The 55,067-nt window shown below is 68.7% G+C and carries 58 protein-coding genes and 1 pseudogene (2 of these 59 cut by a window edge); 38 read left to right on the top strand and 21 right to left on the bottom strand.

Annotated elements, in window-relative coordinates; translation table 11 throughout:
- The 4 genes from F5X71_RS06450 to F5X71_RS06465 all read right to left on the bottom strand — a co-directional run.
- Nucleotides 1-36: the start of a DUF3817 domain-containing protein gene (locus F5X71_RS06450; RefSeq protein WP_226887509.1), read on the bottom strand. It extends 264 nt beyond the left edge of the window; only the first 36 of its 300 coding nucleotides appear in the window; the start codon lies at nt 34-36; its stop codon lies off the left edge, out of view.
- 251 nt (nt 37-287) lie between these two features.
- Entirely contained in the window at nt 288-737 is a 450-nt protein-coding gene (locus tag F5X71_RS06455) for a transcriptional regulator (RefSeq protein WP_167461101.1), read from the bottom strand.
- Nucleotides 738-836: 99 nt separating this feature from the next.
- Nucleotides 837-1,712 carry an oxidoreductase gene (locus F5X71_RS06460; RefSeq protein ID WP_167461102.1) on the bottom strand — a complete coding sequence of 292 codons (876 nt, stop codon included), beginning with the start codon at nt 1,710-1,712 and terminating at the stop codon, nt 837-839.
- A gap of 146 nt (nt 1,713-1,858) precedes the next feature.
- Nucleotides 1,859-3,241 carry a lipase family protein gene (locus tag F5X71_RS06465; protein WP_167466270.1) on the bottom strand — a complete coding sequence of 461 codons (1,383 nt, stop codon included), beginning with the start codon at nt 3,239-3,241 and terminating at the stop codon, nt 1,859-1,861.
- 188 nt (nt 3,242-3,429) lie between these two features.
- Between F5X71_RS06465 and F5X71_RS06470 the strand changes: the two genes are divergently transcribed.
- Nucleotides 3,430-4,074: a TetR/AcrR family transcriptional regulator gene (locus tag F5X71_RS06470; protein ID WP_167461103.1), complete on the top strand. Its 645-nt coding sequence runs from the start codon at nt 3,430-3,432 to the stop codon at nt 4,072-4,074.
- On the opposite strand, the gene F5X71_RS06475 is transcribed toward F5X71_RS06470, so the two are convergent.
- Nucleotides 4,059-4,694 carry a TetR/AcrR family transcriptional regulator gene (locus F5X71_RS06475; RefSeq protein ID WP_167461104.1) on the bottom strand — a complete coding sequence of 212 codons (636 nt, stop codon included), beginning with the start codon at nt 4,692-4,694 and terminating at the stop codon, nt 4,059-4,061. The two genes, F5X71_RS06470 and F5X71_RS06475, sit on opposite strands and share 16 nt — an antisense overlap.
- A 100-nt stretch (nt 4,695-4,794) precedes the next feature.
- Between F5X71_RS06475 and F5X71_RS06480 the strand changes: the two genes are divergently transcribed.
- From F5X71_RS06480 to F5X71_RS06515, 8 genes are all read left to right on the top strand, one after another.
- Nucleotides 4,795-5,079, top strand: coding sequence for a hypothetical protein (locus tag F5X71_RS06480; protein WP_167461105.1), 285 nt, complete (start codon nt 4,795-4,797; stop codon nt 5,077-5,079).
- Nucleotides 5,080-5,215: 136 nt separating this feature from the next.
- Nucleotides 5,216-6,166 carry a sigma-70 family RNA polymerase sigma factor gene (locus F5X71_RS06485; RefSeq protein ID WP_167461106.1) on the top strand — a complete coding sequence of 317 codons (951 nt, stop codon included), beginning with the start codon at nt 5,216-5,218 and terminating at the stop codon, nt 6,164-6,166.
- A gap of 75 nt (nt 6,167-6,241) precedes the next feature.
- Nucleotides 6,242-8,272, top strand: coding sequence for an MDR family MFS transporter (locus F5X71_RS06490; RefSeq protein WP_167461107.1), 2,031 nt, complete (start codon nt 6,242-6,244; stop codon nt 8,270-8,272).
- Between the two features lie 90 nt (nt 8,273-8,362).
- A complete protein-coding gene (locus tag F5X71_RS06495; protein ID WP_167461108.1) occupies nt 8,363-9,016 on the top strand; it encodes a PadR family transcriptional regulator in 654 nt (217 codons plus the stop codon).
- Nucleotides 9,017-9,199: 183 nt separating this feature from the next.
- Entirely contained in the window at nt 9,200-10,405 is a 1,206-nt protein-coding gene (locus tag F5X71_RS06500; protein WP_167461109.1) for an FAD-dependent monooxygenase, read from the top strand.
- A gap of 66 nt (nt 10,406-10,471) precedes the next feature.
- On the top strand, nt 10,472-11,239 hold the full coding sequence (locus F5X71_RS06505; protein ID WP_167461110.1) for an ABC transporter ATP-binding protein: 768 nt from the start codon (nt 10,472-10,474) through the stop codon (nt 11,237-11,239).
- On the top strand, nt 11,224-12,789 hold the full coding sequence (locus F5X71_RS06510; protein ID WP_167461111.1) for a hypothetical protein: 1,566 nt from the start codon (nt 11,224-11,226) through the stop codon (nt 12,787-12,789). The genes F5X71_RS06505 and F5X71_RS06510 overlap by 16 nt, the downstream gene beginning before the upstream one ends.
- An 85-nt stretch (nt 12,790-12,874) precedes the next feature.
- Nucleotides 12,875-13,798: a LysR family transcriptional regulator gene (locus F5X71_RS06515; RefSeq protein ID WP_238815747.1), complete on the top strand. Its 924-nt coding sequence runs from the start codon at nt 12,875-12,877 to the stop codon at nt 13,796-13,798.
- 9 nt (nt 13,799-13,807) lie between these two features.
- On the opposite strand, the gene F5X71_RS06520 is transcribed toward F5X71_RS06515, so the two are convergent.
- Nucleotides 13,808-14,611, bottom strand: a complete 804-nt coding sequence (locus F5X71_RS06520; protein WP_167461113.1) for a helix-turn-helix domain-containing protein — start codon at nt 14,609-14,611, stop codon at nt 13,808-13,810.
- A 130-nt stretch (nt 14,612-14,741) separates the two neighbouring features.
- On the opposite strand from F5X71_RS06520, the gene F5X71_RS06525 reads away from it, so the two are divergent.
- Nucleotides 14,742-15,188, top strand: a complete 447-nt coding sequence (locus F5X71_RS06525; RefSeq protein WP_167461114.1) for a hypothetical protein — start codon at nt 14,742-14,744, stop codon at nt 15,186-15,188.
- Nucleotides 15,185-15,328, top strand: coding sequence for a hypothetical protein (locus F5X71_RS06530; RefSeq protein WP_167461115.1), 144 nt, complete (start codon nt 15,185-15,187; stop codon nt 15,326-15,328). The genes F5X71_RS06525 and F5X71_RS06530 overlap by 4 nt, the downstream gene beginning before the upstream one ends.
- A gap of 14 nt (nt 15,329-15,342) precedes the next feature.
- Here F5X71_RS06530 and F5X71_RS06535 read toward each other — a convergent pair whose 3' ends face one another.
- The gene (locus tag F5X71_RS06535) at nt 15,343-16,074 is read right to left on the bottom strand and encodes an HNH endonuclease family protein (RefSeq protein ID WP_167461116.1); all 732 of its coding nucleotides are present in this window, start codon (nt 16,072-16,074) and stop codon (nt 15,343-15,345) included.
- Nucleotides 16,075-16,628: 554 nt separating this feature from the next.
- Here F5X71_RS06535 and F5X71_RS06540 point away from each other — a divergent pair.
- Complete coding sequence (locus tag F5X71_RS06540) at nt 16,629-17,504, top strand: haloalkane dehalogenase (RefSeq protein ID WP_167461117.1); 876 nt, start codon at nt 16,629-16,631, stop codon at nt 17,502-17,504.
- Between the two features lie 85 nt (nt 17,505-17,589).
- On the top strand, nt 17,590-18,453 hold the full coding sequence (locus tag F5X71_RS06545) for an RNA polymerase sigma factor (protein ID WP_167461118.1): 864 nt from the start codon (nt 17,590-17,592) through the stop codon (nt 18,451-18,453).
- On the opposite strand, the gene F5X71_RS06550 is transcribed toward F5X71_RS06545, so the two are convergent.
- Nucleotides 18,410-19,600, bottom strand: coding sequence for a TDT family transporter (locus F5X71_RS06550; protein WP_167461119.1), 1,191 nt, complete (start codon nt 19,598-19,600; stop codon nt 18,410-18,412). The two genes, F5X71_RS06545 and F5X71_RS06550, sit on opposite strands and share 44 nt — an antisense overlap.
- Nucleotides 19,601-19,670: 70 nt before the next feature.
- Between F5X71_RS06550 and F5X71_RS06555 the strand changes: the two genes are divergently transcribed.
- Together F5X71_RS06555 and F5X71_RS06565 are read left to right on the top strand one after the other, a co-directional pair.
- Entirely contained in the window at nt 19,671-20,579 is a 909-nt protein-coding gene (locus F5X71_RS06555; protein WP_167461120.1) for a LysR family transcriptional regulator, read from the top strand.
- A 221-nt stretch (nt 20,580-20,800) separates the two neighbouring features.
- The gene (locus tag F5X71_RS06565; RefSeq protein WP_167461121.1) at nt 20,801-21,604 is read left to right on the top strand and encodes a transglutaminase-like domain-containing protein; all 804 of its coding nucleotides are present in this window, start codon (nt 20,801-20,803) and stop codon (nt 21,602-21,604) included.
- Nucleotides 21,605-21,610: 6 nt separating this feature from the next.
- On the opposite strand, the gene F5X71_RS06570 is transcribed toward F5X71_RS06565, so the two are convergent.
- Nucleotides 21,611-22,756 carry an FG-GAP repeat domain-containing protein gene (locus F5X71_RS06570; protein WP_167461122.1) on the bottom strand — a complete coding sequence of 382 codons (1,146 nt, stop codon included), beginning with the start codon at nt 22,754-22,756 and terminating at the stop codon, nt 21,611-21,613.
- 225 nt (nt 22,757-22,981) lie between these two features.
- Nucleotides 22,982-23,920 (bottom strand): DUF4189 domain-containing protein, encoded by a 939-nt coding sequence (locus F5X71_RS06575; protein WP_167461123.1) that lies wholly within the window; start codon nt 23,918-23,920, stop codon nt 22,982-22,984.
- 352 nt (nt 23,921-24,272) lie between these two features.
- On the opposite strand from F5X71_RS06575, the gene F5X71_RS06580 reads away from it, so the two are divergent.
- The 13 genes from F5X71_RS06580 (at nt 24,273) to F5X71_RS06640 (ending at nt 36,376) form a co-directional block, all read left to right on the top strand.
- A complete protein-coding gene (locus F5X71_RS06580; protein ID WP_167461124.1) occupies nt 24,273-24,680 on the top strand; it encodes a PPOX class F420-dependent oxidoreductase in 408 nt (135 codons plus the stop codon).
- A 122-nt stretch (nt 24,681-24,802) separates the two neighbouring features.
- Nucleotides 24,803-25,894 (top strand): calcium:proton antiporter, encoded by a 1,092-nt coding sequence (locus F5X71_RS06585; protein ID WP_167461125.1) that lies wholly within the window; start codon nt 24,803-24,805, stop codon nt 25,892-25,894.
- A 298-nt stretch (nt 25,895-26,192) separates the two neighbouring features.
- Nucleotides 26,193-27,038 carry an ABC transporter permease gene (locus tag F5X71_RS06590; RefSeq protein ID WP_167461126.1) on the top strand — a complete coding sequence of 282 codons (846 nt, stop codon included), beginning with the start codon at nt 26,193-26,195 and terminating at the stop codon, nt 27,036-27,038.
- Nucleotides 27,039-27,040: 2 nt separating this feature from the next.
- On the top strand, nt 27,041-27,907 hold the full coding sequence (locus tag F5X71_RS06595; RefSeq protein ID WP_167461127.1) for an ABC transporter permease: 867 nt from the start codon (nt 27,041-27,043) through the stop codon (nt 27,905-27,907).
- Between the two features lie 36 nt (nt 27,908-27,943).
- A complete protein-coding gene (locus F5X71_RS06600; RefSeq protein ID WP_238815748.1) occupies nt 27,944-28,939 on the top strand; it encodes an MlaD family protein in 996 nt (331 codons plus the stop codon).
- Nucleotides 28,936-29,937 (top strand): MlaD family protein, encoded by a 1,002-nt coding sequence (locus F5X71_RS06605; RefSeq protein WP_167461129.1) that lies wholly within the window; start codon nt 28,936-28,938, stop codon nt 29,935-29,937. The genes F5X71_RS06600 and F5X71_RS06605 overlap by 4 nt, the downstream gene beginning before the upstream one ends.
- Nucleotides 29,925-30,947, top strand: a complete 1,023-nt coding sequence (locus F5X71_RS06610; protein ID WP_167461130.1) for an MlaD family protein — start codon at nt 29,925-29,927, stop codon at nt 30,945-30,947. Before F5X71_RS06605 ends, F5X71_RS06610 begins: the two co-directional genes overlap by 13 nt.
- Nucleotides 30,947-32,032: an MlaD family protein gene (locus F5X71_RS06615; protein ID WP_167461131.1), complete on the top strand. Its 1,086-nt coding sequence runs from the start codon at nt 30,947-30,949 to the stop codon at nt 32,030-32,032. Before F5X71_RS06610 ends, F5X71_RS06615 begins: the two co-directional genes overlap by 1 nt.
- Before the next feature lie 98 nt (nt 32,033-32,130).
- Nucleotides 32,131-33,159, top strand: coding sequence for an MlaD family protein (locus F5X71_RS06620; protein WP_238815749.1), 1,029 nt, complete (start codon nt 32,131-32,133; stop codon nt 33,157-33,159).
- The gene (locus F5X71_RS06625) at nt 33,156-34,112 is read left to right on the top strand and encodes an MlaD family protein (RefSeq protein WP_167461133.1); all 957 of its coding nucleotides are present in this window, start codon (nt 33,156-33,158) and stop codon (nt 34,110-34,112) included. The genes F5X71_RS06620 and F5X71_RS06625 overlap by 4 nt, the downstream gene beginning before the upstream one ends.
- A 14-nt stretch (nt 34,113-34,126) precedes the next feature.
- Nucleotides 34,127-34,726, top strand: coding sequence for a hypothetical protein (locus F5X71_RS06630; RefSeq protein WP_167461134.1), 600 nt, complete (start codon nt 34,127-34,129; stop codon nt 34,724-34,726).
- Between the two features lie 95 nt (nt 34,727-34,821).
- Nucleotides 34,822-35,451: a hypothetical protein gene (locus F5X71_RS06635; RefSeq protein ID WP_167460065.1), complete on the top strand. Its 630-nt coding sequence runs from the start codon at nt 34,822-34,824 to the stop codon at nt 35,449-35,451.
- Nucleotides 35,452-35,491: 40 nt separating this feature from the next.
- Nucleotides 35,492-36,376 (top strand): aminoglycoside phosphotransferase family protein, encoded by an 885-nt coding sequence (locus F5X71_RS06640; protein ID WP_167461135.1) that lies wholly within the window; start codon nt 35,492-35,494, stop codon nt 36,374-36,376.
- Nucleotides 36,377-36,540: 164 nt separating this feature from the next.
- Here F5X71_RS06640 and F5X71_RS06645 read toward each other — a convergent pair whose 3' ends face one another.
- Entirely contained in the window at nt 36,541-36,921 is a 381-nt protein-coding gene (locus F5X71_RS06645; RefSeq protein ID WP_167461136.1) for a DUF5313 family protein, read from the bottom strand.
- 19 nt (nt 36,922-36,940) lie between these two features.
- Nucleotides 36,941-37,387 (bottom strand): MarR family winged helix-turn-helix transcriptional regulator, encoded by a 447-nt coding sequence (locus F5X71_RS06650; protein WP_167461137.1) that lies wholly within the window; start codon nt 37,385-37,387, stop codon nt 36,941-36,943.
- 121 nt (nt 37,388-37,508) lie between these two features.
- Between F5X71_RS06650 and F5X71_RS06655 the strand changes: the two genes are divergently transcribed.
- Both F5X71_RS06655 and F5X71_RS06660 read left to right on the top strand, forming a co-directional pair.
- Nucleotides 37,509-38,507, top strand: a complete 999-nt coding sequence (locus F5X71_RS06655; RefSeq protein WP_167461138.1) for a DUF418 domain-containing protein — start codon at nt 37,509-37,511, stop codon at nt 38,505-38,507.
- Nucleotides 38,508-38,644: 137 nt separating this feature from the next.
- Nucleotides 38,645-40,222 carry a Na+/H+ antiporter gene (locus F5X71_RS06660; protein ID WP_167461139.1) on the top strand — a complete coding sequence of 526 codons (1,578 nt, stop codon included), beginning with the start codon at nt 38,645-38,647 and terminating at the stop codon, nt 40,220-40,222.
- 16 nt (nt 40,223-40,238) lie between these two features.
- Here the strand turns inward: F5X71_RS06660 and F5X71_RS06665 are convergent, their stop codons facing one another.
- A complete protein-coding gene (locus tag F5X71_RS06665) occupies nt 40,239-40,430 on the bottom strand; it encodes a heavy-metal-associated domain-containing protein (RefSeq protein WP_167461140.1) in 192 nt (63 codons plus the stop codon).
- Nucleotides 40,431-40,556: 126 nt separating this feature from the next.
- Between F5X71_RS06665 and F5X71_RS06670 the strand changes: the two genes are divergently transcribed.
- From F5X71_RS06670 to F5X71_RS06680, 3 genes are read left to right on the top strand one after another with little or no spacing between them, the layout of a single operon-like run.
- Complete coding sequence (locus F5X71_RS06670) at nt 40,557-41,033, top strand: hypothetical protein (protein ID WP_167461141.1); 477 nt, start codon at nt 40,557-40,559, stop codon at nt 41,031-41,033.
- Between the two features lie 24 nt (nt 41,034-41,057).
- Complete coding sequence (locus tag F5X71_RS06675) at nt 41,058-41,213, top strand: DUF6131 family protein (RefSeq protein WP_167461142.1); 156 nt, start codon at nt 41,058-41,060, stop codon at nt 41,211-41,213.
- Nucleotides 41,214-41,222: 9 nt separating this feature from the next.
- Nucleotides 41,223-41,396 (top strand): CsbD family protein, encoded by a 174-nt coding sequence (locus F5X71_RS06680; protein ID WP_167461143.1) that lies wholly within the window; start codon nt 41,223-41,225, stop codon nt 41,394-41,396.
- A 59-nt stretch (nt 41,397-41,455) separates the two neighbouring features.
- Here the strand turns inward: F5X71_RS06680 and F5X71_RS06685 are convergent, their stop codons facing one another.
- Nucleotides 41,456-42,073 carry a TetR/AcrR family transcriptional regulator gene (locus F5X71_RS06685; RefSeq protein ID WP_167461144.1) on the bottom strand — a complete coding sequence of 206 codons (618 nt, stop codon included), beginning with the start codon at nt 42,071-42,073 and terminating at the stop codon, nt 41,456-41,458.
- A gap of 109 nt (nt 42,074-42,182) precedes the next feature.
- Here F5X71_RS06685 and F5X71_RS06690 point away from each other — a divergent pair, with 109 nt between their 5' ends.
- Nucleotides 42,183-43,424 carry an alpha/beta hydrolase family protein gene (locus tag F5X71_RS06690; RefSeq protein WP_167461145.1) on the top strand — a complete coding sequence of 414 codons (1,242 nt, stop codon included), beginning with the start codon at nt 42,183-42,185 and terminating at the stop codon, nt 43,422-43,424.
- Here the strand turns inward: F5X71_RS06690 and F5X71_RS06695 are convergent.
- The 3 genes from F5X71_RS06695 to F5X71_RS06705 form a co-directional block, all read right to left on the bottom strand.
- Nucleotides 43,397-44,116, bottom strand: coding sequence for a VIT1/CCC1 transporter family protein (locus F5X71_RS06695; protein WP_167461146.1), 720 nt, complete (start codon nt 44,114-44,116; stop codon nt 43,397-43,399). The genes F5X71_RS06690 and F5X71_RS06695 overlap by 28 nt on opposite strands.
- 38 nt (nt 44,117-44,154) lie before the next feature.
- A complete protein-coding gene (locus F5X71_RS06700; protein ID WP_428981480.1) occupies nt 44,155-44,691 on the bottom strand; it encodes a YdcF family protein in 537 nt (178 codons plus the stop codon).
- Nucleotides 44,692-44,796: 105 nt separating this feature from the next.
- Nucleotides 44,797-45,399: a TetR/AcrR family transcriptional regulator gene (locus tag F5X71_RS06705; RefSeq protein WP_167461148.1), complete on the bottom strand. Its 603-nt coding sequence runs from the start codon at nt 45,397-45,399 to the stop codon at nt 44,797-44,799.
- Between the two features lie 69 nt (nt 45,400-45,468).
- Between F5X71_RS06705 and F5X71_RS06710 the strand changes: the two genes are divergently transcribed.
- Entirely contained in the window at nt 45,469-46,911 is a 1,443-nt protein-coding gene (locus F5X71_RS06710) for an alpha/beta hydrolase (protein WP_167461149.1), read from the top strand.
- 388 nt (nt 46,912-47,299) lie between these two features.
- Here the strand turns inward: F5X71_RS06710 and F5X71_RS06715 are convergent, their stop codons facing one another.
- Both F5X71_RS06715 and F5X71_RS06720 read right to left on the bottom strand, forming a co-directional pair.
- Entirely contained in the window at nt 47,300-50,251 is a 2,952-nt protein-coding gene (locus tag F5X71_RS06715) for an AfsR/SARP family transcriptional regulator (protein ID WP_167461150.1), read from the bottom strand.
- 217 nt (nt 50,252-50,468) lie between these two features.
- Nucleotides 50,469-51,491: an AraC family transcriptional regulator gene (locus tag F5X71_RS06720; protein WP_167461151.1), complete on the bottom strand. Its 1,023-nt coding sequence runs from the start codon at nt 51,489-51,491 to the stop codon at nt 50,469-50,471.
- Nucleotides 51,492-51,560: 69 nt separating this feature from the next.
- Here F5X71_RS06720 and F5X71_RS06725 point away from each other — a divergent pair, with 69 nt between their 5' ends.
- A complete protein-coding gene (locus tag F5X71_RS06725) occupies nt 51,561-53,081 on the top strand; it encodes a flavin-containing monooxygenase (protein WP_238815751.1) in 1,521 nt (506 codons plus the stop codon).
- Between the two features lie 80 nt (nt 53,082-53,161).
- Here F5X71_RS06725 and F5X71_RS37395 read toward each other — a convergent pair whose 3' ends face one another.
- Together F5X71_RS37395 and F5X71_RS37400 are read right to left on the bottom strand one after the other, a co-directional pair.
- Nucleotides 53,162-53,359, bottom strand: coding sequence for a hypothetical protein (locus F5X71_RS37395; protein ID WP_275106817.1), 198 nt, complete (start codon nt 53,357-53,359; stop codon nt 53,162-53,164).
- 88 nt (nt 53,360-53,447) lie between these two features.
- A pseudogene (locus F5X71_RS37400) lies at nt 53,448-53,846 on the bottom strand (alpha/beta hydrolase-fold protein); the annotation flags it as partial.
- Between F5X71_RS37400 and F5X71_RS06735 the strand changes: the two are divergent.
- Both F5X71_RS06735 and F5X71_RS06740 read left to right on the top strand, forming a co-directional pair.
- The gene (locus F5X71_RS06735; RefSeq protein WP_167461152.1) at nt 53,845-54,441 is read left to right on the top strand and encodes an NAD(P)H-dependent oxidoreductase; all 597 of its coding nucleotides are present in this window, start codon (nt 53,845-53,847) and stop codon (nt 54,439-54,441) included. The pseudogene F5X71_RS37400 and the gene F5X71_RS06735 overlap by 2 nt on opposite strands.
- A gap of 175 nt (nt 54,442-54,616) precedes the next feature.
- Nucleotides 54,617-55,067 carry the 5' end (the start) of a sugar ABC transporter substrate-binding protein gene (locus F5X71_RS06740; protein ID WP_167461153.1) on the top strand. It continues 626 nt past the right edge of the window, so 451 of the gene's 1,077 nt are visible here — the first part of the coding sequence; the start codon lies at nt 54,617-54,619; the stop codon falls past the right edge of the window.

Raw genomic sequence — 55,067 nt, forward strand, 5'->3', positions numbered from 1 at the left:
GGCCAGCGTGCGATAGCGCAGCAGCGCGGCTCTGATCTTCTCGGTCCTCTCCGAACCCGTGGCGGGCGCGGCGTCACGGTGTTCCGCGGTCTTGCCGCCGCGCAGCGCGGCGGCAAGCGTGCCGTCGGTCGTCGCGGCGACCGCGCGGTCGGCCGAGGTCACGGTGCGGTCGGCGGCCGCGTTGGTGACCGACTCCGCCGCGGTCGCGTCGACGCTGTTCTGCGTCTGCGACTGGTGGGCTTCCTCGATCGAGCCCGACCCGCCCTCGGTGAAGTTCTCGCTGGTGGTCAACCGGCTTTCCTCTCGGTATCGCGGGCGCCGAGGCCCGCCTCGCGGACCTGATCATCGATGTCTCGAGCGTGCAATTCGGCCAGGTACCGGTTGTATTCGGCGAGTACCGGGTCCTCGTCGCGCATCGGCTGCGGCCGTTCCGGCAGGATTCCGGCCGGAATCTCGCGCGGCGCAACGGGTTTCGGGGTGGGCCTGGGGGTGTCGCCGGACTCGTCGTGCTGCTCGGCTTCCTGTTCCAACCGAACGAAGCGGAAGTAGGCGAAGACCGCGAACGCCGCGAACAGCGGCCACTGCAGGGCGTAGCCGAGATTCTGGCCGGTGCCGCTGCTCGATTCGAACCGCTGCCACTGCCACCAGGCCAGCGCGAGGCAGCCCAGTGCGGCGACGATCACCAGCACGATGAGGGCTGGGCGATTGTGTGCCGAGCGGCGGGGTGAAGCGGACACGGCTACTACGGTACCCCGTCTACTACAGGGTACGTAGGCAGGCTCGGCCCGGTGCCGCCCCGTCGGCTCGCCCACCGGCGGCGGGCGAGCCGGTCGAGGTCAGAACTTGTAGGTGACCCCGGTCAGTCGCTCGGACTCGGTCCAGAGCCGCTGCCACAGTTCCTGGTTCTTGGACAGCCGGGTGGACGGCGAGGATTCCACCGGGCCCTGCGTCTGGAAGAACCGGCGCGGACCCCAGTAGACCTCGGGATCGGCGTCGGGCATGGTGGCCGCGAACAGCGTCGAGTGCGCGGCCTTCTTCGGCGGGTGGCCGATCAGCGCGACGAACGGCTTGATGATCCGGTCGATCGGCGTCTCGGTCCTGGCGAACAGCTCGGTGGCGGAAACTCCGGGGTGCACCGCGTACGAGCGCTTGCTCGAACCGGATTCGGCGAGGCGGCGTTGCAACTCCCGCGCGAACATCAGGTTCGACAGCTTGGCCTGCGCGTAGGCGAGGTTGCGCTGGTAGCGACGGTTCTCGTAGTTGAGGTCGTCGACCCACAGCTTCGGGGTCTGCTTGTGCGCGATGCTCGCCAGCGTGACCACCCGATCGCCGATCCGGTCCAGCAGCAGACCGGTCAGCGCGAAGTGCCCGAGATGGTTGACGCCCCACTGGGTTTCGAAGCCGTCCTTGGTGCGCGAGAACGGGACGTTCATCAGGCCGGCATTGTTGATCAGCACGTCGAACTCGCCCTGCTGCTCGGCGAACGCGCGCACCGAGGAAAGGTCGGACAGGTCGAGTTCGGCGACGCGCACGTCGCCGGTGATGCCGTCGGCGACTTCCTTGGCCTTGGTCGCGTTGCGGCAGGCCATGATGACGGTGGCACCCTTAGCCGCGAGGACTTCGGTGGTCACGGCGCCCAACCCGCCGTTCGCCCCGGTGATCACGAAGGTGCGCCCGGTCTGATCCGGGATTTCAGTAGGTTTCCACGCCATGAGCTAACCTTACTCTCGAGTAAGTTCCGAGGGAAGAGGATCGCCCGGATCGTACATCGAGTGTCTCAGACAGAAAGTGACGCCGGTCACTTTCCCGTCCGGTTTCAGTCGCCGCTAACAGGCGTTTCAACTACGGCTAACGGTCCTCAGCGCCCGCTGCCGATCGGTTGCTGGAAGACGGCCGCCAGGGTCGTGCCGACCGTTTCGCCCCACACCTGCCAGGTGGCCGGGTCGAGCGCCATCGAGCCGACGTCGGTGGTGTGCACGCCGGTCGCCACCGGCTTGCCCGCGAACCGATCGCGCAGCCACAGCAGGGCGCGCGGTGCGCCGATCGGGTCGAGGGTCAGGTGCTCGCTGAAATGGTCGCGGACGTATTCGACCCGCGCGTTCGGATCCTGGGCGTAATAGGCGACGAGCTCGTTGACCGGGCCGACGGGAATCAGCCAGTCCGGGTTGGCCTGGAACATGAACATCGGCATGTCCGGAACGGCCTTGCCCATCTTGGTCTTGTCCAGCACCGCCAGGACCGCGGGATCGGTGAACGGATTCTTGTCGAGCATGCCGACGAGATTCGCGAACGGGAAGAAGATCGACTGGTAGCTCGCGCACAGCTGTTCCTTGGCGGCCATCATCAGCTTGCCCAGGCCGTTCATGTTCTGGTCCAGGAAGGCGCGCAGTTCCGGATATTCGCGCGAGACGCCCATCGCGCCGGCGAAGATCAGCCCCGCGGACAGGTTGCCGTTCGCCATGCGCAGCGCGGCGGACAGATCGGCTGGAATGCCGCCCTCCGCGACGCCGACGATATCGAGTTCCGGCGCGTAGCTCTGCCGCAACTCGGCGGCGTGACCGGTCGCGATGGCGCCGCCGGAATAGCCCATCAGGCCGACCCTGGTCGCGGTGCCCGACAGCTGCATCGGCTCGAAGTTCTCCGCGGCGCGGATGCCGTCGAGGGTGATGCGGCCCGCCAGCGGCCCTGCGGCATAGGCGGAATCGGGCCCCTGGTGGTCCGGCACGACCACCGCCCAGCCCTGTGCCAGTGCCGCCTGCACCTCCAGGAATTGGGCGGCGACCAGGACCGATCCGGTGATGGTCGCCGGGATCGAGCCCATCTGCAACTGATAGGACGGCATGCAGTAGTTGCCGGTGGAGTCCTCGGCGATCTGGTACGAGAACAGCGGCCGATCGGCGACGTAGCCGCGCGGTTTGAGCACGGTGGCCACCGCGGCGATGGGCTCGCCGCGGGTGTTGGTCGAGCGGTACGACAGCTGCCAGGCGTCCACGTTGACCGGGATCAGCGACAGGTTCGCCACGTGCACCTGTCGAGCCGCGATGAGCTGGCCGGGGGCGAGGTCGGCGTACTTCTCCGGCGCCGGACGGTAGAAGCCGGGATCGAAGCCGGGCGGCATCGGCGGAATCGGGAACGGCAGGGCCGGGGCGACCGGGGGAGTCTCCGGTGTCGCGACGACCTGCCCGGCGAGAGCGGTGGGCAGACCGGTCGCCAGCACGGCGAGGGTCGCGAGCAACGTCATCGTGCGCTTGCGCGGTGTAACCACTGGCCAACCTCTTTGTTGAGCCGAGGCAATATGTGAGCCCGGCTGGTTTCAGACTTGGGGTCTGAGTATGCACAGTCATGACCCGGATCACAACAGGGGTGTGGCAGAGACTTGCGTCGCATCGGGCACCGATGGTCGGGAGCGCGCTCGGATACGGTGGCAGGGTGACCACGGTGGGCAGGCAGTACGGCGGGCGCGCCGTCGCGGAACGCAAGGCGGAACGACGCCTGCGCTTCCTCGACGCGGCGACGCGGATCTTCGCCGAGCGCGGCTACGCGAACTGCTCGCTTGCCGATGTCTGCACCGCGGCGGGCCTGTCCAAGCGGCAGTTCTACGAGGAATTCCAGACCAGGGAGGACGTGCTGGTCGGCGCCTACGACCGAATTCAGGACGAGGCCGCGGCGGCGCTGCTGCCCGTGCTGGCCGACCTCGATCCGCGCGCCGATCTGACCGCCGCGATGACCGCGGTGGTCTCGGCCTATCTGGGGTCGATCGGTTCGGATCCGTTCCGCGCCAAGGTCGCTTTCATCGAAGTGGTCGGCGTCAGCGACCGGATGGAGCGGCACCGCCGCGAACGGCGGCACGCGTGGGCGGCGATGATCGAGGCCGCCGTCGTGCCGAGGGTGGCCCCCGGCGCCCGGATTCGCGGCGGCTCAGCCTGGGGCGCGAGCGCGCTCATCGGCGCGATCAACGGACTCGCGCACGAGTGGGTGCTCGCCGAACCGCGCCCCGCGGTGGGCGAACTCGTGGATGTGCTGGTGTCGATGGCGTTGTCGCTGCTGGATGTGCCGGGTCAGCGCACCGCGTAGTCGGCCAGTGCCGGCGCCAGCGCGTCGAACGCGACGCCGATGTATTCGATGATCGCCGCGGCGATCTCGTCGTTCGACTGACCGGCGAGGGTGCGCCGCATGGTCTCCTCGAACAGCACCCGGTGCACCCCGGCCAGCTGGGCTGCCGCTACGCGTGGCGTGATATCCGTTGCGGCCGCTCCGGTTTCGGCGGCCAGGGTCGCGGCGAGGGCCTGCTGGCGGTCGTCGTGGAACTCGCGGAGCCGGGCGAGCAGTGCCGGGCTGTCGGCGATCATCCCCGCGAACTCGGGGCCGGAGAAGCCGGCCACCGGGTCCTGTTCGGTGGCCGCGGTGAGGTAGGCGGCGCGCAGGGCCGCCAGCGCGGACTGGCCGGGCTCGCGCTCGCGGACGACGCGGGCCAGTTCGTCGATGAACACCTCACGCAGGTCGAGGGCCAGGTCCTCCTTGCGGGGGAAGTAGTTGGTGACCGTCATCTTGGCCACCTGCGCGGCGGCCGCGACATCGGCGATCGTCACCTTGTCGAAGCCGTGCTCGAGGAACAGCCTGGTCGCGTGATCGGAGATGTTTTCCCTGGTCTGCAGCTTTTTCCGGTCCCTGAGCGACATCTGTTCCGTGGTCATGCAGACACCATATCTGATATCGACCAAAATTTATGCTTGACACATTTTTAGGTCTGTTCTAAGTTTGTCTTCGTCACCGAGACGAAGGAGCACCACCGCCTTGAACCACGGACTTGTCGTAGCGATCCCGGCCCGTACCAGCACCACCATCGACCCGCAGGGAGCAGCCATCATGGCCGACAAGACCACCGCGCAGACCGCCATCGACGCCGCCCTCCGGCACTTCGGCATGCCGCAGGACGCAGCGGCAAAGACGCGAAACAAGCAGCACGCCAACGGGTTTCCCGGGGCGGCCCGGCTCGACCGGAAGAGTGGGCGGTTGCGTCAGCGCAGCGCCGTCCGGGTGGCCCCGCAGCGTCCGCTGCGGATCCCCGGTCGCGGCTGAGTCCGCGCACTGCCCCTTCTTCCCGCATGAACGCCGGGATCGAGTCCGCCGAGGGGAAGTCTCGGCTCGATCCCGGTGTTCGACATCAGGCGGAACGTTCCGCCGGCCAGGCCCCGTTGCTTCGGAAGGACCCACCGTGACCACGTATTGCACCGCTCGCCCGGCTCCGCTCAGCGGCACCGTCTCCGAGGACCCGATCAAGGACTATCTGCGGCTCATCGGCCGCACTCCGCTGCTGACCGCGACGCAGGAGGTCGAGCTGGCCACCCGCATCGAGGCGGGCGTGCACGCCGAGCAGCGGTTGGCCGAGGAGCACGAGCTCGATGCCGCGGAGCGCCGGGTGTTGCGCAGGCGAGTCGCCGAGGGGCAGCGGGCCAAGGATCACATGGTGGAGGCGAACCTGCGCCTGGTCGTCTCGATCGCCAAGCGCTACCCGCTGCCCACCGGCATGTCACTGCTCGACCTCGTGCAGGAGGGCACCCTCGGGATGATGCGCGCGGTAGAGAAGTTCGATCATCACCGCGGGCTCAAGTTCTCGACCTACGCGACCTGGTGGATCAAGCAGGGCATCGGGCGTGCCCTCGCCGACCAGGGCCGCACCATCCGGATTCCGGTGCACGTGGTCGAGGTGCTCAACCGGGTGACCCGCGCGCAGCGCGCGTTGACCCAGCAGCTCGGGCGCGCCGCCACCGCGGCGGAGCTGGCGGCCGAACTGGACCTGACCGAGGACAAGGTGCGCGAGGTCCTCGACTATGCGCGCGAACCGATTTCGCTGCACACCCCGATGGGTGACGACGCGGGCGAGTTCGGTGAGCTGATCGCCGACACCGCGCCGGACCCGGCCGAGGTGGCGTTGGCCACGTCGGTGCGCGGCCACCTCGACAAGGTGCTCGCCGGGCTGGCCGCGCGCGAAGCCGAGGTGCTCGCCCTGCGTTTCGGCCTGCACGGCGGCGATCCGAAGTCGCTCGACGAGATCGGCAAGGTCTACGGCGTCTCCCGGGAACGGGCCAGGCAGATCGAGGCCAAGGGGCTGGCGAAGCTGCGGCAGGCGACCCGCGCGCGGGCGCTGGAGGGTCTGCTCGGCTGAGGCTTGCTCCCCGCGCGGCTGTCGCTGCCGTGTCGCTGGACGGACAGTCCGGCCGTATCCGACCATACTGAGGCAATGACCGGTGCAGTCGCTGTCGCCGAGAAAGCCCCCGAGCCGATGAGCCGGGCGAAGATCAACCTCGTGTTCGCCACGATTGTGCTCGGCATGCTGCTGGCGGCACTGGATCAGACGATCGTCTCGACCGCACTGCCGACGATCGTCGCCGACCTCGGCGAGGCGGGCCACATGGCCTGGGTGGTCACGGCCTACCTGCTCGCCGAGGCGGTGGCGACCGCGCTGGCGGGCAAGCTCGGCGACCTGTTCGGGCGCAAGCTGATCTTTCAGCTCAGTGCGCTGATCTTCATCGCGGGCTCGATGATCGCGGGCCTGGCCAACGGGATGACGATGCTGATCGTGGCCCGCGGGATCCAGGGGTTCGGCGGCGGCGGGCTGATGGTCACCGCGATGGCGCTGATCGCCGACACCATCCCGCTGCGCCAGCGGGGCAAATATCAGGGCGCGCTCGGCGCGGTGTTCGGCGTCACCACGGTGATCGGCCCCACCCTCGGCGGGCTGTTCACCGATCACGCGAGCTGGCGCTGGTGCTTCTACGTCAACGTTCCGGTCGCGATCCTCATGATCGCGATGTCGGCGCGCATCATCCCCCGGGTCCGCGCCGCCGTCAAGCCGATCATCGATTACGCGGGCATCGGCCTTGTCGCGGTGGCGGTTTCGACGCTGATCCTCGGCTTGGAGTGGGGCGGTCAGGAATATCCGTGGGGGTCGGCGACCATCCTCGGCCTGTTCACGGCCGCCGCGGTGTTGTTCGCGGCGTTCGTGGCCGTCGAGCTGCGGGCGAAAGAACCGATGCTGCCCATGGGTTTGTTCCGCAGCCGGGTCTTCACCGTCTGCTCGATCCTGAGCTTCATCTGTGGCTTCGCCATGCTCGGCTCGATCACCTATCTGCCCGCGTATCTGCAATACGTGGACGGGGTTTCGGCCACCATGTCGGGCGTGCGGTCGCTGCCGCTGGTAGCCGGGTTGCTGGTCACCTCGATCCTGTCCGGCCAGGTGGTCGGCAAGACCGGCCACTACCGCTACTTCCCGATCGTCGGCACGCTGGTGATGGCGCTCGGGCTGTATCTGATGTCGACCATGGGTCGCGACACCGGCATCTGGGAAGAGTCGCTGTACATGCTGGTGCTCGGTCTCGGCATCGGCCTTACCATGCAGGTGCTCACCATCGTCGTGCAGAACACCGTGCCCTACGCCCAGCTCGGCACCGCCACCTCCGGTGTGACCTTCTTCCGCACCCTCGGAAGTACGTTCGGCACAGCGATTTTCGGCACCCTGTACAGCAACGAGATCGGCCCGAACCTGCGCGCCGCGCTGCTGGAGGCCAAGGTGGTGTCGCCCGAGGTGGCCGCGAATCCGCAGTCGCTGCAAGCGGTTCCGCACGAGGTGGCGGCCCCGATCATCGACGCCTACGCCGACACCATCGATCACGTCTTCGTCTGGGTGGTTCCGGTCGCGCTCGTCGGTTTCATCGTCGCCTGGTTCCTGAAAGAGGTGCCGTTGCGCGACAGCGCCCGGGTGAGCGCGGGCGATGTGGGCGAGGGCTTTTCGGTCCCGGATTCGTCCGATCGCGTGGTGCAGCTGGAACGGGCGATCGCGGGAACCATGCGCAAGGACGGCGACCGTCCGATCGGGCCGCGCATTCTCGCGGACGCGGGAAGCGCGCTGAGCCGCGGTGAGGCGTGGGCGCTCGGGCAGGTCTACCTGCGTGTTCGTGCGGGCGGTACCGCCTCGCTCGACGCGATCGCGCGAGCGCACCGGCTGCCCGACGATGTGCTCGCGCCGATCTATCGCAGGGTGGCCGAGCGCGGCTATCTCGTCGACGACGGCCGCGAGCTGCGCCTGACCGAGAGCGGACAGTCCGAGCTGGATCGGGTCAAGGCGGCCTGGCGTCGCTGGCTCGACGCCAGGCTCGACGACTGGAGCAACGACGACCCCGCCGATCGCGCGCTGTTCGACCAGGCCTTGGACAACCTCGCGGGCAAACTGCTCGAACAGGAAGCGGCCGAACACGAGCACGCGCGGTCCTGAACACGGCCGGACCCCGCGAATGTCGGCGCGGTAGCGGCTTGCCGGGCTAATACTCGTGCACGTATATTCGTAGACGAGTAAGGAGGTGTGATGGCCGGCAAGCGCAAGGTGAACAACCTGCTCGCGCTCGCGGTGCTCTCGGTGATGATCGAGCGGCCGATGCACCGCTACGAAATCGCCCAAACCCTGCGCGAGCACGGCAAAGACCACGACATGGCGATCAAGTGGGGTTCGCTGTACACGGTCGTGCAGAGCATGGCGAAGGCCGGCTTTCTCGAGGTCGTCGGCAGTGAGCGCGACGGCGCGCGACCCGAACGCGTGATCTATCGCATCACCGATCAGGGCCGTGCCGAACTCGCCGACTGGACAAGGGAATTGGTCGCGGAGCCGGAGCCCGAGCAGCGCCGGTTCATCGCGGGCCTGTCCGTGCTGTCGGTGCTGCCGCCGGACGAGGTGGTCGAGCTGCTCGGGCAGCGCCTGGCCGCGCTCGGTCGCACCATCGATGCCGTGCACGGCGAACTCGACAAACTCGCGAAGAGCGCACTGCCCCGGCTGTTCACCGTCGAGACCGAGTACGGCGTCGCGATGCTGGAAGCCGAACTCGCCTGGACGCGTTCGTTCCGCGACGCGATCCGCGACGGCACGTTCGATGGGGTGGACTGGTGGCGGCAGCTGCACACCGGTGGCTTCCACGCCGCCGAGGCGATCGCCGCGGTGAAGGAGGAGATGGACCGGCAGAGCTGAATCAGAGACCGAGCTCGGCGGGGTGCGGCAACACCGCCGCCGAGCCCGATGGAACAGTCTCGAACCGCGCCCGCGTGCGCGCACCCGGCTACAAGGCTGGCAACCACAGGATAACCGGGTGTGTGGTGCCCGGGTCGGTTCGGGGAGTGGCAAGAAATCCGCAATACGATCCTGGAGACACCCATGTCCGAAACACGAACCGCGCTGGTGATCGGCGGCGGCATCGCCGGGCCGGTCGCCGCGACCGCCCTGCGCAAGGCGGGCATCGACGCCCGCGTCTACGAGGCCTATCCCGGCCCCTCCTACAACATCGGCAGCGGACTCGCGCTGGCGCCGAACGGCATTGCCGCGCTTGACCTCATCGGTGCGGGCGATGCCGTCCGTGCCATCGCTTACCCGGTGACCGGGCAGCGTCTGTCGGTCGGCGCCAAGCGCTACACCGTGCCCGGGGTGCCCGGCATGGCGTTGCACATGGTGGACCGCAGCGCACTGCATCGCGTCCTGCATGATCACGCGGTCGCGGCGGGCGTCGGGTTCGAATACGACAAGCGTCTGGTCGACGTCGTCGAGGACGAGCCGGGCTGTACCGCCCACTTCGCCGACGGCAGCACCGCCACGGCCGACGTGGTGATCGGTGCGGACGGCATCCGCTCGACGGTGCGCCGCCTGATCGACCCGGACGCGCCGGGCCCGGAGTACACCGGCATGCTCGGCTTCGGCGCGATCACCGACCGCGCCGCCGATATCGAACCCGGCACGATGACCTTCGCCTTCGGCAAACGGGCGTACTACCTGTACGGGAAGACCCCGGACGGCCGCGTGATGTGGGGCGCCAACCTGCCGAGCGAGCAATATCTGTCCCTCACCGAGGCGCGCGCGGTTCCGGCCGCGCACTGGCTCGAGGTGCTGCGTGAGGTCTACGGCGACGACATGCCCGGCGGCGAGCTCGCGCGCAACACCACCGAGGAACAGTTGGAGATCACCGGCGCGCTGCACATCATGCCGCCGGTGCCGCACTGGTTCCGCGGTCGCATGGTGCTGGTCGGCGACGCCGTGCACGCACCGTCCAACAGTTCGGGGCAGGGCGCGTCGCTGGCCGTCGAGAGCGCCGTCCAGCTGGCGCGGTGCCTGCGCGACCTGCCGACGCCGAACGCCGCGTTCGTCGCCTACGAGCGCTTGCGCCGGGCGCGGGTCGAGCGGATCGCGGCCACCGCGGCGAAGGTCAACCACAGCAAGACGCCGGGACCGGTGGGCCGCAAGATCATGCGTCTGCTGCTGCCGCTCATGGTCAGAACCGTGCTGAACCCAGAGAAGACCCAGGGACCGAACGTCCGATACCGGATCGACTGGGACGCGCCGGTGCAGCGCGAACTCACCGCCGTGGCCTGAGGGTTCGAACCGGGCGGGCTGATGGCCCGTACCCTAGGAGACCACCGAAACGACCCTGGGGGACCTGTGCAACCTGACCATCAGCCCGCCTTACACCTGACCGGCCTGTACAAACGCTTCGGCGGTCCATGGGTGGTCGACAACGTGAGTCTCGTGGTGCCGCCGGGCTCGTTCTACGGCCTGGTCGGCCCCAACGGGGCGGGTAAGACGACGACTTTGTCGATGGCCTGCGGGCTGCTGCGGCCCGACGGTGGGCGGGCCGAGATCTTCGGTGCCGACGTCTGGGCCGACCCGGTGCGCGCGAAGACACTGGCCGGCGTGCTGCCGGACGGGCTCGCGCTGCCGGAACGGCTCACCGGACGCGAATTGCTCACCTACACCGGCCTTTTGCGTGGCATGCCGGAGCGCGTCGTCGCCGAGCGCGCCGACGAGCTGCTCGCGGTGTTCGAATTGACCGCCGCCGAAGGCACTCTCGTCGTCGACTATTCGGCGGGCATGCGTAAGAAGATCGGACTGGCCACCGCGCTGCTGCACGGGCCGAAGCTGCTGGTGCTCGACGAGCCGTTCGAAGCCGTTGATCCGGTGTCGGCGAGCACGATTCGCACCATCCTGCAGCGCTTCGTCGCGGCGGGCGGTTCGGTGGTGCTGTCGAGCCATGTGATGGCGCTGGTGGAGAACATGTGCGATCGCGTCGCGGTGATCAGCGGGGGACGGGTGGTCGCCGCGGGCACCTTGGCGGAGGTACGCGGCGAGAACACGCTGGAGGAGACCTTCGTCCGGCTGGTCGGCGGCCGGGTCGGCGGGGAGGACGGGCTGTCGTGGCTGGCGTCTTGATCCGGCTGCGGCTGCTGCTCACCAAGCGGTCGCTGACCAACGGCTGGCAAGGCGTCACCTTCGTCATCGGCGTCGTGCTCGGGCTCTGCTTCGCGGTCATGACCGCGGCACTGATCGGCTTCGCGGTTCGCGACGGTGAGCTCGACCGTGGGATCACCATCGCGGCAACGCTGTTCGGCGTCTGGACGCTCGGGTGGCTGTGCGGGCCGGTGCTGTTCGGCAGCAGCGACGAGACGGTGCAGCCCGAGCATCTGCGTCTGCTGCCACTCAGTAATCGGCAGCTGGCGAGTGCATTGCTCGCCGCCGCGTTCGCCGGGCCCGCCCCGGTGGTCAACCTCATCGCCTTCGGCGGGCTCGTGGTGCTCGCGGCCCGGTGGGGCGTCGCGGCGACCGTGGTCGCGGTCTTCGGGGTGCTCCTGCACCTGGTGTTCGTCGTGCTGCTGTCGAGGGTGGTGCTCGCCTGGGTGGGCGCCGCGATGCGGTCGCGGCGCGGCAAGGACATCGGCGTGCTGGTCGCGGGACTGCTCGGCCTGGCCTACTACCCGATGAGCTGGCTGCTCTCCCATATCGGTGCGCTGCGCGATATGCCGCCCGCGGTGGCCGACGCGCTGCGCTGGATTCCGTCCGGCTGGGCCGCCGTCGCGGTCGAGGGCGCGGCCCAAGGGAATTGGGCGCTCGCGGTGCTGCCGCTGCTCGGCCTGGCGCTGGTCTCGCTCGGGCTGTGGCAGGCGTGGTCGGTGCTGCTCGCGCGCAGACTGGCCGCGCCGATGAACTCGGTGGGCGGGTCCGCGGGCGGCGGGCTGCTCGGTCGGGTCCGCCAGCACGGTCCCGTCGGTGCGGTGCTGGTGAAGGAGCTGCGGGCCTGGTCGCGCGACAGCAGGCGCCGGGCCACGCTGCTGCCCGTGCTGGTGGTCGGCGTGCTGATGCCGGTGTTTCCCGCGGTACAGGGCAACGGCACCGGCGGGGTGCCGTTCGCCGGGGTGACCTCGGCCGCGTTCGCCGCGCTCGCTGGCGCCAATCTCTACGGCTACGACGGCACGGCGCTGTGGCAGACCCTGGTCACGCCAGGGGCGGCGCGGGCCGATGTGCGCGGGCGGCTGCTCGCGCTGCTCGTCGTGGTCGGCGTGCCGACGGCGCTGCTGGCACTGATCCTGCCCGGCGCGCTCGGCCGCTGGGGCGTCTATCCCTGGGTGCTGTCGCTGTACGCCGCCGCGCTAGGCGTCGGGGTCTGTTCGGCGCTGATGCTTTCGGTGATGGCTCCCTATCCGTTGCCGCCGCGCACGGGTAATCCGTTCTCCGGCTCCGGCAATCCCGGCTGCGCGAAGATGCTGGTGCAGCTGGCCATGATCTTCGGCCAGCTCGTCGCGCTGCTCCCGGTCCTGGCCATCCTGCTGGTCGGTCGGGCCGTCGAGTTGAAGCTCGTGGAATGGATGGCCGTCCCGGTCGGCATCGCCATGGGTGTCGGCGCGATCCTGCTCGGCGCGCGCATTGCCGAACGCCGCCTGACTACGCAGGGGCCGGAACTGCTTACGACGCTTCGCCCCCGCTGAATCCCGGTTTCCGCACGTTACGGTGGGCGAGGCCGCACGGGTGGTGCGGGAACCGGGCCGCCCATCGGGCGGGCAATAGACTGGGATGGTGAGCGATAGAGATCCCGATGGCAGCCTGGATCTGAATCAGCTTCGCACCTTCCTCGCGGTGCAGCGTGCCGGTTCGATCACCGCGGGAGCGCGGCTGGTCGGGTTGTCGCAGCCGACCGTCACCGCGCAGTTGCAGGCGTTGGAGAAGCGGCTCGGCCAACAGTTGTTCGAGCGGCTGCCGCGCGGCGTCGCGCCGACCGCGGCCGCCGCCGAACTGGCCGCGCGGATCGCCGAGCCGATGGACGCGCTCAGTGCTGTCGCCGGACCCGCCCACCCGGCCCAGCCCGTCCCACAGCCGCCGGTCCGATTGGCCGGACCGGCGGAAATGCTTGCGTTGCAGGCGCTTCCCGGATTGGCGCCGCTGATCCAGCGCGGGGTCCGGCTGAGCGTGACCGCCGGACTCTCCGAGGAACTGCTGACGGGATTGCGCGCCGGGCACTACGACCTGGTGGTCTCGACGGTCCGTCCCCGCGGCCGCACCGTCCTCGCCGAGCCGCTGCTCGACGAGGAGTTCGTCCTGGTCGCTGCCCCGGCGCTGGCCGCACGCATTGATCTCGACCGGCTGCGCGTGGACGGACCGGCCGCGCTGTCGGACCTACCGCTGGTCAGCTACGCCGCCGATCTGCCGATCCTGCGGCGGTACTGGCGGCATGTCTTCGGCACCCGGCTGACCGGCGCGGCGGCGGTCGTCGTCGCGGACCTGCGCGCGGTCGCCGCCGCGGTGGCCGCAGGCGCGGGCATCAGCGTCCTGCCGCGCTATCTCTGTGCCGCCCAACTGGAATCAGGCACACTGGTCGCCCTGCTCGACCCACCGGACCCACCCATCAACACCGGCTTCCTCGTCCGCCGCCCCGGCGCCACCCACCCCCACGTCGACCTGGTCCACACCCACCTCCGCCGCGCCGCTCGCACCTGGTGATTCGCGCTGCTAGCGGGGGCCGTATTCCTCGGCCGCGCGTTTGCGCAGGATTTCCGCGGTCTGTGCGTCGGCGGGGAGGAAGGCCTCCAGGTGTAGTTCGGCGAGGGTGATGTCGGTGGCGGTGGCGAACGAGGTCAGCGTGGTGATGAGGCGTAGTTCGCCGTCCGGGCTGTTCAGCCGCAGCGGCACCGCGAACCCGAGATGATCGGGGCCCGGATCGGCGTGCGGGAGATAGCCTTCCAGCTCCTGGATGAGCTCCTCGAGCGCCGGGTCGGGGCTGCGGGCCAGGCGCGCGTTCAACGCCTCGGTCACATGCTTGCCCCACTCGGGCAGGTTCACCACGCGCCGGGCGAGCCCATCGGGATGCAGCGCGAGGCGAAGCACGTTGACCGGCGGCTCGAGCAGTTCGGCCGCCGCGCCCTCGGTGAGCACCGCGAACGCGTCGTTGGCGGCGAGCAGGATGCCGTGCGGTCGCACCACCAGCGCGGGATAGGGCCGGTGGCCGTCAAGGATCGTCTTCAGCGCTTCTCTGACCGGGCCCAACTCCGGTGTGTCCAGCGCGGATTCGGGAAACGCAGGCGCATAGCCCGCGGCGAGGAGCAGTCCGTTGCGTTCGCGCAGCGACAGTTCCAGCGATTCGGCCAACCGCACCACCATGGTGCGGCCCGGTCGCGAGCGACCCTGTTCCAGGAAGCTCAGGTGCCGCTGCGTGGTGTCCGCCCGGATCGCCAGGTCCAGCTGGCTGACCCGGCGCAGGGTCCGCCAATGCTTCAACTGCCGGGCGAATCCCGGAGTCTCGATCGCCGTTGTCATGCGCTCATTTTGGTCGGTGCCGCCGTACCCCGCGATTCCGCGCAGGGTATGGGGCAAGCACCCGTGCGAGGAATCGGCTATTCCCTGCCGGGAATCGCGCGGTATCGCCGCGGCGGCAAAGCTTTCGGTCATGAGCAAGCAGATGAACGAAGACGAACTGGCCACCTTCGCCGAGCAGTTCGCCGCGCTGTGGAACGAATCCGACGCCGCGGCCCGCGACAAGCGCATCCGGGAATTCTTCGCCCCCACCGCGGTCCAGGTGCTGGTCGATCCGCCGGTGGAGATGCGCGAGCAGGTACAGCGGTTGCAGTTCGCGATGCCCGCACTGGAGGTGCGCGGCTACGAAGCCTTGTCGCACCGGGTGACTCGGGCCTTCGAACTGTTCGTCGCCTCCGGTGAATACGAGTTCGCGGTGCCGGCCCCGGCGATCCCGTTGCCCGCCGGGCTGGTCGGTCTGAGCTGGGTGATGGTGGCCAAGGCCGACGGTGCGATCGCGGGCGGCGGCTTCGATGTGCTCGGACTGGACGACGACGGCCGGGTCCTGACCGACCACCAGTTCATCGAGGGCGTGCGATGAGCGCACTCGCCTATCATTTGGCGCCACAACGCGGTCTCGACGGGTTGACCCGTGCGGCACAGGAGATTCCGGTGCCCGGCCCGGATCAGGTGGTGATCCGGGTGCGGGCGGCCTCGATCAACCGTTCGGCAAGGTCGTGATCAGCATGAACTGATCAGGGGCAGGTGGCGAGTTCCCGTGTCATCGCGTCCTTCTCGGGCTGGGTCACCCACAGCTGGTAGGCCACCTTGACCTGGATCTGCCTGGTCAGGTAGGCGCAGCGGTAGCCCTTGCTCGGCGGCAGCCAGCTGGCCGCGTCGGAGTCGCTCTTGGACTGGTTCGTCGGTCCGTCGACGGCCTGCAGGTTCAGCGGGTCGTTGGCCAGGTCGCGGCGCCGATCGGCGGAAAGCTGTTGCGCGCCTTTCTGCCAGGCGTCCGAGAGCGCGATGATGTGGTCGATCTGCACATCGTCGGAGGTCTTCGGGCCGCGCACGAACTTGATCGTCCTGCCGGTGTAGACGTCGTTGAGGGTGCCGGTGGCCACCACGCAGCGCTTGGCGTCTTTGAAGGTGACGTCGACGAGATCTCGCTGCAGGATGTCGTCGCGGGTGCCGCAGCCGTTGTGCCCGCCGGGGACCGACACGTTGTCCGACCAGGCGGGACCGAATTGTTCACGGGTGTAACCGGTTTTGGGAGCGCGTCCGGCCACCCGGATGGTGTCGAGCATGGCGAGCGCGTCGCGGCTCGGCATGCTCGCCGGCGCCTCGGCGCAGACCTGACCGGATCCGGTATCGCACTGCGCGTTCGCCTTCGGGGAATCCGCTCGGTTCGAGTAGTAGTAGGTGAGGCCGATGATTGTCACGATCGCCAGACCGATCGGAACGAGCCGCTGTGCCGTGAACTTCATCGAGCTTCCTAACGCCAACCACCTGAACTATAACGGCCGCCAACGTATCCGGCGGTGGAGGTGACGTAAGTGATTGCCCCATATGACTTTCCGCACAGCAAGGCGGCTGGACAAGAAACCACCCCCGAGTCGCCGTGCCGGCGCCGACTCGGGGGTGGCCGATCACGAGTCGGCTTCGACCGCGCCGCGCGGCGATGCGGAAAGGATGTCCAGTCCCGCTTCCGCACACACCGACACCGCAGGGCTGATGAGGGAGGTCCCGAGGTGTCGAACCGCGCCGGGTGAGCGTGCTCGTGATGTTCATGGGGTGTTCTACGTATTAGGACAGTAGATAATGTGTCTCGATCTTGGCAAGCTATGGCCGCTGATTCGGGACTATTCTCAGGATCATTTCAGGCTGGTTGCTATATCTACTGGATGTATACGGATGTGTTGCCGGTTTGAGTGCAGAGCGGCCGCTGTGACGAGCGTCACGTGCGAACCGGTCACAGTCGGGCGCGATCGTGTGTCCAACCCGGTGAAAGGCAAACAAGCCGGACCCGAAAGGACAGATCATGGCCACCGTCGACGTTCTCGACTCGTTCCTCTCCTACCGCGACGCGGGCACCGGCTCGGTTCCGGTGGTGTTCCTGCACGGCAATCCGACCTCGTCGTACCTGTGGCGCAACGTGATTCCGCACGTCGGCGACCGAACCCGCACGCTGGCGCCCGATCTCATCGGCATGGGCGATTCGGGCAAGCCGGAGATCGGCTACCGGTTCGTCGATCACGTGCGGTACCTGGATGCCTGGTTCGACGCGCTCGGTCTGGATCAGGTGGTGCTCGTCGGCCACGACTGGGGCGGTGCGCTCGGTTTGCACTGGGCCGCGCGGCATCCGGGCCGGGTTCGCGGCATCGCCGTGATCGAGACCTTCCTGCGCCCGATGAGCTGGACGGAGATGCCACCGCTCGGTGCGGAGATCTTCCGTCAGTACCGCGGCCCGGAGGGGGAGCGAATGGTGCTGGAGGAGAACATGTTCCTCGAGTTCAACCTGCCGAATCAGGCGCCGAGCCTGACGCCGGAGGATCACGAGGTGTACCGCGCGCCGTACCCGACCCCGCAATCGCGCAGGCCGCTGCTGGCCTGGCCGCGGGAGCTGCCGCTGGACGGCGAGCCCGCCGACGTGGTCGCGATCATCGAGGACTACGGCCGTTGGGCGGCAGCCTCTCCCGAGGTACCCAAGCTGATCATGGGCCTGGACAACGGTGTCGGCCTCGGCTCGCCCGATGCGGTCGACTGGGCCGTGCGCACCTTCGCGAACGCGGAGGCCGTGTCGATTCCCCCGGCCGGGCACCACGCACCCGAGGATCGGCCGGACGAGATCGGCGCCGCCGTGGCGGCCTGGCTGCGCCGCCACGCGCTGGTGGACGTCGCCGCCGAGATCCGCTGAGCCCGCGGGGTTGTGGGGCCCGGCCCCACAACCCGCTCGGCTGATCGAGCTTGCGCCGCCGTCACGCGCGCCGAAAGATGGCGGTATGAGTGTGCGGGCGCAAGATGGCGAGCTGGCACCGGCGGCGGAGAAAGAGCTGGTCGCTCGGGCCGTCGCGGGAGAGCGGGACGCGATCACCGAAGTGGTGCGGCTGCTGCAGGATCGGCTGTATCGGCTCGCGTTGCGCATGGTGTGGCGCCCGGCCGAGGCCGAGGACGCGACGCAGGAGATCCTGCTGCGTGTGCTCGACAATCTCGGAACCTGGCGGGCCGAGGCCCGGCTGCACACCTGGGCCTATCGGATCGGGGTGAACTATCTACTGAATCTGCGCCGCCGCACGCCGCAGGAGGCCGCGCAGTTGAGCCTGGACGGTTTTCGCGAGGGACTGGCCGACGGACTGGCCGAGCAGGACTACCGTGGTCCGGAGGCCACGCTGCTGGTCACCGAGATGCGGCTCAATTGTTCGCAGGCCATGCTGCAGTGCCTGGCCAGGGACGAGCGGGTCGCCTTCGTGCTCGGTGACGTCTTCGAACTCAACTCCACCGAGGCCGCCTGGATACTCGACATCACTCCGGCGGCCTATCGAAAACGCTTGGCGCGCGCCAAGCGGCGGCTCGGCTCGTTCCTGTCGGCCGCCTGCGGCGTGGCATCGCCAGAGGCCTTCTGCCGATGCTCGCGCCGGGTGGACAAGGCGCTGGCCCTGGGCCGGATCGATCCGAGCCGCCCGAACTTCGCCACCCATCCGGTCACCCCCGGCGGCCGCACCGCGGAACAGGCCGAACAGCAGATGATCCAACTGCACGACGCGGCCTCGGTGCTGCGCGCCCACCCCGATTACGCTGCGCCGCAGGCGAAGATGGCGGCGATCAGCGGGTTGCTGCGGTCCGGGCGGTATTCGCTGTTGCGGTGAGTGGCGCCGGGGGCAGCAGAGAGCCGTCCAGTACGCCGCGGGTGGTGTGTGCCGCGACCACCGCCCACGCGGCGACCAGCACGGCGTAGAGCAGCACCGCGACGAGCGCGAAAAGGGCAGCGTCGGTATGGCTGTAGAGCACGGTGCTGCCGGTGACGCAGGTGCCGAGCGGGAAGGTGAAGCCCCACCAGGTCAGGTTGAAGGTCAATTCCCCTGCGCGATAGGTCCTTATCGTCACGGCCAGCGCCAAGGCCAACCAGAGCATCGCGAAGCCCCAGACGGCCAGGCCGAAGATGACCGAGAACGCGAGCAATCCCTTGGCGTAGAGATCGGGCAGCGCGGTGGGTGCGGCGTTGGCGAGCAGTCCTGCGGCGGTGACGGATTGGCCGAGCGGACCGAGCACGATCCACAGTGTCGCGACCATGCCCGCCGCGGGCGCACCGTGGTGCACCAGCCGGGACCAGATCATCGTGATGGTGATCAGGGCGGCGATCAGGCTCAGCCCGAACAGGGTGACGCAGAACAGGATCAGGGTCAGTCGTGGCTGTCCGGCGGGGGTGTGCGGGACGAGTAGTGCGCCCATCGCGGCCGAGACCATAGGCGGGACCACCGGCATGAGCCAGCCGCCGAACGCGGCGTCGGGCTCGATCCGGTGCCGGGTGAACATTCGATAGGGGATGGCCGCCGCGCTCAGCAGACCGAGCACGGTGCCCGCGCTCCACAGCACCCAGTCGATCGCCAGCGCGGCGGTCAGCCCGATCACGTCGCTGCTGAGCAGCAGCGTGCCGCCGCCGACGGTGAGCAGCGCCATCGGCGGAGCGCCGAAGAACTGCGCCATCACCGGGTGGTCGCGGTGCTCGCGCGCGTTCTCGGGGAAGCGCGCCCGATGCACCAGCCACGCCACGCTCAGCAGCACGAGCAGGCCGGCGGACAGTGCCCACACGAGCGTCGCGGCGCCCCGCAGGCCGGGGCAGCGCAGTGGCAGCGTGGCCGCGGCGTTGGCGACGATGCCGGTCCCCATCACAGCGGCGAACCAGTTGGGGCCGAGCCTGCGCAGTGCGGCGGGCTTGCGGGCGGACCGGCGCTGGTCGAATTCGTCGACCACGTGCCGCTCGGGTGCGCGATGGTCGGTCAGGGTGGCGGTCATGGCTTCAGCCTGCTCGTCGGTTGTCATGTCAGGTAGCTGGCGCGTTTCTATGTATGCATAGACTCGTTCTATGCCCTTGTCGCCGCGCGTGCCCGACCTGGCCGCTCTCGACCTGCTGCTTTCGGTGATCGAGCTCGGCAGCCTCGGCCGCGCGGCACAGGAACACGGCATCAGCCAGCCGTCCGCGTCCTCGCGCATCCGGTATCTGGAGAAGCTGGTCGGCGTGCCGGTGCTGGAGCGCAGCACCCTCGGTTCCCGGCCGACCCCGGCCGGCACGCTCATCACGGAATGGGCAAGGGCGGTGGTGCGCGCGGCCGAGCAGCTCGACGCCGGGATCGCCACCTTGCGCGCGGAACACGCCTCGCAGCTGCGCGTCGCGGCCAGTCAGACCATCGCGGAATATCTGTTTCCCGGCTGGCTGATGCAGCTGCGCGCCTGCGCACCGGGCACCGCCATCGCGCTCGAGTCCGGCAACTCGGTCGAGGTCGCCCAGCAGGTGCTCGACCGCCGCGCGGCCATCGGATTCGTCGAGAGCCCACAGCGTTTCCGCGGTCTGCAGTCGCACGCGGTCGCGACCGACCGCCTGGTCGTGGTGGTCGCGCCCGCGCACCGCTGGGCCCGGCGGCGCACGGTCGGTCTGGACGAACTGGCCGAAACCCCACTGATCCAACGGGAATCCGGCTCGGGCACTCGAAACTGGTTCGAGCACGCGGTAACTCGGCAGTTGCCCGATTGGACGCCGAGCCTCGCCCTGGAGCTGTCGTCGACCACGGCCATCAAAACAGCCGTCGCATCGGGCGCGGGCCCTGCCGTGCTCAGTTCCCTGGCCGTCGCCGCCGAACTCGCCGCGGGCACCCTGGTCTCACCGTCGGTTACCGGGCTCGACCTGGATCGGACCCTGCGCGCGGTCTGGCCCACCGGCGAGCGGCTCACCGGGCCCGCGCGCGAGCTCTACGCGATCGCCTGCCGCACCGGCTGAACGCGCCCCGCTCAGTCCGAGTCGACGGGTTGGGCGGTCGGCGGCACGCCGGTGTCGAGCAAGCGGATCAGCCGATCGATGCGGGCGGTGTGGTCGACGCACGCTCGCTCGGGCACGCGAATCCCCACCCCGTCATGAATTGACCGCCCGGCTGACGCCGTCTCGGTACCGCGTGGCCGCGAATACGACCGGGCACGTACGGCAGCTGGCAGGATTGTGTTGTGAAGCGCGATGTGTCGGCTCATCTCGAGGTGGCGATCACCGCGCCGACGACCCTGGAATTCCAGATCGCCGCGGCACGGCACCCGAATCTGGAGTTGAACGAGTCGCTGGTGTTCGAGCTCGACGGCTGGGCCATCACGCCGTGGGAGATTCTCGGGCCGCACGGCACCCGGATTCACAAATTCGCGGTCGGTCCTGGCACCCTGCGCGCCCATTACACCGCGACCGTGCTGGGCACCGCCCTGCCGGACGCCCCGTCCGACTACGACCTCGCGCTGTATCTGCGGCCGAGCCGATTCGCCGAATCGGACAAGCTGCTCGGCTTCGCCAACACCGAATTCGGTTCCGGCACACCGGGTACCGAACTCGCCGCCGAGGTGTCGGCGTGGGTCGGCAGGCGGGTGCGCTACGTCGCGGGCAGCAGCGACCCGATCGACGGCGCGGTGGAGACGCTGCTCTCCGGTGCGGGCGTGTGCCGGGATTTCGCGCACCTGGTCGTCGCGCTGTTGCGTGCGGTCAAGGTGCCCGCCCGGGTGGTGTCGGTCTACGCGCCCGGCTGTGTACCCATGGACTTCCACGCGGTCGCCGAGGCCTACGTCGACGGAGCCTGGCGCGCCTTCGACGCAACCGGCCTGGCGCCGCGATCCACACTGGTGCGGATCGCCACCGGGCGCGACGCCTCCGACGTGGCCTTCCTCGACAATCACGGCGGCGAGATCGGGGTGAACAGTCTGCGGGTCAACGCGACCGTCGACGGCTTCCTGCCGTTCGACGACAACCGCACCCCGACCTCGCTGTGGTGAACCGGCTCAGCTGATGTTCTTCAGGAACGACACGGCGTTCGCGCTGCCCGCGACCACGATGTCCAGCTTGCCGTCGCCGTCGTAGTCGGCGACCGCAGGCGTCTGCGGCTGCGACGTGACGGCGAACTCGCCGGTCTTGCCGACGGATCCGCCCTTGCCCGCGAAGATCACCATCTTGGAGTTGAGCACCGCCGACATCGCGGCGTCGAGCTTGCCGTCCTTGTCGAAGTCGGCGACCGCGATGCTGGTCGGGCCGAGCCCGGACAGCGCGACCCGGTCGGTCTTCTTGAAGCCGCCCTGACCGTTGCACAGCAGCAGCGTCGTGCTGAAGGAGAACGAGTCGGCGGTGATCACATCGTCGATGCCGTCGCCGTCGAAGTCGCCGGCCCGGATGTCCTCGGTGATCAAGCCGGAGGTGGTCGCGTCGCGGCGGGCGAAGCTGCCGTCGCCGTTACCGGTGAAGATCTGCACCTGCTGCAGCACCGTGTTGTTGATCGCGAGGTCTAGTTTGTTGTCGGAGTTGAACTTTCCGACGGTGAAGGCCGACGGTGTGCCGAGCACCGAGCTGGTCGGCCCGCCGTCGAGGGTGCCGTCGCCCTTGCCGATCCAGGTCTTCACGCCGGTGGGCACCAGGCTGAGCACATCGGCCTTGCCGTCGCCGTTGGCGTCGGCGACGATCACTTCCTGTTGCGCGCCTTCGAGTGTCGTGTACTTCTTGGCGGCGGCGAAGGTGCCGTTGCCATTGTTCAGGAAGGTCGCGATGGTGGTCCAGGCCTGCGCGACGACATCGGGTTTGCCGTCCCCGTTCAGGTCGCCCGCCGCCACCGCGCCGAATCCGATGCCGACATCGCCCACCCTGGTGCCGGCGTTGAAGGTGCCGTCTCCCTTGCCGGTCATCAGGATCGGTCCGGCCCCTTGGAAATCGGCCGCGACGATATCGGCCTTGCCGTCGCCGTTGAAATCGGCCGTGACCGTGCCGATCGGCGACGGCCCCGGTCCCCATGACGGAAACTGGCCGCCGGAAGGCGAATCCACTTTCGGTGCGAAATTGATCGCTCCCGCCGCGTGGGCGGAAGCGGGCAGAGCTAGGCAGAGTGCCGCGGCGGCCGCGGCGATCACGACGCCGCGCGGACGGTGGGATGCAGTAGGCATGAGATGTCCTGGTGTACTGAGTAATGCGGGGGACCAGGACTCTATGGCGTGTCTCACATATGGAATGTGGCATTTTCAGCAATTCGTGGGATTGCCGGGTGCGGTGGTCGTCATTGCGGCAACATGCCCAAAACGCTTTCCGCACAATGCACTACGCATGCCCGGGTAATCCGGGCACGATGCCCAATCGCCGTACTGCGTTCGCCTACCGACTAATCGCGTCGCCTAGTCCTTGGTGCATTTGGACCAGAACTTGAACGGGCCCTGGATGTTCCACGTGCTCTGCGCGCGGGCGACGGCCTTGTCCTGCGCCTCGTTGATGGTGGCGCCCCAGTCCGAGCCCCAGCCGTTGTTCTGACCGAACGCGAACGCGACGCAGCCGTCCTTCGACCACACCGGTTCCTGGCAGGTCGGGCCGCAGGTGAGCTGTGCCTGGGCGGCGGCCGCCTCCTGGCTGAGTGTGCTTCTGGCCCAGTGCACCTCGCTGGATTCCTCGTTGTAGGTCGCCGCGATCCAGGTGGTCGTCACCCGCGGTGTCGTGGTCGGCGCCGTGGTCGGTGGGGGCGCTTTGACGCTCGGCCAGGGGCTCGGCGTCGTGGACGAGTCGATGTACCCCGAGGCCGACTGGCTGGTGGAGGTGCTGGTCCCGCTCGCGTCGTAGCGATCCTGTTTGGCGTTGTTCTTCCACACCTTCAGCCCGATGATGCCCGCGATCACCAGCACGGTGAACAGCACGGAACCGACTGCGGCGAGCACCTTTCCGCCGGCGCCACCGCCCGACCCGGAGCCGCCCGGCGGGTACTGCGGGGGATGTTGGCCGGGCGGGCCGGGCGGGAACGCGCCCTGCTGCGGCGCGAACTGCTGCGGCGGCTGCTGGTATTGCGGCTGCTGGTATTGCGGCGGTTGCTGATACTGCGGAGCCGACGGATACTGCTGGCCCTGCGGACCGTAGGGCTGGCCGTACGGTTGCCGACCCATGGGATTGAGCAGCGTGGGATCCGCGGGCGGTGGCGCCTGCTGGTAGGCGGGGTCGGCCTGGCTCATGGGATTGAGCAGCGTCGGGTCCGCCGGCGGCACCGGCTGGCTCATCGGATTGAGCACGGTGGGGTCGGCAGGCGGCACCTGCTGGTGTCCCGGACCCGACTGATGCGCTGGATTCAGCATCGTCGGATCCGAGCGTTGCTGATCGGAAGCCTGTTGCCCGCCCTCGGCTGGTTTCTGCGGAGCGTGTGGATCGTAAGGCTGCCCGGGATACTGGCCGGGTGGGTATGACATGAGCCCCCGCTGCTGGTCGTCTCGATAAAGGCGGAGCCAGGGTATCGGCTCGTCGCCCGGGAATCTGCCCCCGCCAGTGGGGGCACGAATTCGTTCGGCTGGGCTGAACGTACCTGTTGGCGGCCCCCAGGCGTAGAGCTGGGATGAATGTGGGCCGCGCGTGGAAGAAATCGGCGCTCGTCGATGTCATATCCTCCGGTGACCCGCGAGGTCCCGCAGACCGCACACGACTGGAGGGTGTATGCCGACCTACGAGATTCCCGAGAAGGCCCGCGACCTGCTCGAGCGCCCGATCTACGCGAGCCTCGGCACGACGCGGCCGGACGGGGCGCCGCAGGTGAACCCGATGTGGTTCGTGTGGGACGGCGAGTACATCTGGTTCACCCACACCAACTTCCGGCAGAAGTTCAAGAACCTCGCCCAGGAGCCGCGCGTCTCGATCTCGATCTTCGATCCGGACAATCCCTATCGGTACATCGAGGTGCGCGGTGTGGTCGACCATGTCGACGACGATCCCGAGGGCGCCCTCTACACCCGCCTGGCCGAGCGGTACGGCCGCGGCTCGGTGGTGCCGCCGGACGCGAAGGATCGGGTGGCCATCGCGGTCCGGCCGACCGGTGCGAGCGGGTACGCCCTGCGGGACCACTGACTCACGCGCCGCCCGGCCACGGACCACGTCCCAGGCCGGGCGGTGGCCGTCGAAAACCGGCAAATCGCCCGCTGACACCGCTCTGACCTGTGTGCGGAGGGTTTGCTGCAACGATGGATCCCATGATCCGTGTGTTGACCGACCGCTGGACCGTCGTCGTTCCCCTGCTCGCCGCCCTCGCCCTCGCGCTCACCTGGGGGCGAAGTCTGTCCGGCGTGGCGGTGATCGTGGTGGCCGCCGCCCTCATCGGCGCGGTGCTCGCGGCGGTGTATCACGCGGAGGTGGTCGCGCACCGGGTCGGCGAACCGTTCGGGTCGCTGGTGCTCGCCGTCGCGGTGACCGTCATCGAGGTCGCGCTCATCGTCACGCTCATGATCTCCGGTGGGGACAAGGCCGCCTCGCTGGCCAGGGACACTGTGTTCGCCGCGGTGATGATCACCTGCAACGGCATCGTCGGCCTCGCGTTGCTGGTCGGTGCGGTGCGCCGCCGGGTGGCGGTGTTCAATGCCGAGGGCACCGGCGCCGCGCTGGCCACCGTGGCGACGCTGGCCACGCTCAGCCTCGTGCTGCCGACCTTCACCACCAGCACGCCGGGGCCGGAGTTCTCCGCCGCGCAGCTCGCCTTCGCCGCCGTCGCCTCGCTCGCGCTCTACGGGCTGTTCGTGATGGTGCAGACAGTGCGGCATCCGGACGACTTCCTGCCCGTCGAGGGCGACGGCGTGGTCACCGACGACGACGCGCACGACGCGCGACCCACCGCCAAGGCCGCGCTGCTCGCGCTGCTCCTGCTGTTCGTCGCGCTGGTGTGTGTGGTCGGACTGGCCAAGGTCGTCTCCCCGTCCATCGAGTCGGCCGTGGTCTCGGCCGGGTTGCCGCAGTCCGCGGTCGGTGTGGTGATCGCGATGCTGGTGCTGCTTCCCGAGACGCTCGCCGCCGTCAACGCGGCCCGCCGGGATCGGGTGCAGATCAGTCTCAATCTCGCGCTCGGCTCGGCCATGGCCAGTATCGGCCTGACTATTCCGGTGATCGCGGTCGCGACCATCTGGCTCGACGGTCCGCTGGAGCTCGGGCTCGGCGCCACCCAGATGGTGCTGCTCGGCCTGACCGTCATCGTCGGCACGCTCACCGTGGTGCCCGGCCGAGCCACGCTGCTGCAGGGCGGTGTGCACCTCGCGCTGTTCTCCGCCTTCGTCTTCTTGGCCGCCAGTCCGTAGCGCCCGGCGCCCGTGACCGTGCCGTTATCTTGCTCAGTGTTAGCTGAGCTACGTGGTGTCGGTCACCGCAATAGCCGATCTGTGCTGATAACTCGTTCCAGAATGGGAATCGACTTCGAAGTTGAGCCTTTGACCTGCGGATCACGCAAGCTGCCAGCAAGTGTTTTAGAGGCGATGCTCACACCGTGACCGGCTTTACTGTGACCTATGGTCACCGATAGCTTCATGTGGAAGTGACGCCCATCATGGAGAGTGCGATTTTGAAGCTCGAGACACACCGGTTCGGTCGGGGTAGCGCGTGCCGTCGGTGACCCGGGCTCGCTCGAGCGCCGCTGCCGTCCGTGTCGTCCGCAAGAACTTCTCCGACACGGTCGTCTCTTCGCTGCGGACCTTCGGTCGCGCGGTGGACATCGCACGGGAATCGGCGACCGGCGCGGTCACCGGGATCGTGCGCGGTCAGTTCCAGTGGCGAGAAGCGATCACCCAGGCGTGGCGCCTGGTGACCGTCACAGCGATACCCGCGATCCTGATCGCGATCCCGTTCGGCGTCATCGTCTCGATCCAGGTCGGCAATCTCATCCACACCCTCGGCGCGGACTCACTGCTCGGCGCGACGGGCGGCCTCGGCGTGATCAAGCAGGGCGCGCCGCTGGCCACCGGCTTCCTGCTCGGTGGCGCGGGTGCGGCCGCGATCGCCGCCGACCTCGGCGCGCGCACGATCCGCGAGGAGATCGACGCGCTCAACACCATGGGCATCAGTCCGGTGCCACGCCTGGTGATCCCGCGGTTGGTCGCGATGATCTTCGTGGCGCCGCTGCTGAACATCCTCATCATCTTCGTCGGCATCGTCGCGGGTTACGCGGTCGCGGTCGGCGGTCAGAACGTCACCCCCGGCAGCTACTGGGCGACCTTCGGCTCGTTCACCACCGTCGCCGACGTGTGGGTGTCGCTGCTCAAGGCGGCGCTGTTCGGCTTCCTCGTGGTGGTCATCGCCTGCCAGCGCGGGCTGGAGGCCAAGGGCGGGCCGCGCGGCGTGGCCGACGCGGTGAACGCGGCCGTGGTGCTCTCGGTCGTCTCGATCGCGATCGTCAACCTGGGCGTCACCCAGGTCGTCGAGATGTTCCTGCCCACCAGGCTGGTCTGACCATGTCCGCCTCGACCTACGTGCCCAAAGGGCTGGGCAAGCTCTCGCGGTTCTATCACCGTCGCGGTCTGCTGCTGCGCCGCTTCGAGGCGCTCGGCTTCGTGCTCGCCTTCGTCTGGCAGGTGCTCTCCTCGATTCCCGCGACGCTCAAGCACTATCGCGACGAGACGCTGCGCATCATCTCCGATATGACCTGGGGCCGCGGCTCGGTCATCGTCGGCGGCGGCACAGTCCCGATGATGATCGTGCTCGGCCTGGTGATGGGCGCTTCGGTGGCGGTCGAATCCTTCACCATGCTGAACATGCTCGGCATGGGCCCGGTCACCGGCATCGTCTCCGCCTACGCGACCACCCGCGAGCTCGCGCCGATCGCCGCCGCCATCGGCTTCGCCGCGCAGGCGGGCTGCCGCATCACCGCGGAGATCGGCTCGATGCGGATCTCCGAGGAGATCGACGCGCTCGAGGCGATGGGCCTGCGCTCGGTGCCCTTCGTCGTCACCACCCGGGTGATCGCGGGCGCGATCTCGATCGTGCCGACCTTCCTGATCGGCCTGATCCTGGCCTACCTGTCCTGCCGCGGGCTGATCACGCTGGTGCACGGGCAGTCCGCAGGCGTGTACGACCACTACTTCTTCCAGTTCGTCTCCGGGTTCGACGTGGTCGCCGCAGTGATCAAGGTGGCCATCTTCGCCACCGTCGTGATCCTCATCCACAGCTACTACGGCTTCTTCGCCACCGGCGGTCCCGAGGGCGTCGGCATCGCGTCCGGGCGTGCGGTGCGCGCCTCTTCGGTGGCGATCGTGGCCATCGACATGGTCCTCACCATCGTGCTGTGGGGTTTCAACGCGACGATCAGCTTCACGGGGTAGCCGCGGATGCCTAGTTACGGAATGCCCGGAGTGGCGGTGGATCAGCGCAGGACCAGGCTCATCGGCGTGGTCGCCTTCGTGGTGCTGCTCGCCGTGCTCGCCACGGTGGTGCTGTATCGAGAGCTGCGCTCCGACGGCGGTTTACACGTCACGCTGCACACCGAGCAGATCGGCGACGGTGTGCTCGCCGGCACCCCGGTGCGGCTGGACGGGGTGCAGATCGGCACGGTCGAGGCGATCGCGCCGGACGAACGCGGCACCCAGCGGATCACGTTGCGCTTGAACGAAACCCAACTGCACGGACTCGATGACAGCCTGCTGGTCGACTACGCGCCCGCCAACCTGTTCGGCATCAGCGAGATCGGACTGCGCCGCGGTCCGGGCGGATCCGCGCTGCGCGATGACAGCGTGATCGACCTGACCGGCGCGCACACCGACGCGGTATTCGACGCCACCATGGGCAGCATGCTGCGCAGCCTGTCGCAGACCGGTGATTCGGTGCTCACGCCGCAGGTGGCCACGGTGATCGACCAGGTCTCGCGCGATATGAAGGCGTTCACCCCGCTGGCGCAGGCGATCATCCAGGTGGCCCAGATCGTCACCGACACCCAGCGGATGCCGCCATCACAGCTGGCGGGCGCGCTAGGCCCCGCGTTCTACGGCGCGGGCGACTTCGCGGGCGCCAACGAACTGATGGTGTACACGCTGCGCAACAACCCACGGCTGCAACGTGATCGGGAGGCCTTCGACGCGGGCGTGCGGATGCACACCGACCGGCTGCTGCCGGGTATCGCGGGCCTCGGCGCCGCGGCGGGCGCGGGCCTGTCCGGTGTCACCGACATGCTCGGCCCGGTGCTAGAGCTGCTCGCGCAGATGGTGCCGCGGCCGGCGCAGTCGGGCGCCGAGCTCACCGAACTGCTGCGGCGTCTGCGTGCGGCGATGCCCGACACCCCGGACGGACCTGTCCTGAACACTGAGATCGATGTCAGTGGCATGCCGGTGCTGGCACCGCTGCTGGGAGGTGTGCGATGAGGGTGGGCGCCGCCGCGTGGCGGCTCGGCTTGTTCGCGGTGGTGATGATCGGGGTGCTCATCGTCGTCTGCACGGCGATCAAGCGCCCGGTCGCCGGTCCCACCGAGGCGCACGCCGCGCTGTTCACCGACGCCAACGGCCTCAAGGTCGGTGACGACGTGCGCATGTACGGCGTGCAGGTCGGCAAGGTCGACGGCATCTCGCTGGTCGGTACGCAGGCCCGAGTCATGTTGTCGCTCAAGACCGATGCGCCGATCTACGACAACTCGAAGCTGGCCATCCGCTACCAGAATCTCACCGGACAGCGCTATATCGACCTGCAGCAACAGCCGCAGCCGGGCAAGCGCCTGGCCGGTGGCGCCACCGTCGGCATCGACCACACCGTGCCCTCCTTCGATGTCACCAGCATGTTCAATGGCTTGAAGCCGGTGCTGGCCACCCTCTCGCCCGAGGAGATCAACCAGTTCAGCGCGAGCATGGTCGCGCTGATCGAGGGTGACGGCAACGGGATCGGCCCCGCGCTGGAGGCGATCGACAAACTGGCCGCGCACGTGAAGGACCGCCAGCAGGTGATCGACGTGGTGCTGCAGAATCTTTCGGACCTGCACGAGACGGCGGGCGGCAAGATCCACTACATGGTGCCGATTCTGGCCCGGCTCGCCGACATCATCTCCGGCTTGCAGTCGAATATGAACGGACTCGCCGATTTCGCGGCGTCCGCGCCGTCGGTGCTCGGTCCGCTGAACAACCTGTTCGACGCGCTCGGGCTGCAGAGCCCCGACGACGTGAACGCGTTGATCCAGAAGATCTTCCCCGATCCGCAGCAGGCGCTCGAGGTGTTCGACAAGCTGCCAGGCCTGCTCGCGGGCTTCGACGCGGCCATTCCCAAATCCGGTGCGGCGGGCTGGAAGCCGCGGTGCTCCAAGGGACAGGCCGATGTGCCGCAGGTGCTCGGTGTCTTGATCGCAGGACAGCAGGTGGCGGTATGCGCTGGGTGAGCAGGCTTTTCCAGGGCCGCCGGGTGGTCGGCGAGGCGGAGACGACGCGGCGCGAGATCCGGCTCGGGCTGATCGGTGTGGCGCTCGTCGCCATCCTGGCCATCGCGGTCGGCGTGCTCTACGTCGTCCCGTTCGGCAAGAAGACCTATACCGCCGAGCTGGCCGAGGCGCAGTCGGTGCAGGTCGGCGACGACGTCCGGGTCGCCGGCATCAGTGTCGGCTCGGTGAAATCGCTGGAGCTGAAACCGGATCGGGTGATCATGCGGTTCACCGTCGACTCGGCGGTGTTCGTCGGTGACGAGTCGACACTGGACGTGCGCATGCTCACCATCGTCGGCGGCAACTACCTGGCGCTGTTCCCGTCCGGCTCGAAGCCGTTGGGCGGCAAGCATATTCCGGTCGACCGGGTCCGGCTGCCGTACAGCCTGGTGCAGACCTTCCAGGACGCCGCGGAGCCGCTGCGCAAGATCGACGGCGACACCCTGCGGCGTAACCTGGCCGCGCTCGGCACCTCGGTCGCCCAGGCACCCGACACGCTGCGCACCACGCTCGACAGCCTCAACAGCTTCGTCGACGACCTGAACCGCCAGCACGTGATGATCTCCAAGGCGATCGCGAACGCCGACGAGTACACCACCATGTACGACGGCGCGAAAGGTTCGCTGGGCAGGCTGGTGCAGGCCACTAACCTGCTGGAGGATCTGGTGCTGTCCAAGCGCGCGGAGTTGAGCGAGTCCATCCGTCTGCTGAACCAGGTCCTGAACAAGGCGGCGGCGATCGCGCCGACCTACGCGGCGGCGAAAGCCAAGTTGCAGCAGCTCTTCGACGCGTTGCCGCGGCTGGAGGAATTGCTGAACCGGTTCGATCCGGTCGTCGGCTCGGTGCAGGACATGCAGCAGAAGGTGTCCGCGCTGGCCATCCCCGAGGACGGGGTGCGCGTCGACCAGTCAGGCCAGACGATCACCGCGCCCGCGCGGGTGTGTATTCCGGTGCCGGGGAAGGACTGCTGATGCTGCACAAGATCCTCGGATCCCGCGCGTTCATGTCGGTCTCGGGCGCGGCCGTCGCGGTGCTGCTCGTCGTCGTCGCCTACTTCGTCGCCTTCGATCCGCTGAAGAAGACCGAAAGTTACTGTGCGATCATGCCCGACACCGTCGGGCTGTATGTCGGCAATCAGGTGACCATGCGCGGCATCCCGGTCGGCACGGTGACCGCCATTGCGCCGCAAGGCAAAGCGATGCGGGTGGATTTCGCGGTGGAGGCCGACAAACCGGTCTATGCCGACGCGGGCGCCACCACGCTGGCCGACAGCATCGTCGCGGCCCGCCAGCTCGCCGTTGTGTCCACCGGAAAGGACACCGCGCGCTGGGATTCCGGGCAGTGCATCACCAAAACGATGACGCCCAAGAGCGTCACCGAGACGCTCGACGCGGTCGCGAAGCTGTCCGCGGAGATCTCGGGCCCGGACGCCAAGACGCCGAACGCGCTGGCCAACGGCTTGGCCCAATTGAACGCGGCCACCGCGGGGACCGGGCCGCAGATCAACGAGATCATCAAGCAGCTGAGCGGCGCCATGGCCTCGCCCGACGCCGATATTGCGCACCTGGTCGGCGTCTTCGATGCCTTCTCCTCGGTCGGTAAGAAGGTCGAAGAACATTGGGGCGATATCGAATCCATGTTCACCCGGTTGGCGCCGGTACTGGTGACGGCGCGCACCACCCTGCTGGAGCCGGGCGCCGAGGTGATCGACGGTCTGGCGCAGCTGCTTCCGGTGCTGAACGACCTGACCATGGCCTTCGGCGGACCGCTGTCGAAGGCACTCGATTTTACGGTGCCGCTGGTGAAGTTCCTGCGTGCCCGGGTCGGCTCGCTGGCCCAGGTCGTCTCGATGACGCCGGTGCTGACCGACGCGTTCCGCACCGTTGGCGCCGCCGGGATCACCTACGCCCCGCCCAAGGTCGCGCTGCCGCAGGAGAACGCGGACCAGGTCTGCGCGGCGGTGAACGCGCTTGTGCCCGGTCGGTGCACCGCCGACGGCGGATTGGCGCAGGTCGACGTGGCGGCGCTGGTGTTCGGATTGGTGGGTACCCGATGAAACTGTGCCGTGACGAGACCGGCCGCGTTGTCGTTTCGTTCCAGCGTGTCCGCCGCGAAAGCGGCAGGCGGGGAGCGCGTTTCGCGGTCGGTGTGGCCATGGTTCTGGCGGTGGCGCTGCCCGCCTCCGGCTGTGCTTTCGATCCCGCGTCGGTGCCCGTGCCGGGTGCCGAGATCTCCGGCCCGACCTATCACATCGCGATCCAGTTCGAGAACGTGCTGAATCTGCCTGCCCGCGCCAAGATCATGGCCAACGGCGCTCAGGTCGGCACGGTTTCCGGTGTTTCGGTGGTGGATCCGGCCAAGGCAGGCGGGCGCGGCGGCTATGTGGTGGTCGACGCCATGATCTCGAAGTCGGTGCGGCTACCCGAGACCACGCGTGCCGAGCTGCGGCAGAACACCGTGCTCGGCGACATCCACCTCGCGCTGCTCACCCCGACCGACGGCTTCGGCACACTGCTGCCCGAAGGCGGCACCATCGGCCTGGCCCAGACGAAACCGCCTGTGCAGCTGGAGGACACGATGGCCGCGCTGGCCACGTTCACCCAGGGCGGCGCGGTACAGCAGGTGCAGGACACCATCAAACAGCTCAACGATGTGCTGCCCGCCGATACCGCCCGCACCGCGCAGATCGGCAAGACCATGGCCGACGACGCCGTCGACCTCGGCAATCACCTCGATGAACTCGACTCGCTGCTCGACGGCATCGACAACAATTCGACTGTCCTGCACAAGATCCGGCCCGAGCTCGCGCAGCTGCTCAGCCAGGAGTCGGTGGACCAGATGAACGGCATCGCGCCGTCCATCATCGGGGTGACCAAGATCTTCGACCAGCTCGGTCCGATCGGCACCTCGCTCACCTGGCTGGCTCCAATGCTGAGCAACGCGGAGGGCGCCGTGCAGGCCTTCCTGCCCCTGCTGGCCTCGGCCCGCCCGCTGGATCTGAGTCAGCCGTCGAATCTGCGGGCACTGGTCTCGCTGTTGCGCGACAAGGTCATTCCGTTCGCGGAGCGTGGCCCGAAGGTGAACATCGTCGGAGTGCGGGCCGAGGGTGCGGACGTGGTGTCGGCGCAGGACCAGACGGACCGGATCATCCAGACGCTACGCATGATCGGAGTCGTCCGATGAAGCTCGGGCCCCTTGCCTCGCTCGGCGGCATCGCCGCCATCGTCGTGCTCGGCGCGGGCTATCTGACCTTCGGCGTGGTGCGGGTCGATCCGCTCGCCGAGTACACCGAGGCGACGATGGTGCTGACCAACTCCGGTGGGCTCGCGGTCGGCTCCCCGGTGCTGCTCACCGGCATGGAGGTGGGTCGCGTCGAGTCGGTGACCAACAGCGCGGGCGGCGTCGAGGTCGGCATGAAGCTCGTCGCCGATCGCCGGGTGCCCACCGACAGCACGGTGACCATCGAGCACCTGTCCGCACTCGGTGAGCCGTACGTCGAGTTCCGCCCGAATTCCGAAGGCGGACCGTACATCCGGGACGGTCAGCAGTTGCGGACCAGCGCGGTGCGGATGCCGCTGTCGATTCCTGAGGTGGCCCGGCTGGCCACCCGGACGCTGAATCAGCTCGACCCCCAGGTGGTCAGCTCGTTGGTGAACACGGCGGAACAGTCGCTGGCGGGCACCGACAGCGCGATCCCCAATCTCGCCCGCTCGGGCGATCTGCTCGCCGCGGCGGTCATGAGCCGCAACCCGCAGATCGTCTCGCTGCTCAACAGTTTGCAGAGCACGGCGACCAACATGGACTGGGTCGGCCCGTCGTTCAGCGCCGCCGCACCCGAGTGGTTGAAGTTCGCTCAGGCGGTGAGCAACCTGGTCGACCACGTGGGCACGATGGTCGACGGTCAGTCGATCGAGCAGTACACCACCGGCAACGGTGTCGCCCCGTTCACCGAGAAGACCATCGCCACCTTGCGCGAGTTGCAGCCGGAGCTGAGTTCGCTCGCTCCGGTGCTGCGCCCGCTGGTGGACGCGATCGTCGCGGCCGCGCCGCGGATCGATATCTCAGATCTGATCTCCCAGGCCCTCGCCGATGTCGACGCCGACGGCGCCGTCAAGGTGCGGGTCGCGATCAAGTAGGAAAGGAGGCCGCGATGTCGAACGACGTTGTGACCGAACCGAAGCCGGCAACCGAGGAAAACGACACCGCGGCCGCACCGGCCAGGGACGTGCGGACCGTCTCGATCCGGCTGTCCACGATCGTGACCGGCGCCGCCCTGGTGGCGCTGCTGGCCGCGACCGTCGTGTTCGCCGGGCTGTGGTTCTCCGCGCGCGGTGAGCTCAGCGATCGCGACGCCGCGGCCGCCGCGAACCAGCGTGCCGAACAGGTCGCCACCGATTACGCGGTCGGCGCCTCCAACATCGACTTCCAGGATGTGAACTCCTGGGTCGCCAAGCTCAAGACCAACACCACCCCGCAGCTGGCCAACAAGTTCGACGCGACCGCGTCGAAGCTGCAGGACATCCTGGTGCCGCTGAAGTGGACCTCCACCTCGAGCCCGATCGCCGCGAAGGTGATGAGCACCGACAACGGGATCTACAAGGTCAACGTCTTTCTGAACGTCACATCGACCAGCGCGCAGACCCCCGAGGGCGCGCAGACCACCGCCACCTACACCGTGAACGTGGACCCGAACAACGGCTGGAAGGTCGCCGACGTCGGGGGAGTGACTGGCGCGCTGCCCAAGCAGTAATGCCGAGCCATTCAGCAACTCTCAGGTAACCTCCCGTTCTGATCAGCTGTGCATTCGTACCGGTATTTCCTGTCCCAGCAGTGAAGGCGGTTTCGATGGCGACACCCGAAGGCGGGCGGGGCGACGATTCGCGCATGCTGGCCGTCGCGGCCGTGGTCGCCGCGGTGCTCGCGCTGGTGGTGGCGGTCGGTCTGCTGTTCCAGTCGAGTGAGAAGGCCAAGGAGCGCGAGCCGGGTTCGATGTCGACTCGGAGCTCGACCAAGATGAGCCCGACACCGACCATCACGGTCCATCGTGGGCCCGCTACCTTGCAGTCACCCGGACCGTCGCCGGTGGCCCCGCAATCGGCGCGCATGATCGGGGACGACTGTTCGGCGGGCGGCATCGTCGCGCAGTGGGATCTGCGCGACGGCCAGTGGATGTGCGTGCCGCGGGGACAGGGACGTGACGCTCATCGAGTGGGTGACGACTGTTCGCACGACGGGATCGTCGCGCAGTGGGGGCTGAGCCCCGGCGGAGGATGGCTTTGCGAGCCCGCCGGCGATCCTGCGCCTGCCCCGGCGCCCGCGCCGCCGGTCGTGCCCGCCCCCGCCCCGCAGCCCGCACCGGAGCCGGAGCCGCCGGTCGCGCCCGAGCCACCGCCCGTACCGCCGCCGGCGCCGATCTTCGTGCCGCCGCTGCCCGGGTTCCCGCCCCCGCCCCCGCCGGTGCCCGCCGTACGCTGACGGCACGAAAATAGGTGGACACCCCTGGGACGCTGAGAAGGTGATAGTTGTCCCGACCCAGTTTGCTGAACAGCTGGTCACCTACGAGGGCCCCCGCGCTTCCACCTGGCTGACCGGTGTACCCGCCCTCGCCGCGGAGTTTGCCGACCGATGGCACCTGACCCCCGACGGCCCACTGACCCACGGGTTCGTAGGCTTGGTACTCCCTATGCGGACAGCGGACAACACCCCCGCCGTACTGAAACTGACGCTGGTGACCGCGGAGACTCGCGACGAGCCGACCGCACTCGCCGCCTGGCGCGGAGCGGGGGCGGTACGGCTGCTGGACAGCGACCCGGAGCGCGGCGTGCTGCTGCTGGAACGCCTCGATGCCACGCGCACGCTGGCGGATGCGCCGATCGGGGACGCGGTGCGCATCATCTCCGGCTTGCTGCGGCGCCTCGCCATTCCGGCGCCGCCGGGCCTCGGTCGGGACCTGCGGGACGAAGCCGAACGGTGGATCACCGAATTGCCCAGGGACTGGCGGCGTTTGGGCGAACCGTTCCCGCGTAGGCTGCTCGACGCGGCTGTGGACGCTTGCGCCCAGTGGGGACCGAGCGCCGCTCGACTGCTCGTCAACGAGGATCTGCACTACGCGAACGTGCTCGGGGGCGCGCGGGAGCCGTGGCTGGTGATCGATCCGAAACCGCTCGTCGGCGATCCGGAATTCACGACGTTGTCACTGCTGTGGAACCGCCGCGCGGAGTCGTCGCTGGATGACAGGTTCGCGGCGATTGTCGACGGCGCGCGCCTGGATCCTGAGCGGGCGCGGGGGTGGACATTGGTGCGGGCGGTGCGGAACTGGTTGGACTTTGTCGCGGTGGGGGACCTCGAAGACGATGGATGTCGCGCGGTTCGTGATATCGCCCCCTGGGCCCTGCACTGAGTGGTCGGCGATGCGGAAACGATGGGCACGACAGGATGTTCGGCCCGCGCATGTGCCGTGGCGGCAGCGGGGGCGGGTGCGGGCGACGGTGACGGCGCCGCCCGCGCGATCTACCGGGCGGCGGCGGGGGCGCCGGCCACCGCGCCGGTAGATGTCCTCGGCGCTCAATGAGGGTGCTGGGCGGCGTATCTCGCGCGTTCCTCGGCCCGGCGGCGGGCGCGTCGCGGATTCTCCAGGTCGGCGGGCAGGCCGTGCTTGGCCAGCCGGTGCGCACGGTTCATCGGCATGAACGACACCGTGTAGAACAGGGCGAGCAGCAGTGCGAGCAGCACCATCGACCCGCGCAGCCACAGTTCACCGGGGAAGAGCAGGAAGACCGCGAACAGCGGGGTGAACGGGATCAGCCCGCGCACCAGATGTCTTGGGACCGCGTACTTGCCGGTGAGGTCACGGCGCACCCAGTCGATCATGGAATCGGGCAGCCGACGCCCGAAGGCATAACCGAACCACTGAATCGGGTTGGGCCGTCGCTGTTCTCGGGACATGCGCGAACTCCTCGGGATGCTAGGCGGGCACGGTTCGGCGGGCCGCGGTGTTGACGCGGGTGAGTACGTCACGCAGTTCCTCGAGGTCGGCCATGCTCACCCCGAGCCGCTCGACCACGGCGGGCGGAATCTGTAGCGCCTGCTCGCGCAGGGCGACCCCGGCCGGGGTCAGGTTCACCACGAGGTTGCGTTCGTTGCGGCTGTCGCGTTCCCTGCTGATCAGCCCGGCGCTCTCCAGCCGCTTGAGCAGTGGCGACAGGGTCGGGGAGTCCAACTGGATGGCCTCGGCGATCGCCTTGACCGACATCGGCGCCTCGCCCCACAGCGCGAGCATCACCAGATACTGCGGATGGGTGAGCCCGAGCGGCTCCAGCAACGGCCGATAGACCGCGAGTACCGCGCGATTGGCCACCGCCAGCGCGAAACACACTTGCCGATCGAGCTGCAGCGGATCCTCGATCTCCATCTGTCCTCCTCGTGGGTCGCCTCCAAGATTAACGCACTAACAGTTAATGCATGAAGTGTGTGGGCGACATCTCGTCCGCAGATGCGCGGTGCGCGCGGATTCGGTGGTTAGTTTGAGACGCATGCAGAACGATCCCGGCCGATTACGCATCCACGAACTCGATGCCGTGCGCGGATTCGCCCTGTGCGGGATCCTGGTCGTCAACATCTGGCAGCTCACCGACATGACCGCGGTGAAGGCGCCGGGTGAGCTGATCCCGCTGCGACATGTCCTCTCGATCCTGTTCGAGGGACGGTTTTTTCCGATCTTCTCCTTTCTGTTCGGGCTCAGCTTCGCGTTGTTCCTGGACAGCGCGTCGGCGCGGACCGACCGGCCGCGGCTGGTGCTGATCCGGCGCCTGGTCGCCCTCGGCGTGCTCGGGTTCGCGCACCACCAGTCCCAACCGGGCGAGGCGCTGCTGCCCTACGCGATCGTCGGGTTGGTCATCCTGCTGCCCGCCACGAGCCTGCCGGACTGGCTGGTGCTGCTGCTCGGTGCGGCGGGGGTGGGCGTGGCGGTGGTGCTCGGCGGCGGCTTCGGTCTGGTGCCGGGACTGTTCCTGCTCGGCCTGGCGACCGCCCGCTACGGGATCGCGGACACCCTCGACGAGCGCGGCAGGCAGATCGCCGCGGTGTTCGCGCTCGCCCTGCCCGCCGCCGTGGTGGCGGCCGTGCTGGAGTTCCGCATCTCCTATCTTGACCTGCTGGCCAGCAATATCCCCGCGGTCGCCGGCCTGCTCGGCGCCCTCGCGTATCTGACCGGATTGCTGCTGGTGCTGCGCACCGAAGCGGGCGCGGTGCTCTCGGAGGTGCTCGAGCCCCTGGGGCGGATGGCGCTCACCAACTACATCGGCGCGACGGCCCTGGTGCTGCTGATCGCCCCGCACATCGGTTTGACCGGTTCGGACCGATACGCCCTGCTGCTGGGCCTGGCGGCCGCGATCATCGCGGTCCAGGCGCTGTTCAGTTGGGGTTGGCTGAAGCTGTTCCGCTACGGCCCGCTGGAATGGGTGTGGCGCTGTGTGACCTGGTGGGAACTGGTGCCCGCGCGCCGCGCGCCCGAGCCGAGCCGGCGGTGGTGAGCGGTCGAGGCGCATCGGTGATGTGAGCGGGCCCGCTCGGCGGCCGCGGGGGAGCGACGCTGCGCCGCGCTCCGGGATCGCTCCGGCACGGCGTGCCGAAGCGGCAACCGGCCCGGCGCGCCGCAGACTGGACGGTCATGGACCAGTTGGTGCTGATATTGGTCATCCTGTTCGCCGCGATCCTCGCCGAGCCGCTGGCCGACCGGATCGGCGTCGCGTCGGCGGTGCTGATGACGGTGTTCGGCTGCGTGGTGGCGCTGCTGCCGTTCGCGCCGCGGGTCGACGTCGCGCCCGATCTGATCCTGCCGCTGGTGTTGCCGCCGCTGCTGTACGCGGCGGCCCGGCGCACCTCGTGGCGGCAGTTCGCGGAGAACTGGGGACCGATCGCGTTGCGTGCGGTCGGACTCGTCATCGCGACCGCGGCGGGGGTGGCCGCGGTGTTCCACGCCTGGTACCCGGGACTGCCGATCGCGGCCGCGTTCGCACTGGGAGCCCTTGTCGCACCGCCTGATCCGGTCGCGGCGACCGCGCTGGCGGGCAGCCTCGGCCTGCCGCGCCGTCTGGTCGTGGTGCTCGGCGGCGAAGGCCTGTTCAACGACGTCACCGCGATCGTGCTCTACGGCGTCGCGATCCAGGCGGTGGTCAGCGGGCATTTCTCGGCGCCGCGAGCGCTGGCGGAGTTCGTGGTCTCGGCGGTGGTCGCGGTCCTTGTCGGCCTGGTGCTCGGTGTCGCGGGCAGCAAACTGACCGACTACCTCGGCGAGGCGACGTGGCGGGTGGCACTGAGTCTGTTGCTGCCGTTCGCGGCCTATGGGCTCGCGGAGCAGTTGCACGGCTCCGGCGTGCTCGCCGTGCTGGTCTGCGCGCTGTATCTGACCGACGCGGTCACCGAGTTCGGCGATCCGGACTATCGGATGGTCGGCGACTCGTTCTGGGACATCGCCGAAATGTTGTTGAGCGGCTTCGCCTTCGGACTCATCGGCCTGGAACTCGGCGCGGTGCTGGAGGCGACCGGCGACGACTGGCCTCGCCTGCTCGGCGGCGCGGGCGCGGTGGTCGCCGTGGTCGTCGGCCTGCGGCTGGTCTGGCTGATGACCACGTGGGCACTCGGCCGCGCGTGGTGGCGCAGGTCCGATGTCGACGAGCCCTACACCTGGCGCGAGACCATCGTCACCTGGTGGGCGGGCATGCGCGGCGTGGCGACCGTGGCGCTGGCACTGGCCATTCCGATCGTCACCGATGACGGCGCGGACTTCCCCGGACGGACCGAGATCCTGTTCACCGCGTTCGCCGTAGTCCTGTTCACCCTGCTGCTGCAGGGGCCGACCCTGCCGCTGGTGGTCCGTCTGACCGGGGTGCACGCCGACACCAAGCGCGAACGCGAACTGGAACGTCGGCTGTGGGAGCGGGTCGTCAAAGCACAGCTGTCCCGGTTGAAAGAGATTGCGGCGGAACAGCATCTGCCCGAAGAGTATTACGAGCGATTCCGCGACGCGCTGCGCCAGCGCATGGCCCGTGCCGACCCGCAGGCCGCGGACGCCGACGCCAAGGCCGAGGAAGAGCGGAACATGAAGGTGGCCAAGAAATTACGGGACATTAGGGCCGATGTCATGGAGGCGGGCCGTCGGGAGGCGCTGGCCGCGCGCCGGGAACCAGGCATGCCACCGGATCTGGTCGACCGGGTGACCAGGCGACTCGATCTCGGTGGCCGCTGACCGAGCGCGGATCGAATCAGCTTGCCGCCACGCCGGTCTGGCGGATCGCGTCGAGTACCTCGCCGTAGGTGAGAGTGGAGTTCACCAGTGCGGTCTCCGACGGTACGTCGATGTCGACGGAGTCGACACCGTTGACGCCACGCAGCTGGGATTCGATGGCCGAGGCGGACTCGCGGGTAACGTTGTGCAGGGTGATCGTGTAGGTCATGTCCTTCGAATAGACCGAATCGCGGCGGGCAAACGCCGTCGAGCGGTCGAGTTCGTTTTCTACGTTTGGTTGTCGCGGCCCCGGGAATAGCCCGGTTGTCAAACAACTCGACGCAACAGGATTGTCATGATCATCATCATAGGGCTCGTCGTACTGATTGCCGCAGTGGCCGTCGGCGTCGCCGGTGTGGTGGCGAACAGCAGCGAAAATCATTTACTGTCAGATGATTTCGCTGTTTTCGACTTCCATTTCCACGGCTCCAGCGGATTGCTGTTCGGCTACGGAATCGTGGTCGGCGCTATCGGGACGATCGGACTAGCCCTGGTACTGACGGGTGCTTGGCGGGTCTCCCGCCGCAGCGCAGTGGCTCGTCGCGAGCTCGCCCAGTCTCGTCGCGAAATCGCGGCGGTGCGACGCGATCTCGGGAAATCCGCGCCACCGGCTGGTAAGGAACCCGTGGTGCGTCCGTCCATCGAACCCGCGACGCGGCCGCGTCGCGAGTCGGTCTGGGGCCGGTTCACCCGCCGATCGGCCACGGCTCGTTCCGGTGACGCAGTACCTGCCGGCAGCGCGCCCCGCGCGCAGGCGCCGACGTCGAAATAATCATAGAGAAAAGGAAATACGACAATGATTATTCTCGGACTCATCCTCCTCATCGCCGGGTGGCTGCTCGGAATCGGATTGCTCACCACCGCGGGCATCATCCTGCTCATCATCGGCCTGGTGCTGATGGTGGCGGGTTCGGTGGGTCGTCCCGTCGGTGGCCGTCGCTGGTATTACTAGGGACCGGCCATGAGGTTCGAAGACAGGATCGCCCACCAGGCGCAGGCCGCCCGGGGCAGTATCAAGAAGATCGTCGGCCGGGCCACGGGAAACCGGCGCCTGGAAGGCGAAGGTCGTCGAGAACAGGCTCGCGGAAATCTGAAGCGGGCCACGGACAAATTCAGGGACGCGTTCAAGCGCTGACCTGTTGAACGGCGTCGGCCGAGGGGTTGGTACACCCCTCGGCCGACGCCGTTCGACTGTCAAGACGTCGCGTCGGACGCCTTGAACGCGGCGATCAGGCTGTGTACCAACGTATCCAGGTACGCATCGCCGGTTGGGTTGCCGCCCATCAGCTTTCGCCAGAAGAGCGGGGCGATGCACAGGTCCAGTGCGAGGTCGAGGTCCAGTTCCGGTGACAGTTCGCCGCGTTCGATGGCGCGGTGCAGCAGCTGTCCGACCTTCGCGCGGCGACTGTGCCCGACCGACTGCAGGCTTTCGGCGATGGCGGGCGTGCGAATGCCCTCGGCGAGCAGATCGGGGATGATGCGCGCCGCCAGCGGGTGACTGAAACCGCTTGCGGTAGTGGCGAGAAACGCCCGCAGGTCACCGCGCAGCGAGCCGGTGTCGGGGACATCGGCCGCCGCCACCGCGACCTGCTCGACGAGCGCGAGCACCATCTGCTCCTTGGTCGGCCACCGCCGATACAGCGTCGGCTTGCTGACGCCGGCGCGCCGGGCGACCCCCTCCATCGTCAGCTTCCCGTATCCGAGTTCGGCCAGCTCGGTGAACGCCGCGTCGGTGATGGCGGCGGTGACCTGTGGCTGGCGCACCGCGGCGCCGGCCGGGGCGCGCTTGCGTTCGGTCGTCGGCTCCGTCATCGGTTCAGCATAGCAACGTCGATACGGTTGCGTTTCGTCGTTGGCCGTCGTACCGTGGCAGCCGTACAACGAAACGCAACCGTATCGACGCAAATATCGAGGTAAACCCATGAAATTCCTGTTCGACGACGAGTCGTTCGACTTCGAGGCGCTGCGTTCGGCGGGCTTCGCTCGCCACGGCGGCGCCGAGCTTGGCGAGGTGCTGGCGACCGCGCACCGGATCGCCGACGGCGACGAGGCGGCCTGGCTGCGCGAGTGGCGGGCCACCGCCGAGCGGGTGCACGCGATCGGCTCGGACTGCCTGGCCAAGGGGCATCGCATGAGCGCGCGCGAGGCCCTGCTGCGGGCCTCGAACTACTACCGCACCGCGGAGTTCTATCTGCGTGACGACCCGGCCGCGGACCCGGTGGCGCGGGAACTCTCACGTCGCTCGCGTGAAACCTTCGCGCAGGCAGCGGAATTGCTGGAGACCCCGGTGCGACGGGTGTCGATTCCGTTCGGAGACACCGGACTTCCCGGCTACCTGTTCCTGGTCGACGATTCCGGCGAGCCGCGCCCGACGGTGATCTTCAACAGCGGCTTCGACTCGACGCTGGAGGAGTCCTGGTTCGTGCTCGCCGCCGCGGCGGTGGCGCGCGGCTACCACGTCCTCGCCTTCGACGGACCGGGGCAGGGGCAGGTGATCCGCGAGCAGGGACTGCCGTTCCGGCACGACTGGGAGGCGGTGATCACCCCGGTGGTGGACTTCGCGCGGACCGTGCCCGCGATCGACCCGGACCGAATCGTGTTGTACGGCTACAGCTTGGGCGGCTATCTGGTGGCGCGCGCCGCCGCGTTCGAGCACCGCATCGCGGCGCTGGTACTCAACGACGGCCTCTTCGACTACCACGGATCGAATGTGCGCATGATGCCGCCGTTCCTGACCGAATGGATCGAGTCGAACCAGGACGCCGAGGCGCTTGCGGTCGCCGGGCTCATGATGGCCTACGACACCACCGTGCGCTGGGCGCTGCGCAACGGAACCTGGACCTTCGGCGCCGACTCCGCGGCCGACTACATCCGCAAGACCGAGCCGTACACGCTGGCCGGCATCGCGCACCAGATCGAATGTCCCACACTGGTGCTCGACGCCGAGAACGATCTGTTCTTCCGTGGCGAACCCAAGCGGGTCTATCAGGCGCTCACCTGTCCCAAGGAACTGATCGTGGGCACTGCGGCCGAAGGCGCGGGCGAGCACTGCCACATGGGTGCGACCACGCTGACCAACCAGCGCATCTTCGACTGGCTCGACACCACCTTCGCGGCATACCGACAGCGGGACCGTCAGATGCCCGAGACGTCGGCCAGCTGACCGATGCCGTAGGTCACGGCCATGGCCAGCGCGCCACCGACCACCACGCGCAGCACCGCGCGACCGAGGCCGCTGCCGCCGAGGCGCGCGCTGATCGAGCCGGTGAGCGCCAGCGCCACGATCACCGCGACGAAGGTCACCGGGATCCGCGCCGACACCGGGGGCAGCAGGATCGCGAGCAATGGCAGCAGCGCGCCCAGGGTGAACGCGATCGCCGAGGAGAGCGCCGCGTGCCAGGGATTGGTCAATTCGGTGGGGTCCAATCCGAGTTCGGCCTCGGCGTGCGCGGTGAAGGCGTCGTGCTCGGTGAGTTCCACGGCGACCTGGCGGGCGGTTTCGGGTGAGAGCCCCTTCGCCTCGTAGATCTCGGCGAGCTCGGCCAGCTCGTATTCGGGTTCGTCGCGCAGTTCCCGCCGCTCCTTGGCGAGCAGTGCGCGCTCGGAATCGCGTTGCGTGCTGACCGAAACATATTCGCCGACCGCCATCGAGATCGCGCCGGCCGACAGGCCCGCGATACCCGCGGTGAATACCGCGCCGGTGCTCGTCGTGGCCGCGGCGACGCCGACGACCAGCCCCGCGGTGGAGACGATCCCGTCGTTCGCGCCGAGCACCCCCGCGCGCAACCAGTTCAGCTTGGACGCCAGCCCTTCGGTGTGGGGTTCGTGCGGGTGCGCGCCGGTGTCTTCGTCCATGCGACGAAGGGTAGTACCGGCAGGACGCGGAATCCGGTTCAACAACCGGGTGACAGGAACGCCCGCAGATACCCCGCCGACTGCCGCAGGTACATCCAGGTCCAGAAGCGCAGGCCCGAGTCGCTCGGGCTGGCCACCATGGTCACCTCGCCGTCGAAGCACTTCTGCACGATGTAGCGGGCCCGCGACACGTGCGGCGTATAGGTCACCACGATGATGTGCCGCCAGCCGAACTGCCGCGCGCGCCGCCGGATCTCCTGCGCCTCGCCCTCGGTGGTCCACGGATCCGGAATGAAGCAGTTGACCGTGAAGTCGAACCGCCCCGCGCAGTATTTGTCCATCTCGTGGTCGTCCGGACCGGTGGAGCGCGAGATCAGCAGCGTGGGCGCGTACCCGCGCCGCGCCAGGTCGAGTCCCACGTCGAAGCGCTCGTAGGCGGTCCCGCCGAGCACCACGATGGCATCGGCGCGCCGCAGCGGGTCGGTCTGCGGATGGACGTACACCGGCCACCCGGCAGCCCCGATCACTACCACCAGGGCGAGCAGGGCACCAAAGAAGATTCCCGCGCGTCGCAGGCCGGCCACCCCCGCGACGATACCGAAGCGCGGCCGTCGCACCGGGTCGGCACGGCGCGATGTCGCGCTGGTCACGCCGCCGCGCGGCGCCCTATCGGCAGAAGCTCAGCGGCAGAGCTGAGCGAGGTGTTCGCGGAGCAACTCCCGCACGCGGTGCGGCGACATCTTCTCCGGTCGGATCAGTGCCTGCACGGTGAGACCGTCGACGAAGACGTAGAGCCGCTGGGCTTCCCGTTCGAGATCGAGGCCGGCGCGCAGTACCCCGCTCGCGGCGAGCTCGTCCACCACCCAGGCGACGAGTTCGGCGGTGGCGTCGTACAGTTCGTCGCTGCGCTGCCGCAGCGCGGGCTCGGTCAGTACCCGGCCCAAGAAGGCCAACCAGACCTTGGTCACGGTGTGCTGGCGGGGACCGGTCGGCAACAGTCCGGTGAGCAGGATCTGTGCCGCCCGGTCCACCGGGTCGGCGGCCAGGTTCAGCTGCCGGATCCGGTCCATCATGCCCTCGCCGACCATGCCGAGCGAGAACGCGAGCAGCTCGGACTGTGTCGAGAAGTAGTGCCGCAGGCTGCCCATCGACACCCCGGCCTCGGTGGCGACCTTGCGTACCGATGCGTGTTCCAGCCCGTCGCGCTGGATCACCCGCCAGGCGGCCTCGGCGAGTGCGTGCCGTCGCTGCTCGTGCGCCTGCTGGTCCACGGTTCGAGCCACCTCGTATTTGTAGCACGACTGTGCTAGCTTTCGATTGCCAATACAGTCGTGCTGAGAAAGCGGAGAACAATGACGCGGTGGTTCGGGGTGGTGCTCGCGGTCGTGACGCTCGCCACCGGGGCGTGCTCGGCAGCGCCGTCCCGGTCGGCCGGACCTGAGTGGTCGCCGTGTCAGGACGTCGCGACCGATGGACGAGTGTGGGAATGCGCGACCATCACCGCCCCGCGGGATCACCGCGATCCCGGTGCGGGCACCATCGAGCTCGCCTTGATCCGCACGCGCGGTGCCGATCCCGCGAAACGGCTCGGCTCTCTGGTCTACAACCCCGGCGGTCCCGGCGGTTCCGGCCTGGACACCGTTGCGGGCGTGGTGCAGCCGTTCTCGGCATTGCTCGATCGCTACGACCTGGTGTCATGGGATCCGCGCGGGGTCGGTCGCAGCACCCCGGTCGTCTGCTCGGATACCGCACTGCCCGAACGGGTTCCGCGCACCGACGCGGAATGGGCGGCGATCGACGCGAGCAGCGAGCAGTTCGCCGACTCATGCGTCGCGAGTTCCGGCGCGTTGCTGCCCCACGTCGGCTTGTTCGATTCCGCACGGGACCTGGATCTCGTCCGTGCGGCGGTGGGCGAGGACCAGCTCAACTATCTCGGCGTCTCCTACGGCGGCCAGCTCGGCGCCGCGTACGCCACGCTCTTTCCGCATCGTGTCGGACGCATGCTGCTCGATGCGCCGGGGACTCCGTTGCGCACCTTCAGGCAGAGTCTGCTCGATCAAGCCATCGGCAGCGAGGCCGCGCTGCGCGACTTCCTCGCTTTCTGTGTCGCCCAAGGGGATTGCCCGCTGGGCGCGACCGAGCAGGAAGCTTTGTCCCGAGTGGATGCCTTCCTCGCCAGTATCGAGGCGGCGCCGCTGCCCACCGGGCGCGGTACGCCGCTCACCAGGTCGGTCGCGACCGCAGCCCTCGGCCTCGGTGCCGCCGCGCCCGAGGCGTGGCCGCGGCTGACCACCGCTGTCACGCAGGCCTTCGCGGGCAACGGTGACGAACTCATCGGCTACGCGGACCTTTTCGCCGGCTTGCGACCCGACGGCACCCGCTCCAACTTCGCCGCCATCAACACCGCCGCGAACTGCGCCGATTACCCCGACTCCTATTCCGTCGCCCAGGTTCGCCAGTTGCTTCCCGAATTCGCCGCGGCCGCACCTCGTTTCGGTGAACTGACCGCTCTACGCCTGGCCGAATGCGCCCACTGGCCGGTGCACGGCGTCGGCCGAGCCTCCCTCGGCGGCGCGGGTGCCGCACCCATCCTCCTGATCGGCAACACCGGCGACCCCGAAGCCCCCTTCACCTGGGTATCCGAACTGGCCGCCGCCCTCCCCTCGGCCACCCTCCTCACCTACCACGGTGTAGGCCACGGCGCCTACGGCGGCGTGAACCCCTGCGTCGACCAAACCGTGCACGCCTACTTCCACCGCGGATCGGTCCCCGCCCCCGGACGGTCCTGCCCCTGACCGTCGGAATCCACACCACTTCCAGGCATCCACACCAGTTCCAGCAGCCCGGAAGGGGTGTGAATCCGTAGAAGTGGTGTGGATTCCGATGCCTCGGGCGCCTACTTGGAGGGCGGTGCGGTCGTCGGCAAAGTGGTTTTCGCGGTAATCGGCTCGGGCGGGAGGAAGGGTGGTGGACAGGGGTCGAGGAGACGGGGCACGCGCTGCGCCTCGCGCACCCCTCGAACGCGAGTGGACGCGGTCCCGGCCTCGCCCTCCCGGTCTCGGTTTCCGGCGGTCCCAGTCCGCGCGGATCATCCCTGCCCACCACTGGCGATGGTGTGGTCACATCGATTAAGCAGACTGCCAGCTGCTGTTCAGCAACCAATAAATATCGAATAAACGTTCGTTATTCGCCGGTGGCTCCGGACTCCGGTCCGCCGGTGCCGAACAGCCGGTCGATGGTCGGCGCCGAAAGGCCCGCCCGCCGGAAGATCTCCGACGCCTCGCGGAACTCCCGTTCGGCGCGCGCCCGCCTACCCTGCGCCGCGAGCGCGGCGGCGTGCAAGGCCATCGCGCGGGCACGATCGATCGGATCGGCGGCCTTGGTCAGCAGGTGCAGTGCGTCCGCGGCGTTCGCCTGGGCCTCGGCCACATTGCCTGCCCGCAGCTGGATCTGGGCCAATCTGGTTCGCGCCCAGCCCTCCCACAGCCGAACCCCATTGCGCTGTGCCGCGTGCACCGCGTCGGTGCCGAGTTCGATCGCGCGAGCATGATCGCCGCGCATCGACAGTGTCGCGGCCAGCTCGTGGGTGGCCCAGCCGAGCGCCACCGGATTCGACGAGTCCCTGGCCAGCGCGATGGCGCGACCCGCCATCCGCACCGCCTCCTCGTATTGCCCTGCCTCGCAATAGGTCCTGGTGACCAAGGCCAGACACCATGCCTCCATCGACCGATCGCCGAGCGCGCGGGTGAGCTCGGTCGCGTGCTCGAAATGCCGGTGCGAGGCGCCGGCGTCGCCGAGCCTGCGCGCGGCGACGCCGAGCAGCACCGACGCGAGCACCGAGAGTCTGCGGTCCACGTCGTTGGTCGTCGGACCCGAAACCGCCCGCAGGTGCGCCAGACTCGCCTCGACCTCACCGAGCCCGACCTGCAGCAGCGCGCCGAGCGCGGTCCTGATCCGGCGTTCGGCGCCGTGGTTGTCCTCGGCAATGGCGGTGTCCAGCAACGACTCCAGTGCGCGGGACAGCTCCCTGGCCTGGGTGCCCGCGTCCATCAACTCGGCCATCACCCAGGCGAGGTCGGCCGCCACCTCGAGCGCGTGACCGCCGACCCGCGCCGCCTGCTGGTGCAGCGCGATCACCACCGGCCGCTCGATGTCGTTCCACGCCTGGCCGTCCGAACCGCCATGGAACGTGCGGCCCGCGGCGGTGGTCGGGACGAGCAGTCGAGCGGTGTTGCTGTAGTCGATGGCGCTGAGCAGATTTCGCGCGCTCGCCAGGTGGTAGTCGAGCACCCGGACGAGCACGGCCGATTCGTCCTCGTCGGCCTGCCCGCACGCGAAAAGCCGCAGGAGATCGTGGAATCGGTAACGGCCGGGTGCCGTGGTCTCCAAAAGGCTCAGGTCGACCAGTGATTCGCACACCTGCTCGGCCTCGGGCTCGGTGAGGCCGAGGATCGCCGCGATGCAGTCGACCGACAGATCGGGCACCTGGGCGAGCGCCAACGTGCGAAAAGCCTTGGCCTGGCGGTCGGTGAGCTGTCGGTAGCCGAGGTGGAAGGCCGCCTCCACCGCCAGCTCACCGGTCTTGAGCACATCGAGCCGGTTCTTCTCGTCGGCCAGGCGCGCCGCGAACGACGCGATGGTCCAGTGCGGCCGGACCGCGAGCCGTGCCCCGACAATGCGTACCGCCAGCGGCAGGAATCCGCACTGCGCGACCACTTCCCTGGCCGCATCGGCCTCCGCCGCCACCCGTTCGGCGCCGAGGATGTGTACGAGCAGCGTCGTCGCCTCCGCCTCGTCCAGCACGTCTAGCCGGGTGCGGGTCACCGCGGGCAGTTCGGTGAGCGCGGACCGGCTGGTGATCAGCACCGCGGACCCGGCGAGCAGCGGCGCCACCTGGCTGTAGTCCCTGGCATTGTCGAGCACCATCAGAATTCGCTTGCCGGACAGCCTGGTCCGCAGCGCGGCGGCACGCTCGTCGACGGTCGAGGGGATATCGCCCTCGGCGACGCCGAGGGCCCGCAGGAATCCGCCGAGCGCCGCGCCAGGGGGCGTCGGCACCGGATCGACGCCGCGCAGGTTGGCATACAGCTGCCCATCCGGAAAGCGATCACGCACCCGATGTGCCACGTGCAGTGCGAGTGTCGTCTTGCCGACACCACCCATGCCGCCGACCGCCGAGATCGCCACGGCACTGCCCGCGCCGGTCAACTGCCCGGCCAGCTCGGCGACGAGTCGCGCACGCCCGGTGAAATCGGCGATGTCGGGCGGCAATTGCGCGGGCACCGGGTCGAGCCCGCGTGCGATGGCGACGCTCGGTCGTGTGCTCGGCTCGGCCGCGCCACCGGTCTCGGTGGCCGCATCCGGCTCGGCGTTCACCGCGATCGGCGGCATCGCCCCGCGCAGGATCCGCTCGTGCACCACGGACAATTCCGGCCCCGGCTCGACGCCGACCCCGTCCACCAGGGCGCGGCGGGCCTGCGCGTACGCGTGCAGCGCGTCGGACTGCCGCCCGCAGTGATACAGCGCGGTCATCAGTAGCGCCCGGAACCGTTCGCGCAGTGGATGTTCCTCGATCAGCGGGCCCAGTTCGGCGACGGCCGCCGAGCTGCGGCCGGTCTCGATATCGAGGGCGAGCCGGTCCTCCAGGATGGCAAGGCGCCACTGCTCGAGCCGAAAGCGCTGCCGTTCCGCGAACGGACCAGGCAGACCGCTCAGCGCGTTGCCCTGCCATTTGCCAAGGGCGGTAACCAGTTTCGCGCGCGCCGCCACCGGGTCACGGTCGCGCAGCTGTCCCGCCGCCGAGACCAGCCGCTCCACCTCCGCCACATCGGTGGCCTGGGGCGCGATGCGCAGCGCATAGCCGTCGCCGACCGAGACCAGCACGGTCGCGGGTGCGCGCGGGGTGCGATCGGGTTCGAGCGCGCGGCGCAGTTGCGCGACGTGGGTCCGCAGCGCCGCGATCGCGCGCGGCACCGGCCGCTCGCCCCAGATCCCCTCCACCAGCTCGGCCGCGGTCACCGCGTTTCCGGCACGCAGCAGCAGGGCCGCGAGCACAGCCCTACGCTGTGGCGGCCCCAGGTGCAGCGGCGCCTCCCCGCGCCACCCCTTGACCTCGCCCAACACGACAAAATGCACCAACCGACCTCCCGAACGCTGGGAGTTTACGTGGCGACGCCGCGCCGCGTTCGCTCATGCCTCCGCCTCGCTGGCGCTCAGCTCCACCATGCGCGAAGCGCGCTGCCACATGATTCGCTCACTTCGTTCGCTCATGCCTCCGCCTCGCTGGCGCTCAGCTCCACCATGCGCGAAGCGCGCTGCCACATGATTCGCTCACTTCGTTCGCTCATTGCGCTCACCCGCCGCGTGTCCCGCCCGCGTTCTCCCGGCGCACCGCGGTGGGGGTCATGCCCCACCAGCGGCGGCAGCAGCGGGTGAAGGTGGCCTGTTCCGAGAGGCCGATCAGTGAGGCGACCTGGCTCATCGGCATGTCGGTGGTGGTGAGGTAGCGGCGGGCCTCGGCGCGGCGCACCTCGTCCAGGATCGCGGCGAACGAGGTGTCCTCGGCCGCGAGCCTGCGCTGCAGCGTGCGCGGATGCATGTTGAGAAGCTTCGCGACGGAACCTATTTCGGGCGCTAGGGTGCCGAGCAGCTGGCGCACCGTGGCATGCACCTGCGGCACCGCGGACGCGCCGATCCCGCCCGCCTGCTCGGCCAGGAACGCCATCGCCAACCGGTGCAGCCTCTCGTCACCGCCGCTCAGCGGGCGGCCCGGCAGATCGCGTGGGACGCGCAGGGCGGCGTAGGGCCGCTTGATCCGCACCGGTGCGCCGAAGAACTCCTCGTAGCGCGCGATCGGCGCCGCGGGCCGATAGGGCAGTTCGACCGAGCGCAGGCCGTAGCCGCCCTCGACCAGGCGCTGAATGGTGCGGTGTACGAACGCGAGTCCAAGGTCGGTGGCCTGCGCGGCGATCGCCAACCCGGGCTGCACGCCGTAGCGCAGCGCGATCACACCGCGATCGCCGTACGGGTCCGACTCGCCGGTCAGGGTGAGTGCGCGGGCATGCAGGAACAGATAGCGTGCCGAGCATTCGAGCACGTCGGTCAGCGAAGGGGAGTTCCGGATGGCCAGGGCGAGCGGCCCCAGCATGTCGAGATCCTGGCGCAGGGAGATCCGCAGGCCGAGGTCGGGGCAGTCCAGCCGGCGTGCCGCCAACTCCAGCACCGAGGCCAGTGCGTGATCGGGGATGAGCAGGTCGTCGGCGTCGAGCGCGGCGATCGGCAGCCCGCAGGCGACGGCCAGCTCTTCGGCGTCACCGCCCAGCTCCGCGACGGTCGCCCGGAATCCGCGCAGACCGGCGGAGCGAATGACCGACATGTCGTACAGAATCAAATAGTCGTCGCGCAAAGTCAAGAATGCGGCACAGTCCAGCACCACACTGGAGACGTGAGCGAACGAAGAGAGCGCGACGCGGCCCTGGAACATCTCGATGTGGTGATCGTCGGGGCCGGCCTGTCCGGCATCGGCGCCGCGTATCGGTTGCAGACCGAGTGCCCCGGCAAGACCTACGCCGTGCTCGAGGCGCGGGCAGCCCTGGGCGGCACCTGGGATCTGTTCCGCTACCCCGGTATCCGTTCGGACTCCGACATGTTCACCCTCGGCTACCCGTTCAAGCCGTGGCGCGACGCCAAATCGATCGCCGACGGGCCCTCGATCCTGCACTACATCAACGAGACCGCGGCCGAGAACGGCATCGATCGCCACATCCGGTACGGGACCAAGGTGATCGCCGCCGACTGGTCGAGCGAAACCACCCGCTGGACACTGACTCTCGAACAGCGCGACGGCGCGGGCGCGGTCGCGCGGCGCGAATTGACCTGCGGCTTCCTGTACTCCTGTGCGGGCTACTACAACTACGACCAGGGCTATACGCCCGAGTTCCCCGGGCGCTCTTCGTTTTCCGGCCAGGTGGTGCACCCGCAGTTCTGGCCCGAGGAGCTCGACTACAGCGGTAAGCGCGTCGTCGTGATCGGCAGTGGCGCGACCGCGGTCACCCTGGTGCCCTCGATGGCCGATGCCGCCGAGCGGGTGACCATGTTGCAGCGCAGCCCGACCTGGATCAGTGCGGTGCCGCGTCGCGACAAGCGCGCCGACAAGATCCGCGAACTGCTGCCGCCGCAGCTGGCGCACCGGGTGATCCGGACCAAGAACATCCTGTTCAGTATCGGCTTCTACCAGTACTGCCGCCGTCGGCCGGAGTCGGCCCGCAACCTGCTCACCCGGTTGAACCTGCGCATTCTCGGGGACAAGCAGATGGTGGCCGAACACTTCACCCCCAGCTACAACCCGTGGGACCAGCGCCTGTGCGCCGCGCCGAGCGCCGACTTCTTCCGCGCGATCAAGAAGGGCAAGGCCGAGGTCGTCACCGACCATATCGACGCCTTTGTGCCGGAAGGCATTCGACTGAAGTCCGGCCGGGTGTTACCGGCCGACATCGTGGTCACCGCGACCGGGTTGCAGCTGCAGGCCTTCGGCGGCATCGAGCCCCGGGTGGACGGCGAAACCGTCGCTCTGGCAGAGCAATTCGTCTGGCAGGGCACCATGGTGAGCGGTGTGCCCAATTTCGCCGTGTGCCTGGGCTACACCAACGCCTCCTGGACGCTGCGGGCCGACCTCAGCTCCCGCCTGGTGTGCAAGATCATCAACCACATGGACCGCCGCGACCGGGCCGCGGTAGTCCCGAAGCCGGACGGTGCACTCGTCGAGCAGCCGCTGCTGGAGCTGACCTCCGGCTACATCCAGCGCGCGATCGGAACCTTTCCGCGGCAGGGCGATCGCCGGCCGTGGAAGGTCCGGCAGAATTACCTGCTCGACTCCGTCTTCACCTTGCACACCGACCTGGACAAGACCCTCGCGGCCACTCCCAGGTCGGCGGTGCGGTCATCCGACCTGCTCGCCACGCACTGAGCGCACGTTTCGAGGCTTACCGGCCACTGTGGTTCGACAGTGCTGATCGGGGAACCGCGTCCGGCGCCTGACGTGGTCGGTCAGGCGCCGGACGAGGAGAGCGGCATCGGAAGCGCGTCGCGCATCTGGACCTGCCACGCCGCCCAATTGTGGCCCTGCGCGGCCACATAACGTTCGTCTACGCGAGCGACGAGACGCTGGAGCTCGTCGACGAAACGGTAGTTCTGTTCGTAGGCGCGGGCTTCTACAGGATCGGCCTTGCCGTAGGAGACGAACAACGGGATGCCGGTGAGCTTCGCGGCCTGGCTGTAGGGGGTTGTTGGCCCCCCAGATCTCGCGTTCCTCGGCGTCGCGGTAGTCGCCCCAGACCCGCTCCCCTTCGGCGGCGCACCCCTGGCCCGGCTCGTCCGGCTCGCCCGAGGCGTGCAGCGGGTCGACATTGCCGCTGAACGAGGCCGCCGAGGCGAACCAACCCTGGTGGGCGGCAGCGAATTTCATCGCGCCGAGCCCGCCCGTCGAGTTGCCCGCGATGGCTCGGGTGGTGTTGGCGCGGTAGGTGCTTTCCAGGATGGTGCGCACGTCGTCGAGCAGGTACTTCTCCCACGCGGGCGGCCCGCCGCGCCCGCCGTTGTACCAGTCGGAATAGGCACTGCACCAGCTGGTTTCGGGCAGTACGAAGATCGCGTCGCGACCCGCTCGCCTGCGGGTCTCGGGGAGCGGAGCCGTGCCCGGCCGCGGCCGGTGCTCCGGCAAAGTGGCCACCATGCGTATTGCGGTGTATCTGGCACATCCCCGGTCCGACGGTTTCAACGGCGCGCTCTTCGACGCGGTGGTCGACGAATTGCGGCAGCGCGGAGCGACGGTCGTCGCACACGACCTGTACGCCGAGGGCTTCGACCCGCTGCTGACCGCCGCGGAGACCGGAACGCTCACCGATGCCGCGGCCGGCGATGATCTGGTGCGCGGGCAGCAGGCCGAACTCGCCGAACTCGATGCGCTCGTGTTCGTGCACCCGAACTGGTGGGGGATGCCGCCCGCGATCCTGACCGGCTGGGTGCAGCGTGTGCTCACCCCCGCGGTGGCTTACAAGCTCGACACCGCGGCGGGTGTGCCGGTCGGGCTGCTGCGGGCGCGGCGGGCGCTGGTCCTCAACACCTCCGACACCACCTCGGTGCGGGAGCGGGAGGTGTTCGGGGATCCGCTGCAGCAGATCTGGGCGGCCTGCGTGCTGCCCTACATCGGAATCGACGACGTGCGCCGCAGGGTCTTCCGGACGGTGACCGACTCGACGCCCGAGCAGCGTGGTGCCTGGCTGTGCGAGGCGCGGGAGCTGGCCGCGGCGCTGCTGGCCGACGACTGAGGCTTCGCGGGGGTGAGCGGATGCTCTCGTGTCCTGATTGTTATCGCAAACAACAAAATGGTCGCTCGAGTGGGTTGTGCGCTGAGTCACAGTCGAATATGTTGCAGCGAACAACATTCGCTCGACCTCGACCGCCCGGGCCTTCCGGGGCGGTGGTTCCACGAAAGGCCCCCTCATGCGTAAGGGCATTCTCGGCGTCGCGGCCGTCTCGGTCGCCTTGCTCACCTCGCTGACCGCTTGCGGTGACGACTCGACGACTTCAGGGGGTGGGGCCAAGATCGGGGTGATCCTGCCGGACAGCAAGACCTCCGCGCGGTGGGAGACGGCGGACCGCAAATACCTGCAGCAGGCCTTCGACGCGGCAGGCGTCAAGGCCGACATCCAGAACGCGCAGGGCGATAAGAACGCCTTCCAGACGATCGCCGACCAGATGATCACCAACGGCGCGTCGGTGCTGCTGATGACCAACCTGGACAGCGGCACCGGCAAGGCGGTGATCCAGAAGGCGAAGGCGCAGGGCGTCACCGTGATCGACTACGACCGGCTGACGCTGGGTGGCGGGGCTCAGTTCTACGTGTCCTTCGACAATGTGAAGGTCGGCAGCCTGCTCGGCTCGGGTGTGGACA

The sequence above is a fragment of the Nocardia brasiliensis genome, from assembly GCF_011801125.1.
Taxonomy (GTDB): Bacteria; Actinomycetota; Actinomycetes; order Mycobacteriales; family Mycobacteriaceae; genus Nocardia; species Nocardia brasiliensis_C.

Excerpts from the sequence above, each read along its gene's own strand:
- F5X71_RS06580 (WP_167461124.1), top strand. The coding sequence starts at position 24,273 with ATGCCGACCTACGAGATTCCCGAGAAGGCCCGCGACCTGCTCGAGCGC.
- F5X71_RS06620 (WP_238815749.1), top strand. The coding sequence starts at position 32,131 with ATGGTTCTGGCGGTGGCGCTGCCCGCCTCCGGCTGTGCTTTCGATCCC.
- F5X71_RS06555 (WP_167461120.1), top strand. The coding sequence starts at position 19,671 with ATGCCCTTGTCGCCGCGCGTGCCCGACCTGGCCGCTCTCGACCTGCTG.
- F5X71_RS06530 (WP_167461115.1), top strand. The coding sequence starts at position 15,185 with ATGAGCGCACTCGCCTATCATTTGGCGCCACAACGCGGTCTCGACGGG.
- F5X71_RS06575 (WP_167461123.1), bottom strand. The coding sequence starts at position 23,920 with ATGCTGAATCCAGCGCATCAGTCGGGTCCGGGACACCAGCAGGTGCCG.
- F5X71_RS06645 (WP_167461136.1), bottom strand. The coding sequence starts at position 36,921 with ATGTCCCGAGAACAGCGACGGCCCAACCCGATTCAGTGGTTCGGTTAT.
- F5X71_RS06535 (WP_167461116.1), bottom strand. The coding sequence starts at position 16,074 with ATGAAGTTCACGGCACAGCGGCTCGTTCCGATCGGTCTGGCGATCGTG.
- F5X71_RS06735 (WP_167461152.1), top strand. The coding sequence starts at position 53,845 with ATGCGTATTGCGGTGTATCTGGCACATCCCCGGTCCGACGGTTTCAAC.
- F5X71_RS06490 (WP_167461107.1), top strand. The coding sequence starts at position 6,242 with ATGACCGGTGCAGTCGCTGTCGCCGAGAAAGCCCCCGAGCCGATGAGC.
- F5X71_RS06655 (WP_167461138.1), top strand. The coding sequence starts at position 37,509 with ATGCAGAACGATCCCGGCCGATTACGCATCCACGAACTCGATGCCGTG.
- F5X71_RS06635 (WP_167460065.1), top strand. The coding sequence starts at position 34,822 with ATGGCGACACCCGAAGGCGGGCGGGGCGACGATTCGCGCATGCTGGCC.
- F5X71_RS06500 (WP_167461109.1), top strand. The coding sequence starts at position 9,200 with ATGTCCGAAACACGAACCGCGCTGGTGATCGGCGGCGGCATCGCCGGG.
- F5X71_RS06665 (WP_167461140.1), bottom strand. The coding sequence starts at position 40,430 with ATGACCTACACGATCACCCTGCACAACGTTACCCGCGAGTCCGCCTCG.
- F5X71_RS06595 (WP_167461127.1), top strand. The coding sequence starts at position 27,041 with ATGTCCGCCTCGACCTACGTGCCCAAAGGGCTGGGCAAGCTCTCGCGG.
- F5X71_RS06675 (WP_167461142.1), top strand. The coding sequence starts at position 41,058 with ATGATTATTCTCGGACTCATCCTCCTCATCGCCGGGTGGCTGCTCGGA.
- F5X71_RS06660 (WP_167461139.1), top strand. The coding sequence starts at position 38,645 with ATGGACCAGTTGGTGCTGATATTGGTCATCCTGTTCGCCGCGATCCTC.
- F5X71_RS06520 (WP_167461113.1), bottom strand. The coding sequence starts at position 14,611 with ATGACAACGGCGATCGAGACTCCGGGATTCGCCCGGCAGTTGAAGCAT.
- F5X71_RS06720 (WP_167461151.1), bottom strand. The coding sequence starts at position 51,491 with ATGTCGGTCATTCGCTCCGCCGGTCTGCGCGGATTCCGGGCGACCGTC.
- F5X71_RS06540 (WP_167461117.1), top strand. The coding sequence starts at position 16,629 with ATGGCCACCGTCGACGTTCTCGACTCGTTCCTCTCCTACCGCGACGCG.
- F5X71_RS06625 (WP_167461133.1), top strand. The coding sequence starts at position 33,156 with ATGAAGCTCGGGCCCCTTGCCTCGCTCGGCGGCATCGCCGCCATCGTC.
- F5X71_RS06460 (WP_167461102.1), bottom strand. The coding sequence starts at position 1,712 with ATGGCGTGGAAACCTACTGAAATCCCGGATCAGACCGGGCGCACCTTC.
- F5X71_RS06570 (WP_167461122.1), bottom strand. The coding sequence starts at position 22,756 with ATGCCTACTGCATCCCACCGTCCGCGCGGCGTCGTGATCGCCGCGGCC.
- F5X71_RS06650 (WP_167461137.1), bottom strand. The coding sequence starts at position 37,387 with ATGGAGATCGAGGATCCGCTGCAGCTCGATCGGCAAGTGTGTTTCGCG.
- F5X71_RS06615 (WP_167461131.1), top strand. The coding sequence starts at position 30,947 with ATGCTGCACAAGATCCTCGGATCCCGCGCGTTCATGTCGGTCTCGGGC.
- F5X71_RS06585 (WP_167461125.1), top strand. The coding sequence starts at position 24,803 with ATGATCCGTGTGTTGACCGACCGCTGGACCGTCGTCGTTCCCCTGCTC.
- F5X71_RS06550 (WP_167461119.1), bottom strand. The coding sequence starts at position 19,600 with ATGACCGCCACCCTGACCGACCATCGCGCACCCGAGCGGCACGTGGTC.
- F5X71_RS06710 (WP_167461149.1), top strand. The coding sequence starts at position 45,469 with ATGACGCGGTGGTTCGGGGTGGTGCTCGCGGTCGTGACGCTCGCCACC.
- F5X71_RS06465 (WP_167466270.1), bottom strand. The coding sequence starts at position 3,241 with ATGACGTTGCTCGCGACCCTCGCCGTGCTGGCGACCGGTCTGCCCACC.
- F5X71_RS06690 (WP_167461145.1), top strand. The coding sequence starts at position 42,183 with ATGAAATTCCTGTTCGACGACGAGTCGTTCGACTTCGAGGCGCTGCGT.
- F5X71_RS06610 (WP_167461130.1), top strand. The coding sequence starts at position 29,925 with ATGCGCTGGGTGAGCAGGCTTTTCCAGGGCCGCCGGGTGGTCGGCGAG.
- F5X71_RS06680 (WP_167461143.1), top strand. The coding sequence starts at position 41,223 with ATGAGGTTCGAAGACAGGATCGCCCACCAGGCGCAGGCCGCCCGGGGC.
- F5X71_RS06495 (WP_167461108.1), top strand. The coding sequence starts at position 8,363 with ATGGCCGGCAAGCGCAAGGTGAACAACCTGCTCGCGCTCGCGGTGCTC.
- F5X71_RS06685 (WP_167461144.1), bottom strand. The coding sequence starts at position 42,073 with ATGACGGAGCCGACGACCGAACGCAAGCGCGCCCCGGCCGGCGCCGCG.
- F5X71_RS06475 (WP_167461104.1), bottom strand. The coding sequence starts at position 4,694 with ATGACCACGGAACAGATGTCGCTCAGGGACCGGAAAAAGCTGCAGACC.
- F5X71_RS06670 (WP_167461141.1), top strand. The coding sequence starts at position 40,557 with ATGATCATCATCATAGGGCTCGTCGTACTGATTGCCGCAGTGGCCGTC.
- F5X71_RS06515 (WP_238815747.1), top strand. The coding sequence starts at position 12,875 with ATGGTGAGCGATAGAGATCCCGATGGCAGCCTGGATCTGAATCAGCTT.
- F5X71_RS06525 (WP_167461114.1), top strand. The coding sequence starts at position 14,742 with ATGAGCAAGCAGATGAACGAAGACGAACTGGCCACCTTCGCCGAGCAG.
- F5X71_RS06605 (WP_167461129.1), top strand. The coding sequence starts at position 28,936 with ATGAGGGTGGGCGCCGCCGCGTGGCGGCTCGGCTTGTTCGCGGTGGTG.
- F5X71_RS06630 (WP_167461134.1), top strand. The coding sequence starts at position 34,127 with ATGTCGAACGACGTTGTGACCGAACCGAAGCCGGCAACCGAGGAAAAC.
- F5X71_RS06695 (WP_167461146.1), bottom strand. The coding sequence starts at position 44,116 with ATGGACGAAGACACCGGCGCGCACCCGCACGAACCCCACACCGAAGGG.
- F5X71_RS06545 (WP_167461118.1), top strand. The coding sequence starts at position 17,590 with ATGAGTGTGCGGGCGCAAGATGGCGAGCTGGCACCGGCGGCGGAGAAA.